The organism is Actinoplanes sp. NPDC089786 (assembly GCF_040684855.1).
Classification (GTDB): Bacteria; Actinomycetota; Actinomycetes; order Mycobacteriales; family Micromonosporaceae; genus Actinoplanes.
In genome coordinates this window covers 1-57,671 of record NZ_JBFBGU010000027.1, presented here as the reverse complement: position 1 = coordinate 57,671, position 57,671 = coordinate 1, and the positions used below count along the sequence as shown (strand labels likewise).

The following is a 57,671-nucleotide window of genomic DNA, read 5'->3' as shown; positions in this document are numbered from 1 at the left end:
CCGAGCACGGCCGTCGCGTCGTCCGCGGTGTGATCGGCGCTGGGCGCGATGCCGAGCAGGCGGAACAGGCGCCGGGCCGGGGTCGCCAGGCCGGAGTAGGACAGGTTGTAGGAGGCGCGGACGGCGTGCTGCTCGTCGCTTCCCACGGCGAGCGCCCCGAGCGGACTGAGCGCGTCCATCTCGGCAACCTGGTCGGCGACGGTCCGCCGCGGATAGAGCGTCAGGTTGGCCGCGGCGATGCGAAGGGCCAATGGCAGGTACGCGCACCGCGCGGCCAGCTCGGCCACGGCGGCCGGTTCCCCGGCGACCCGGTCCGCGCCGAGCACGGTTTCGAGCAGGGCCCTCGCCTCGGCCGGCGACAGAACGTCGAGGGTGAGGTGCGCGGCGCCCTCACGGGCCACCAGCCCGCCGAGCTTGTCGCGGCTGGTGACCAGCACCAGGCCGGGCCGCCCGCCGGGCAGCAGCGGGCGGACCTGGTCGGCGCTGCTCGCGTTGTCCAGCACGACCAGGATCCGTCGGTCGGCCAGGATCGTGCGGTAGAGAGCGGATGCCTGCTCCTGATCGGCCGGAATACGCTCGACCGGCACGTCGAGCGCCCGGAGGAAGCCGGTCAGCACCTCGATCGGGCGTAGCCGCGGCGCCGCGGCGTACCCGCGCAGGTCGGCGTAGAGCTGGCCGCCGTCGAAGTGGTCGCGCACGCGGTGGGCCCAGCGCACCGCGAGGGCGGTCTTGCCGACACCGGCTGTCCCGCAGATCACGGCGATCGACGGCGCGCCCCCGCTGTCGCCCAGCACCTCGTCGAGCCGGAGCAGGTCGTGCTCGCGGCCGGTGAAGGCGGACGCCGAGGTCGGTAACTGGGCCGGGACGGCGGCCGGCGCGCCGGACAGGACGTCCTGATGCGCCTGCCGCAGCGCCGGCCCCGGCTCGACGCCCAGCTCGCCGACCAGCGTCGCCCGGACCGTCCGGTATGCCTCCAGTGCGTCGGCCTGCCGGTCCGAGCGGTGCAGCGCGGTGATGAGCTGGGCCCAGAACCGCTCGCGCAGCGGGTGGTCCGCGGTCAGCGCCTGTAACTCGGCGATGAGCTCGGCGTGCCGGCCCAGCCGCAGCTCGATGGCGACGCGCTGCTCGACGACGGCGAGCCGATGCTCCTCCAGTCGGGCGGCCTCGCTCCGGCAAGGGTCCAGGTCGATGCCGTCGAACGCGGGTCCGCGCCACAACGCCAGTGCTTCCCGCAGCATGGCGGCGGCACGCTCCCGGGCCCCCGTCTCCGCGAGCTGCGTCGCGTCCTTGACCAGCTCGTCGAAGCGGTCCAGATCCAACGCGCCCGGAGCGAGGCTCAGCACATATCCGGGCGCCCGGGTCAGCAGGACTCCGTCTCGTCCGGTGGTCAGCGCCCGGCGCAAGCCGGCGACGCACCCCTGCGCCAGGCTGCGGGCGGCGGACGGGGCGGACGCACCCCAGAGCTGCTCGGTGATCTGATCGATCGACACCACCCGGCCCGGTCTGGCCAGCAGCAACGCGAGCAGGGCGCGTTGCTGCGGCCCGCCCAGCGCGACGAGCCGCTCGCCGTCGCGGACCTCGAGCGGGCCCAGGATGAGAAACCGCACGCGGCGACCCTAAACCGGATGGTTGCCCGGCATTGTCGGCAATTCGATGATGTGGGACTCCCAACTGGCGACGCCGTCGCGATCAACTTCGCCCGCAACGTACGCGGTGCCGACGTCAGTCCTTGACCTTGGGCCGGCTACTTGCGGCGGGCGACGTAGACGACGTTGACCGCGTAGCGATCCGCCCCGGGCGAGCGGGTCGCCACCGCGTCGGCCGCGCGAGCCGCGACGCCTACCACCGGGCGCTCGTACCAGCCCGGGGTCAGCATCGAGAACCCACGACGCTCGACCAGCCGGAAGCCGTGCCGGTCGAACAGCGCGGTCACCTCTTGGTGCGACAACTCGGCGAACCATCGCCGACCGGCGTGCCGGCCGGCGCGCAGGTGCCTCAACGAGCTGGCGTTGCCGTGATTCTCGACGACCAGCAATCCCGCGGCGGGATCGGGCAGGGCCTGCGCCGCGAAGGCTAGGGCGCGATCGCGCACCACCGGATCCACGTTGAGCAACAGCCGGAACATCGTCACGATCGCGGGACGTCCCGCGTCGATCGGCGCCGGCACCGGGCCGTCGGGCGCCACCGCGTGCCAATGGGCCCGCGCCCCGACCTCGGCCGCCTTGGCCATCATCTCGGTCGACGTGTCGTAGCCGTGCGCCTCACGCACGAGACCGTGCAGAGCCCGGATGGCCCGCCCGGTGCCGCAACCGAAGTCGTGCTGCACCGGCTTGCCGGCACGAAACGTGGTCCGCACCAGGCTTCGCAGGTAGCGCCGCTGGCGGTCGTTGATCCGTGACGCGTAACTGTCCGGCGCGTAGGTGCGATGTTCGTACTTCTCGACCGCCGCGCTGTCGCGGAATACCTTCGTGTAGTCGGTGACCATGTGCCGCCCCTCCGAACGCGAGTTCCAACAAATTCCTACAACGAGTAGGTTTGAGGGAGGACGCGGCAGAGCGCGCGGTATGTCGCAGTCGGCGAGCCCGCCGCCGACCTCACGTCCCGGCCGGGGTGAACTGCCATTCGGGAATCGCGTCGAACGCTCCGACATCATGGGCGGGAACCAGGTGCACCCGATCGGCCAGGGCGATGATCCGCAGGAGGCTGGTACGCACGTCCGCCGGCCGGACGTCCGCGAGCATCCGCAGCAGCCCCGGACGCTCCGCCCGCAGCGTGACCCCTTCCATCTGCCAGGTCAGGTCACCGATGAAGGCGAACCGGCGGTCGTCAGGCAGGGTCACGAAGACAACGACCGAACCATCGGTATGACCCCCGGCCTCCACGATGACCACCGAGCCGTCGCCGTGCACATCATGGCTCCTCGGGAAGCCGAGGTAGGCCGGCCCGTCGAACGAGTAGCGGTGGATCTCGCGGTCGCGCGAGACGTCGCGGAACACGACCGCGTCCTTGGCCCGGTCGACGTACCGGCTCTCCCCGGCATTCATCCAGATGGGTACGGGGAGCCGGTCCAGGCCGCTCACATGGTCCCAGTGGGCGTGCGTGATGATGACGCCGCGCAGCCGGGCCAGGTCGTAGCTCGTCGCCGACAGCTGCTGATACACGGTGGCGCCGACCTGGTGCGGGCTGCGCCGGTAGGACGGCATCGTGGCGATGTGCGCGGCCACGTTCTCGCCGAACCCGGCGTCGATCAGCAGGTCACCCGCCGGATGCCGGACGAGGACGGCGGTCGCGGCGAAGCGCCGGGTCTCCGAGAACGCCCCGCCGCGGTAGGCGAGAAAGGCCTTGTTCTGGTACGTGCCGGTGGGAAGCCGGTAGATCGCCATGTCCGGCGGCGGTGCGGCCGGTGGCAGCGGATCCGTCCACGGCGCCGGGGCCGGCAGCGGCGAGGGCCGGAACGATCGGATCGCGAGGAGTACGGCCGCGACACCGGCGACGGCTACGCCCGTCCAGAGGATGGCCATGGTGTTGCCGTACCTTCCTGATCGCCCGACGCGTGCGGGGTTGTCCGTCACCGGTTCATTGGATCTCGGTCGGTGGCCCGGGTCCAAGACCCGTTCCGCCGGTGCCATACCGTGTGGGTATCGTCGGAGGGGTGGATCTCCGTTCGCTCGCCTACTTCGTCGCGGTGGCCGAGGATCTCAACGTGGGCCGGGCGGCGGCGCGGCTGCGCATGTCACAACCGCCGCTGAGCAGGGCGATCAAGGCTTTGGAGGGCGACTTCGGCGTCGAGTTGTTCACGCGTACCGCTCGCGGGATGACCTTGACCCAGGCCGGCCACGCGCTGCTTCCCGAGGCACGCGAGATACTCGCCCGGGTGGAGTCCTTGCCGTCGCTGGTGACCCAGGCGTCCGGCACGCGCGTCATCACGATCGGGACGCTGGCCGACAGCCTGGATCACGCGGGCCGGGCGATGATCGACACCTTCCGTGAGCGTTACCCCGGCGTGGAGATCCGCATCGTGGAGGGCGACCTCACCGATCCCACCGTGGGTGTCGGCCGCGGGCTGGCCGACGTCGCCGTCACCCGCGGCCCCTTCAACGCGGCCGGGATCGCCGTCGCTGAGATCCGCCGGGACGCCGTCGGGGTCGTCCTGCGGGAGTCCGATCCGCTCGCCGGCCGGGATCGGGTCCGGCTGAGCGATCTGCGGGACCGGCGCTGGTTCCGCCTCGCGGGCTCCACCGACCCGCTCTGGCGGGACTTCTGGGCCGGCGGCCGCGAGGCGGTGCCCGGCGTCGACACCATCGTCCGGACCGTACGGGAATGCATCCAGGCCGTCCTGTGGTCGGACGCGGTCGGTCTCGCCCCGCTCACGATCAATCGCGCGAACGGCATCGTCGTCGTTCCGGTGGAGGGTGTCGCGCCGAGTCCGCTGCTTGTCGCGTGGCGGCGCCGCGAGCGACGGTCCCTCGTTCACGGTTTCGTCGACATCGCGGCGGCAGTGCCCGCGGCCTGACCCACCGGACCTCAGACGAGCTTCAGCATTACCTCGGCGCGGCCTCAGCGGGCGGCCATACGTTGCGACCTCCGGTGCCTCAGGTATCGGGTTCGTCCCTTCCGCCCCGCAACGGAGCCGCCCGATGTCCTCCTCCGCACAGCCCTCCCCCGGCCGCCGGCTCCTCCGGCTCGGCCTGACCGTCGTGCTTTCGGCCGCCGTGGGCGCTATCGCCACCACCGGCGGCGCCTCCGCGCTGGCCGCCGGTGTCCCGGCTGCGCCGGACAACCTGCTGGTCTTCCCCGACCGCGATTTCATCACGGTCGAGGGCTACCAGGACCACATCGGCGAGGCCGCGACCATCGAGGTGACCCGCCCCGGCGTCGGCATCGTCGGGTCCGCGCAGGGCGTCGTCGCCGAGGGCGACGTCGCCTTCGAGGTCAACCATCCGGGCGGCTACTGCTGGGGCGCCGGGACCGGCCTGAAGGTGACGCCGGACATCCGGCCCGGCGACGTCGCCTCGATCCGGTTCGGCGACACCGCCGGCGGCGACACCCGGGTCCAGGACGGCTTCGTCACCGAGGACGCGGTGCAGAACGGCACCACCGTGACCGTGACCGGCCACCTCGGGGCGGGCGTCAACCCGGCCAACATCGAGCAGCGGATCATCGAGCCGGAACTGACCGCGACCGCCGTCGGGCGGCGGGACGTCCGCGCGCTGCCCGGCCCGCTCACCCCGGCGCCGAAGGGCGGATACCAGTCCGGGCTTTCGGTGAACGGGGACGTCTTCACCGCCACCTACGTCTTCGACGACGCGGCCGTCGCCCACATCGCCGCCAACGCCTCGCTCGGCGAGCGGCTGCTGTCCTGGGAGGTCACCGACCTGATCGGCAACCGGCAGGGCGTCACGATCGCCGAGTTCGGCGAGCCCGGCGGCCCCGGCATGGGCGGCTGCCCGAACGGCCCGCTGGCCTCCGGCCCGGTCGGGCCGACCGACGTCGTCGCGGCCAAGGTGCCGGGCGGCGTCAAGCTCACCTGGACGCCGGCGCTGGCCATCCCCGGCACCCCGGCGATCACCGGCTACCGGGCCACCGCGGTCGGCCAGACGATGACCGGCAACGAGCAGGTCGAGGTCGGCCGGCGGATCACCGGCCAGTCGGCCCGGGGCACGACCATCACCGGCCTCTCCGACGCCGAGACGTACGACGTGGAGATCGCGTCGGTCAGCTCGGTCGGCGAGACGTTCCCGCGGGTCTCGGTCCGCGCGGTCACCGACACCACCCCGCCGACCGTGGCGGCGTCCCGGTCGTCCGGCTCGTACGCGGTCCCGCAGACCGTGACGCTGACCGCGAACGAGGCCGGCTCGGAGATCTACTACACCGCCGACGGCACCGACCCGCTGATCGCCGACATGCTCTCCCCCACCGCGATCCACTACGCCGCGCCGATCCTCGTCGCCGCGGACACGACCTTGCGGTTCGTCGCGTTCGACCCGTCGAACAACGTGTCGGTGGTGGGCTCCCGGACGTACACGATCACCAACACGCCGACGCCGGACGCGCCCGCCTTCGGTTCGCCGACGATCGGGACCGGTCAGGTCACCCTCCGATGGACCTCGGGCGATCCGAGCATCACCGGGTACGGGGTGCAGGCCTACGACGCCGCCGGTGCGACCGTCGGCGCGCTGGCCGAGACCACCGCCACCAGCCTCGTCGTGACCGGGCTGACCGCCGACACCCCGTACTTCTTCACCGTTCAGGCGAAGAACGTCAACGGATGGGGTACGCCGTCGGCCAAGCTCGGCCCGCTGACGCCGCAGGGCGCCGTGGTCGCGAACGCCGGCCCGGACCGCACCGGGGTCGTCCGCAACACCCGGGTCGCCCTGGACGGCGCCGGGTCGACGCCGGGCGCCACCTACGCGTGGACCCAGCTCGCCACCGGCACCACCAATCCGATCGGCGCCACCGACCCGGACCGGGTGGCGCTCACCGGGGCGAACACCCTGAGCCCGAGCTTCACCCTGCCGTTCTACCGCTACCCGATGACCAACCGGCCGCTGACCTTCCAGCTGACCGTGACCACCGCGGCCGGTTCCAGGTCGGACACCGCGCTGGTGGTGCCGGCCGTCGACCAGGTGGCGATCGGCACGGCGTCGTGGAAGGCCGGCGACTTCCGGGTCACCGGGGCCGGCTCGGTCGTCGGAGCGACCATCCTGATCCACTCCGGATCGCTGGCCGGCCCGGTGCTGACCTCGACCGGGGTGGTGGCGGCGCCACCGCTGGCCGGCGGCACGTTCGACGTACGCCTGCGGAACGGTGCCGCACCCGCGGCCCGGCCCGCGACCATCTGGATCGAGTCCAACCGGGGAGGCATCGCCGGGCCGTTCACCGTCAACTGATCACGCTGAGCCGCCCGGCCCCGGCCGGGCGGCTCAGCCGGTCACCTCGACGACGCCCATCATCCCCATGTCCTCGTGTTCCAGGTTGTGACAGTGGAAGACGTACCGGCCAGGGTGGTCGGTGAAGGTGACCCGGATGCTGGCCTGCTCGGCCGGCCGCAGGTCGATGGTGTCCTTGGGACCGTGGTCGTACGGCCCGGGCCCGCCGAGGCCGCGGGACACCACCCGGAAGGCCGCCAGGTGCAGGTGGATCGGATGATGAAAGTCCGAGCCGAGCCGCCAGATCTCGGTCACGCCCAGCCGGGCCGTCACCGCCGGCCGGCCGGGGCCGAACGGAATGCCGTTGATGGTCCAGCCGGGCATCCCGTTGACAGTGTCGTGGCGGAAGCGCAGGTCCCGAGTCACCACCGGGTTGCCGGCCGGTTCGGCCTCGGGCGCCAGCACGTCGGGAATCCGGCTGTCGTCGGGCGCGGTGTGGGTGATGTCGAAGCGCATCACCGGCATGGTGGTCCGATCCCCGAACTCGTTGATCAGCCGAACCTGGCTGCCGGGCCGGTGGCGGCCGGCTGGCGGAGCGGATAGGCGTAGTCCCGGCTGTCGCCCGGCGCGACCAGGTCGGTCGGGAAGCCGTCGTCGCCGGCCGGTGTGTGCCCGCCGTGCAGGTGCACCACCGTCGGCACGGGCAGGTCGTTGCGGTGGTTGACGACGGTGCGGCGGCCTCGGACCGAGTGGATCGTCGGGCCGGGGAACCGTCCCTCGTACCCCCAGATCTCGGTCTTGACCCGGGGAAGATCTCGGCCGCCGCCGCTCGCTGGACGATCCGGTAGTGGTCGCCGGTGGCGTCGCGGCGGACCGGTCGGAGCGGAGGCGGGACGCGGAACGACAGGTTGAAGGGGCTCGGCAACCGCAGCCGGCTCGGCAGGAGCGATCCGGTGGAGGTCGATCCGCGTACGCCCGACAGCAAGGGCACGCCGACCACGGCCGCGACACCGAGCCCGCCCAGCACCTGCCGCCTGGTCACCTTCATGACCGCACCTGCCGGTAACGCCACGACCAGCCCGCAAGCAGCAGCGACCCCAGGATGATCACGATGCCGAGCGGAACGTGCAGGGTGAGCACCCGGGCGAAGCCGAGGGCGATCTGCAGTGCCACCAGGCCGAAGATGCCCAGCCCGGCGAGGAACGGCCAGATCGTGCCACGGCCGGGCCAGCGCAGAAGCGCCGCGGCGGCTGCCGCCACCACCACCAGAACGGCGATGCCGGCGTAGGTGGCGTTGACCCGGTGGGTGTGCAGCGCCGGGAACGTGCCGGCGAGGAACTGCCCGGCGTACACGGCCTGATCGAACAGCAGGAGGGCGGCAAGCGACGAGGTGAGCCGCAGCGGCCAGGGGATGACGCTGCTCGGCCTCGACGGACGGCGGTTCGGCGTGCTGATGGCCCTCGCCCGGGTCGGTCCGGCCACCCAGAGCCGGCTCGTCACCGAGCTCGACGGTGACAAGTCGACGATGATGCGTACCGTCGACGAGCTGGAGGAAGCCGGGTTGGCCGAACGGCAGGCAGTGCCCGGCGACCGGCGGGCGCGCGCGGTGGCCCTGACCGCGCTCGGGCGCAAGCGGCTCGCTGAGGCCCGCACGATCGCCGACGACGTCGCCGGTCGGTTGTTCGGTGACATGGCAGCGGGCGAGCAGCTCGCGCTGCGCGACCTGCTCGCCTCCGTCGTAGGCCGCAAGAAGGACGCCGGCTAGCGATCTCGCGATCGCGACGCGACCACCCGGGCCGCCCACCGGGCCGGGCCCGGCCCGGCTCATAGGAAATGCTTAGGGATGGCGCCACGATTTCTCACGATTGCCGGTCCACCATGAGACGAGGCGGGCCGAGAAACGGGGAGACACATGCGGGTCCTGGTCGTGGACGACGATGCTGCGGTGCGTGACTCGCTCGCCCGTACGCTGCGCTTCGAAGGCCACGACGTGGACACGGCCGGGGACGGGCAGGAGGCGCTCGACACCGTCCGGGCCGGCGAGCCGGACGTGATGATCCTGGACGTCAGCATGCCCCGGATGGACGGGCTGGAGACCTGCCGGCTGCTCCGGGAGGACGGCATCCTGCTGCCTGTCCTGATGGTCACGGCCCGCGACGGCGTCGGCGACCGGGTGGCCGGGCTGGACGCCGGCGCCGACGACTACCTGGTCAAACCGTTCGCCGTGCAGGAGCTCAAGGCCCGGCTGCGGGCCCTGCTGCGCCGCTCGATGCTGGCCACGCCGGCCGCCCCCGCGCCGCCGGACACCCTTCTCTCCTTCGCCGACCTACGCCTCGACCCACAAACCCGCGAGGTCTGGCGCGGTGACCGGGCGATCCGGCTGACCCGCACCGAGTTCTCCATCCTCGAGGTCTTCCTGCGGCACCCGCGGCAGGTGCTCACCCGGGCGGTTCTGTTCGAGCAGGTCTGGGGGTACGACTTCGGCGAGAGTTCCAACAGCATCCACGTCTACCTCGGCTACCTGCGCCGCAAGCTGGAGACCGGCGACGAGCAGCGGCTGCTGCACACCGTCCGCGGGGTCGGCTTCGTGCTGCGGGAGGAGCCGCTGTGAAGGTGTGGTGGCGCCGACGCACCCTGCATGCTCGCCTGTCCCTGCTGGTCACCGGGGCCGTGGCGGCTGCCGTGGTGCTCATGGCGGTGGCGTCCTGGCTGGTCGTGGAGGAGATCCAGCAACACCGGATGCAGTCCGAGCTGAGCGCGGACGCCAACGCCATCGCCGCGCAACCCGACCAGTGGATCACCACCGGCGGCGCCCGGCCCGGCCCGGAGGATCAGCGCGGCGGCGGGCGGCACGGCCCACGGCAGCTCGGGCCGCGCTGGCAGATTCTCGACGCCCGGGCCGCGGTGCTCAGCTCGGCCGCCAGCCCGCTGCCGGTCACAGCGCAGGCGCAGCAGGTCGCGGCCGGCGGGCGCCGGATGGCGCAGGAGGAGGTCGACGTCGGCCGCGAGACGTACCGGATGCTGACCGTTCCGGTCAGCGGTGGTGGCGGCGGCGCGGTGCAGGTTGCCCTCGACCAGGGACCGGACGACCGTACCCTGCGATTGTTCGCGATTCTCCTCACCGTCGGCTGCGCGCTCGGCATCGCCGGAGCGGCCCTGCTCGGACGCGCCGTGGCCCGCGCCGGGCTGGCGCCGGTGCAACGACTCACCGACGCGGTCGAGGACGTCGCCGTCACCATGGACCTCAGCCGCCCCATCGCCACCGACGGCGCCGACGAGATCGCCCGCCTCGGCACGTCGGTGAACACCATGCTGGCCGCGATCGACACCGCCCGGCACGCGCAACGCACGCTGGTCGAGGATGCCGGCCATGAGCTGCGTACGCCGCTGACCAGCATCCGTACCAACATCGAACTGCTGCTCGAGGTGGAACGTCACCCCGAACTGGCCCACCGCCTCCCGCCCGAGGAACGCGCCAAGCTGCTGCACGACCTCGACGCACAGGTCGGCGAGCTGGCGACGCTGACCACAGAACTGGTCGAGCTGTCCCGCGAGGAGACCACCCGCGGTGACGCCGAGCCGGTCGAGCTGCCCGAGGTGGTCGACGCCGCGCTCGGCCGGGTCCGGATCCGCGCCCCCGGCCTCACGTTCACCGCCGACCTCGGGCCGGCCACCGTGCTGGGCCGGCCGAACGAGCTGGAACGCATGATCGTCAACGTGCTCGACAACGCCGCCAAGTTCAGCCCGCCCGGAACCACCGTGCACACGTCGCTTCTCGCCGACGGCCCGGACGGCTACCGGCTCACCGTCACCGACCAGGGTCCCGGGATCGACGAGGCCGACCGGCCGCACGTCTTCGACCGCTTCTACCGCGCGGTCGCCGCCCGGTCGACACCCGGCTCCGGCCTCGGCCTGGCGATCGTCGCCCAGACCGCCGCGCAGCACGGCGGCACCGTTACCGCCGAGGCGGGTGAGCCGCACGGGACCGTGATCACCATCCGGCTCCCGGCCGCGCCGGTTCTCTCATCGGCTTCTTAGGAACACCACAGGCCTGCTCTTAGCAGCGGAGCCGATGGTTATGGGTGACGGACGGGACAGGCCCGGACCGCCATCCACCAGAACGGGGTTGCCATCATGACCGACCAGACACCGCGTCCGAACGCCGACGACGAGCCCACCGCTGCTCAGCCCCCGGCCGGGGGCCATCCTGCCGCCGAGGACACCACCGCGGCCGGACGCTCGCCCGACCAGTCCCCCGCCGCCGGACCCGTCGACGCCGCGGCGGCGGCCGGCCCGTTCGGGAACGCGGCCGGCGACGGTCCGCGGCCGACGCGCCGACGCTGGTGGGGTCGGCCCGCCGAGGGCCGCCGCCGGGTGCCGCTGGCGGTGGCTGTCGCGGCGCTGCTGCTCGGTGGGGTGCTGGGCGGTGGCTTGGTCGCGATCGGCGCTCTCGTCGACGGCGGCCACCACGGCGACGACCGCGGCCACAGCCGTGGCGGCAACCAGGCCGAGGGCCGTGACGGCGACCGGGGCGGTGACCGGGGCGGCCGCAACGGGCGGGGCGTCGACGGCCGGAGGGACCGCAACGGCTCGGGCGACGGCAACCGGCGGGGGTGACAACGGCCGCGGGAACAGCGGTGATGACGCCACCCCAGCACCGTCGGCGACCTCCGCGCCCGCTCCGGCGGCGTCCTGACCGTCCGAAGGTCGCGGGTGGAAGCTGATCTCGGGCCGGCCGGCAGTCGGCCGTTCCAGGTTGTTGATCCTACAATGCGTAGGTTTTTACCGTGTCGGCGCGGTTCTCGCGCATGTCAGCGGCGGTATCCTGACGCCGGAGGTCAGCAACTGTGACGACGAAGGACGGGCGGCGGGCGCCGGGGGCGCTCGAGGCGAACGTGATGGCCGCTCTCTGGGCGGCGGAGGGACCCCTGACCGCGGCCGACGTGCAGCGCGAGATCGGCGGCGAACTGGCGTACAACACCGTGCAGACGATCCTCATCCGGCTGCACGAGAAGGCCGTGGTCGAGCGGCGCAAGGAAGGCCGGGGACACGTCTACTGGCCGGTCCAGGATGCTGCCACGGCCGCGGCGCACCAGATGCGGTCCGCCCTGACCGACCGCACCGACCGGCAGGCCGTGCTGCAACAGTTCGCGGCGTCGCTCGACGAATCGGACGCGGCGGTGCTGCGGGCCCTGCTGGCCGGCACCGAGCGCAAACGCCGCTCGTGACCGTCGCCGTCTACCTCCCGCTGTTGATGGCGCTGCCGCTCGTCCTGGCGGCCCGGCGCATCGCCGCGCGGGGCACGCCCGGCCCGGCGGCCTGGACGCTCACGCTGACGGCGGTCGTCGCGGCGGTGTCGTCCACCTGGTCGCTGACCATGCTGGCGCTCACCATGCTCGACGACGTGCCACCGCTGTCCGCCCTGGACAACCAACCCACGCTGGAGTTGCCCGAGCCCGTGCCGGGACCGGTGGCCCTGGTCGCCGGGCTGCTGCTGCTGGGCGGTGGGCTCCGGTTGCTGGCCGAGGTGCGCCTGCGCGTCACCACGAATCGGCGCCTGCGGTCCATCGGCACCCCGCAGGACGGCCTGGTGGTGGCCGATTGGTCGGAGCCGCTGGCCCTGGCCGTGCCCGGATCATTCCGCCGGCCGGGCCACCTGCTGGTCACCACCGGCATCCTGCGGCTGCTGGACGCCGACGAGCGCCGGGTCGTCCTCGCCCACGAGCATGCTCACCTCGCCCGGCGCCATCACCACCTCACCACGGCGGCGGCCGCCGCCGCCGCGCTCAACCCGCTGCTGATCCCGGTCCGCGAGGCCGTCGCGTACCTCGTCGAGCGGTGGGCCGACGAGGACGCGGCGGCCGACGTCGGCGACCGCGAGCTGGCCGCCCAGGCGGTCGCGCGGGCCGCGCTCGCCGGAGCAGGCGCCGGACCGCCCGCCACACTGGGCATCGACGGCGGCGTCGCGGTGCGCCGGGTGCAGGCCCTGATCGGACCCGCACCCGCGCCACGGCTGCGCCGGCTGCTTGCCCCGGCCCTGCTCGCCGCCGCGTTCCTGGCCGTGGCCGGGCTGGCGACGGTCAAGTTCGTCGAGCTCGCGCGGGCCTGGCTCTAGCGCGCGGCCTGGCTCTAGCGCGCGGCCTCGTCGAGCAGCGGCAGGCCGTAGATCTTCGGCAGGGTGTGCAGCAGGTCGTAGTGGTCCAGCCGGCCCCGTACTGGTGGGCTGACTGGGATGTTTCTCGCCGTAGAGGGTCAGCATGATCGCCGAGCTTCGAGCGAGGCTGGACAGCCACGGCCCGGCGCGGGACACGCCCGGATCAGTCGGCCTGACGACCCGCCCGACGCCGGCTTCGCAGCAGCTCGACGGCGATCGGGACCACCGAGACGACGACGACGCCGATCAGGATGAACTCGATGTTCGACCTCACGAAGGCGATCTGCCCGAGGAAGTAGCCGAGGGTCGTCACGGTGCAGCCCCACAACGTTCCGCCGATCATGTTGTAGGTCAGGAACGTGCGGTAGCGCATTCGACTCGCGCCGGCGACGATCGGGGTGAAGGTCCTGACGATCGGCACGAACCGGGCCAGGACGATCGAGCGGGCGCCGTACTTGGCGAAGAACTCCCGGGCCTTGGTCAGGTTCTCCTGCTTGAAGAACCGCGAATCGGGCCGGCGGAACAGGGCGGGCCCGAAGCGCCGCCCGAAGACGTAGCCGCACTGGTCACCGGCGACCGCGGCGATCGAGACCAGCAGGCACATCAGCCACAGCGGCTGGTGCAGATAGGTGCCGTCGGCGACCAGCAGGCCGGCGGTGAACAACAGCGAGTCGCCGGGCAGGAAGAAGCCGATCAGCAGACCGGACTCGGCGAAGACGACGGCCAGGATGCCGATCAGCCCGAAGGTCGAGATGAGCCACTCCGGGTCGAGGAACGACGGCATCAGATGGACCTCTCTCGGACAGCCGCCCGGACGGCGACTCCCCTGAAACCTACATGCTGTAGGTTCGGACCGCCGCCAACGGCAGGGTGATCCGGAACGCCCCGCCGCCGGTCAGTCGTCCGGCGTGCCACGTTCTCGATGCCGGACGCCGGCGAGAAAAATGTCCACTCCAGCGAGGAACTGCGCACGGTCGTCGTGGTCACGAAGCAGCGATGCCGACTCCTGCACCAAGGCGCCACCGTCGTGCTGCGCCCATCGCGCGGCCAGGGCCTCCAGGAAGTCTCGACGGGCCGCGTCGTCCGAAACGCGCCGAGCACCGGCGGCGTACTGGGCAGCCGCGCCGAGCACGTAGTTGACCAGTGCCGACCCGGCGTCGGCCAGGGCCGTTCCGCGGGCGCCGAGCCGGTGCAGAAGCATGCCGACACCCGTCCAGATGTGCAGGACCGCGGGCTGGAACGGGTCGCGGGAGAGCTGCGTACCCACCCATGGGTGCGCGTCGATCGCGTCGAAGATCCCTGACGCCAGAGCACGGATCGCCCGAGCCGCGTCGTCGACGCCGGCCGCTGCCGCCGTCAGCGGGCTGATCACACCGCCCGCCGCAGCGGTCAGAAGTTCGTCCTTGTTCGTGACGTGGTGATAGATCGCGCCCCGGCCGGTGGAGAGATGAGCCGTGACGGCCCGGACCGTCAGGCCGCCCTCGCCCTCGGCGTCGAGGATCTGGATCGCCGCCTCGACGATGCGCTGCCGGGAGAGGGCATCCCGGCGCCGGGGGCTCGACTGTGCCGAAGAAGTCATGGATGCATCTTGACAGCGTTGGACCGGCGGTCCAATAGTGGAGGGAGTGGACCAACGGTCCAACCATCCACGGGAGGAAGCGCATGACCACTCCGGTCACCGTCATCGGCGCGGGTCTCGGCGGACTCACTCTGGCGCGGGTCCTGCACCTCAACGGCGTACCCGTCACCGTCTACGACGCCGACGCGTCCGCTGATGCCCGCACCCAGGGCGGACAGCTCGACCTGCACGAGCAGAACGGCCAACTCGCCCGCGCCGTCGCCGGGCTCACCGAGGAGTACCGCTCGATCATTCATCACGGCGGCGGCGCGCAGCGGGTCCTGGACCAGCACGGCGCGGTGCTCGCCGAACTGCCCGACGACGGCTCCATGGCACGCCCGGAGGCGCTTCGCGGCGACATCCGGCGCATCCTGCTGGAGTCGCTGCCGGCCGGGGCCGTGCAGTGGGGCAAGAAGTATTTGTCGGCGACGCCGCTCGGGGCGGGACGTCATGAACTCACATTCGCCGACGGCTCCACGGCCGTCTCAGGTCTGCTCGTGGGCGCCGACGGGACCTGGTCGAAGGTCCGGACGCTGCTGTCCGACGAGCAGCCGGTGTACGCGGGCATGAGCTACGTGGACACGTACCTGCACGACGTTGACGCCCGCCATCCCGGGGCGGCCAAGGCGGTCGGCAACGGGGCGATGTACGCCCTCAAACCCGGCCGTGGATTCCTCGCGCATCGTGAAGCCGGCGACGTCATCCACACCTACATCGTCTTGAACCGCCCGGTCGAATGGTTCGCCGGGATCGACTTCGCCGACGCCGACGCCGCGAGGAAGCGCATCACCGCTGAGTTCAAGAGCTGGGCGCCGGAACTCGTCTCCTTGATCACCGACGGCGAGACCGGGCCGGTCCTGCGCAGCATCCACCGGCTCCCCGACCGGCACCGGTGGGACCGCATTCCCGGCGTCACGCTCCTCGGCGACGCCGCGCACGTGACCCTGCCCGGCGGGGAAGGCGCCAACCTCGCGATGCTTGACGGGGCCGAGCTCGGACAGGCGATTGCCGCGCACCCCAGCGATCCCGAGACCGCCCTCGCCGCATACGAGGAAATCATGTTCCGGCGCAGCGAGTCCGAAGCCATCGCGGCACGCGAGACCATCGAGCTGATCTTCGGCGCCGGCGCACCCCAGGGGCTCGTCGACCTCTTCAACGGCGGCGACGGTGATCGCGACTGAGATCGGCATCGCGTCGACCCCGGGCCGGTGATCCACGATCAGCACGGCGGCTGCGGCTACGGAAGCTCCTACGGCCCGTCTCGTGCGGATGTGTCCGCGCGCCGTCCCGACTAGAACGAGCTGAAGCTGTCCACTTCGATCAATGTCAGCACCTCGGTACGCACCGCCGGGCATTCCGTCTTGGTCGCCGCGTCCAGTACGGCGCCGTTCTCCGGCTTGCCGTGGGATTCGAAGAAGGTGGCCAGTTTGCCGGCCAGGTTGGCGTGCCGCCCGACCGGGCTGCCGACCTCCTTCAGCGCCGGGATCTCGCCCTTCAGGTAGGCGCAGACCTCCGTCGCTGAGTAGGAGCCGCCCGTCGCCGCGAGAGGCTCGCGGTTCGCCCTGGTTGCTCGGTCGCCGCCCGAGGTGGGCGCATCGGTGGACGGCGGGTCGGTGTCGGCTGACGTGCAGCCGGACAGCGCGGCGGTACTGATGATCATGGTGACGAACGCTGCGAGGCGCCGGTGAGAGGTCATCGCGTGCTGGTCCTGTCCGAGTGAGCGGTGGTCAACCAAAGTCCGGTCGGCAGCCGGTAGCCGGCGCCGGCGGTACGGAACCGTTCGAGCAGGCGGGCCACGCCGGCGCGGGCACGCGCCTGGGTGGTGGGTTCGGCGTCCCGGTAGGCGTTGCTGGCGGGGCTGATCTCGATGAGCCATTCGGCGACCGCTTCCGGGTCGTCCGGGGCGTCGAGCGTGACGTCGTGCGGGTGGATGTCGACGTCGGTGAAGCCGGCGGCGGTGAGAAGCCCAGTCATGCGGGCCGCGTCGGCGAATGCGAAGGGGCCGGGGTCGTCGCCGATCGGCAGCGGCGGCAACGGTCCCAGATGTGCCGCCGCACCGAGCAGCGCGCTCGGCAGCCAGGGGTTCGCCCGGCCGTCGCGGAACACTGTCGCGGCCATCCGGCCGCCGGCACGCATGGACCGCCGGATTGTGGTCAGGCCGGCGACGGGGTCGGCGAGCAGCATCAACGTCATGCGGGAGTAGACGGCGTCGAACGGCGCCCCAGGCACGGCATCAATCGTCTCGATGTCGCCGGTGACGAATTGCGGTCCTGCGCCGCCTGGCACAGCGAACCGGCTCCGCGCCGTCGCCACCATGGCCTCGGCGAGATCGAGGCCGACCGCGCTGCCCGAAGGGCCGACGGCCCGCGCGATCTGGGCGGTGGTGCCGCCACAACCGCAGCCGACATCCAGCACCCGTTCACCGGGCTGGGGTCGCAGCTGCTCGAGTGCCACGGCGCCCAGCGGTCGGCCGATCTCGTCGTGCCGGTCGGCTTGACGGGCCCACCCCGGCGCCGTCTGGGCCCAGAAGTCGGCGTTGCGGACGCGCAGCGTGGTGGTGTCGGTCATCAGAACGGCATCTCGGTGCCGTCGACGCTCGCCGACCGGAAGGCGGCGGCCTTCGCCGGGTCGAAGCCGTCCTCCTGGGCGGCCAGGCCGGCGGCCCGGACCAGGCGTTCGGATTGGAAGCTGCGAAACGCGGCCTCGTCGACCCAGATGTTGATGATCCGCCAGCCCTCGTCGGACGGGCCGGCCACGTGGGCCAGCAGGCCCGGCGGCCGGTCCGGGCCGAGGTGTTTCTCGACCTGCCGGTATTCCCGCTCGCTGACTGCGGGCATGTCTTGCACGACGCCGTACGGCATGGCTGTCCCCTGATGTCGAGTCGATAGAGTTAAGCTCTATCGAATAGTGCACTACACTATCCGGGTGACTGTCAACCGGCGCTACGTCTCGCCCCGCCGCGAGGAGCAGGCCCGGCAGACCCGGAGGGCGATCCTCGACGCGGCAGCCAAACTGTTCGTGGACCCGGGTTACGCGGCGACACCGCTGACCGCCGTCGCCGCTGAGGCCGGCGTTGCCGTGCAGACCGTGTACGCGGTGTTCGGCAGCAAGCGCCAGCTGCTCTCGGATCTCGTCGATGTCACTCTGGTCGGCGACGACGAGAGGATGGCGATGGCGGAACGGTCGTTCGTCACCGACATCCGGGGCCTGGTCGGCCTGCGGACGAAGCTCACCCGGTACGCCCGGCATCTCGCCGAGACCCACGCGCGACAGGTGTACGTGATACTCGCGCTGGCCAGTGCGGCGACCGCCGATGCCGACGCTGCGGCGATCTGGCGCAAGAACATCGAGGACAGGCGCCGCGGCATGGCGATGTTCGCCGCCGATCTGGCGGCCACCGGCGAGGTCCAGGTGAGTCAGGAACGGGCCGCCGACGTGCTGTGGCTCGCGCAGGATGTCCGCAACTACGACTGGCTGGTACGCGAGCGTGGGTGGCCGGTCGAGCGGTTCGAGCGGTGGTTCGTGGACGGCGTCGCCGCCGTCCTCGGCGCGCCGGACTGACCGCGCTTCCGCGCCGCGTCCCGGCATCGTCTACCTGAGGCAGCCCTGATGTCGGGGGCGGCCCTCAAGACCGGATGACGCCGGAAGTCGCGCCGTGCGGACCATCACCCTCTCGACCCGGCGCCCGAATTTGTGGTGCGAAGAATCGACGGGCGTGTACATGATCTGCCGGTGACGCATTTGGACGATGACCTGATCGAGCTTCGCCGGGAGATCCACCGTCACCCCGAACTGGCCGGTGAGGAGCGCAAGACGGCCGGGCTGGTCGCGGACCAGCTGCGCGCAGCAGGACTCGAGGTGACGACCGGCGTCGGCGGACACGGCGTCGTCGCGGTGCTCGACGGTTCCGCGGACGGGCCGACGGTGGCGTACCGGGCCGACATGGACGCCGTCGACGCGCGAACGAACGTGCTGCCTATCCCGCGATCGGGCCGGGTCTTCGACGAGGGCTTCGCCTCTCGCGTCCCCGGCGTCGAGCACCTGTGCGGGCACGACCTGCACACCGCGATCGGTGTCGGCGTCGCCCGGGCGCTGGCTCAGGGTTCCGAGCCGGTGAGGGGCCGGTTGGTGTTCGTCTTCCAGCCGGCCGAGGAGCCGCTGCAGGGCGCACGCGCGATGCTCGAGACCGGCGTGGTGCAACGCCTCGCGCCGCGCGAGATCTATGCGGTTCACTGCAGCCCGTTCCCCGCCGGCACCATCGCGGTCTCTCCGGGGTACGGCCTGCCCGGGCTCGACCACGTCCGGATCGTGCTGCCGGGCGGTGACGACTCGGTCGCCGCCGCCGTCACGGCCGAGGTGGCGGGGCTCAGCACCGTCGAGTTCCCCCGGAGCGTCGAGGACTACCACGCGCGCTTCCACGCGTTGGTGGCGCCGGAGATCGCCGCGACGATCCAGGAATCCGTGTCCGTCGCCCACTGGTCCGAGCACACGTCCGATGGGCATCCGGCCGTCAACGTTCTGCTGCGGGTCTGGCCGCAGGAACGGCTCCCGGAGCTACGCGCGCGGGTCAAGCAGCTCGCGGCGGCCGCCGGGGGGCGCGTGGAGTTCCCCGTCGATCCCTTTCCCGCCATGGTGAACCCGGCGGAGCCCAGCACGGCGGCTGGCCGGTACTTGAGCACGTTGCTGGGGCCGGAGTCGGTCTCGTGGGCGCGGGCGTCCTGGCCGTTCAACTGTGAGGATTTCGCACTGTTCCTCAAGGAGGTGCCGGGCGCGATGTTCTACCTCGGCGTCGCGGACGCCGAGAGCGGGATGAACGGCGCGCCGCACGCCCCCGATTTCGCCGCCGACGAGCGGGCGATCGGCCACGGTGTGCGCGCCATGGCCGGCCTGCTGACCGATCGGCTGGCAGCCCGGTCGACCGTGGGCGACGGCCTCGGGTCCCGGACCGCATAAGCAGCGCGGTGATTGCCCCTTGCCATCCCTCGGCAGAGCTACCGCGATTGTCCCCTGAGGAGGGATGGATCGCCGGACGACCGGCCCTAGAGTCAGGCCCGTCGATGCTCGCGAACCACGACATTTCGACATCCACCAAGCACCGGCCGTAGCAGACCGCACTGACGTCTGGCCGGTCTTTCCGATGACAATGTGGGGAGTACGGCATGACAGACCGGACCCGAACGCACGCATCGACCGACCACCCACTGACAGTCACCGCTGACGATGGCGTGGGGCTGGCAGGCACGCTGACGTTGCCGGGTACGCCCGGACCGCATCCGGCGGTGCTCTTCCTGCCCGGCTCCGGGCGCGTCGACCGTGACTCCAATGCCGGCCGCCTCCGCCCTGGTCTCGGCCCCGCGCTCGCCGCCGCACTCGCTGAGCACAACATCGCCTCCTACCGCTATGACCGTCGCGGCGCCGCGAACACCCCTGGTGACTGGTATCAAGTCGGTTTCCACCAGAATCGCCTCGATGCCGCCGCTGCCCTGCACGCTCTTCACGCCCACCCGGGTATCGATGCGGTCGCCGTGGTCGGCCACAGCGAAGGCGCCATCCACGCCGCTACCCTGGCCGCCCACCACAACCCCGCCGCTGCTGTCCTGCTGGCCGGTTACGCCCGGCCCGGCCGTGACATCCTGCGCTGGCAGGCAGCCAGCATGGTCGGCCACCTCCCAGCACCGCTACGCGCCATAGCCTCCGCGCTGGGCCCGTTCGCCCACCGCCAGATCGAACGCATCTCCGAATCCACGACAGACGCCCTTCGCGTCGGCCCAACGCTGCTCAATGCCCGCTGGTTCCGCGAACAGCTCGCCCACGACCCCCGCCCCGATCTCGGTGCCATCCGGGTGCCGCTGCTCGCCATCACCGGCGACAGCGACCTGCAAGTCGACCCCGGCGACCTCGAGGTGATAGCCCGCCTGGTGCCACACGCCGATACCCGCCGGATCCCCGGGCTGACCCACCTGTTGCGCAAAGACACCCGCCGCCCGTCCCCGCTCGCCTACCCGCGGCTGCTGCGCATGCCCACCGACCCGGCTCTGCTCACCGCCGTCGCAACGTGGCTCGCTGCCCACCTGCACTCATGAGCGGTCAACACATCTGTCCGTCGCGGACGGCAAGGTTCGGCACAGCATCGTCGACCGGCTGCGTCTGAGACTCTGCTGAGATCTGTCGCCCATGATGTGGACTCCACAGGCTCCACACCGACTTCGAGAGAAAGACAACAAATGCCATCACGAGGAAAGATCGCCTCGCTGGTCGCGGCCGGCGCGATGACCGTCGTCGCGGGACTCACCGCGGCGGCGCCGGCTCAGGCAAGCGCGGCGGCCGACCTGCGAGGGACACTGCGCAACGCGGGAACCGGGCTGTGTCTCGACTGGCCGGGCTCGCTCAATCCAGGCAACGCCACGCTCGCCGTGACGGCGACATGCACCGGCTCGAAAACCCAGCAGTGGACGTACTCGGAGACCGACCACCTGATCCACAACACCGGTACCAACTACTGCGCCGCCACCGCCAACACCAACGCGGTCTTCGTCACCACCTGCGCCGACAAGTGGGGCGAGCACTGGAATTACACCAGCGACGGACGCTTCCACCAGCTCGACTGGACGACCGGCTGCATGCAGGACAACAGGTCCGCGGGTGCCTACGTCACCTGGACCGGCGTCTGCCAGACCACCGACATCGAGGTCTGGCAACACCCGGCCGCCTGACCGAAAAGCGGGCGCTCGCTGGGGATCAAGCTCGTACACGTCTTCCGTGAGCGCAGGCACAACGCGTAAAGCATCCTAGGAAAGAAAAGCCAAGATCAGCTGGCGGCGACAGCGGCGCCCGATCCGGCTCTAGGTCAGGGTCGAGGCAGGCGGCCCCCGAGGTCCGATGCACCTCGGTGAGGCCGTCGGGGTGCCGCTCTGCTCCCGCTCCATTCGGTCAACGGCAGGTCTTGCCCTTGTTGATGCAGGTGGCGATCTTCTGCATGGTCCGGGCGGAGTTCACGTTGATGAAGTCGTTGTGGTCGGAGAAGGGGTTGTGGTCCTCCTCGGGGAAGGAGTCCAGGGCAAATTGACCCCTGGTCTGTACGTCGCGGGGGATGTCGTAGGAGAGGGTGATGCGTAGCTGCGGGATGGCGACGAAGCCCTGCTTGCAGGCGCCGGTGCCGGCATCAGCGAAGGCCACGTGGTCGCGGTGGTTGGTGCTGTCGATGTTCTTGCCGTCCCAGCAGCCGGGGAAGTCCTGCACGCGCTGGACCTGGCTGCCGTCCGGGCAGACCGGGTACTTGTCGGAGAGGCGGTCGGTGAAGCCGGAGCAGGTCCAGGTGGCGCGGGCGTTGGCCGGGCCGCGACTGGTCGGCTTGGCGTCACCGGTGAGCGCCCGCAGGAACTTCGGCATCGGGACCACCTTGGTGGTGGCGTTGCCGCGGTACTCGATCAGGACGGCCGCGGGGCGGACGATGCCGCCGGTGTTGTTCGGCAGCTCGAGGTTCGGGCCCTGCGGGTCGGGCAGCGCGGCGGGGGCGCTGGGTACGGCCGCTCCGCCGTTCTGGTTCCCCTGGTTGCCCTGACCGTTCGGGGCCGGGTCGGTCACGGTGCAGCCGGCCAGCGCCTCGAGACCCTGCGGGCGGGCGGCGCGGCGGGAGATGGCGATGCCGATGCGGTCGAGGACGGCGGTCCGCTTGGCCTTCAGCGGTCCCAGGATGGCGTTGTCGACGAAGTTCTTCCCGCCCTGTCCGCGGGTCGTGACAAGCCTTTCGTTGGCCTCGGAGATCTGCCGGTCCAGCTCGGCGAGGTTGCGGTTGACCTCATCGAGAGCTTGGGCGGGTACGCCGGGCAGCTTGTCGCGTACGGTCGGGCATTGGACCTGCTGGTTGGCGGCCAGGCCGGCTTTGACGCTTGCGGCGGTGTGGCGCATGGCGGCGTGCATGCCGTCGTAGTTGGTGTCGCATTCCACGAGCGAGACCATGCCGGAGGTACGGCCGCCACCGGCCGCGGCGATGCTGTCGCTGATCCCCTTGATCGACTTGGCTCGCTGTTCTCGCAGGTCGGCCAGGACAGACGCGTTGAGCCGGGCGTCGATGCGACCCTTACCCGCCGCCATCCGCTCGTTGGCCGCGGCGTACCCGCGGTCGAGCGCGGCCAGCCGGTTGTCGACGGCGGTCTTGGCCCCCGCGGGTACGGCGGGCAGCCGGTTCCGGACGCTGGGGCACGTCACCATCGGGGTCGTCGCGGCCAGGGCGCGCTGGGTCTCGGCCCCGGACCGGACGGTCTTGTCGATGCGCACGACCGGCCAGAAGTACGAGGACTTGTCCCCGTTCCGGCAGGTGGTCCCGGACGCGTCCAGATCGGCGTTCGACGAGTTCGCGGTGATGGCGAGGTTCCCGACGAAGTCATGGACGTGCTCGGCGCCGTTCTTGATGCCGGGCTGCGCGACCGGGTTGTCCGGGCTGAACTTGCCGTTGCCGTTGGTGCCGCAGTCCACAGTGAAGGAGCCGGTCGACGCTCCTGCGCCGGGTACGGGGTTCGTCACGTTGGGCCGGACCTTCTGGATGGCGACGAACTGGTTCAGTTCGGTGGCCGCGTCCGCGGTGCCGTTGCCGCCGCTGGAGACGAAAGTCGCGATGAGTACGCCGGATGCGGCGACAACCGCCACCGCCATCGCGATCCGTACAGGGCTGGTGTGCATCCGCCGTTGTCGGCGTGGTGTGGTTCGCACGCTTTCACTCCTCGAAGCCTTTTGGTGTGTCGGGACGGCTCCATCGGGAAGTCGCCACTCGCAAGTACGAGCGGATCGAAGCAGCAGACGGGTCTGAGGTATCCGTGTAAGCAGTCGGTAAGAATCTGGGCCACCGACCTTCCACCATGAACTGCCGATCGGTTGTGCCACCTCGGATTCCGCCAGGAACACAGCAGGAGCCTCGGCTGTCGTAGACAGCGAACATCCCGAGGCGGCCACCGCATCGATGGCCGCCCCGGGGTGCAGATTCGGCGAGGTGCGCGTGGGGACGTGGTGCGGGGGCCGGGTCCGCGCGCGTACCTCTCCTGCTTTTCGCCGGCTACCAGACGACCAGGCCCTCCATGCCGGACCCGTCAGCGAAAACGGGGAGGCCCTTGTTCTCGGTTTCCACCAGATTGAGCTCGCCGTTCGGGCCGACCCGGAACCCCTCGATGGTTCCCGCGAGGGTGTTCTGCACGTACAGCAACGTGCCGTCAGCCGTGGCAGCCAGGTCGATCGGACCCGCACCCGGGGCGCCGGCCGGTTCGGCGTCCGGGTCCTGCTCGGCTGCCGCGGCCGCGGCGGCCACCTCCGCCACCGCCTCCGGGCCGCCCGCTGCGGCGATCACGCCGTCCTTACCGCCGATGGCGACCTTCCCCTTGTCGTCGACCGTGTAGAGGCTGATGGTCGAGCTGCCCGGATTGGTGCCGTAGAAGAATTTCCCGGCCCGGGCGATCCAGCACAGCACCTGCTGGCCCGACTCCACCGACGGCGTGATGACGTCGAGGGTGCCGTCCTTGCGAAGCGTGTACGAGGTGACCCCGGACTTCGCGGCCTCGGTGACGAGCAGGTGGCCGGCCTGGTCGAAGACGAAGGAGAAAGGTACGTCCCCGGTCGACGTGGTGGTCACCGGCTTGGCGGAGAGCCGGCCGTCGTGGGCCGTCGCGAAGACCTCGATGGTGTTCTTGCTCTTCGTGGTGACCAGCAGGTGCCGGCCGTCCGGGCTGAAGCCGACCTGCGGCGGGGAGTCGGTGAACAGTGGCACGGCGGCGTTGGTGATGCCCAGCTTCCGGGTCGAGCCGGCGAGCGGGTGCAGGCCGTCGCGGCTCAGCCGGAAGCCGGTCACGTTGGTGGCGCCGCCGGCGTTGAGGACGTATACCGTCCGGCCGAGGACGGCAATGCTCACCGGGAAGTCGCCACCGGACTTCACCGTGCGGGGGTGGGTGAGCTTGCCGTCTCGTACTCGAAAGGTGGTGACCGAGTTGCTGCCGGCGTTCACCGCGATCATGATGTTGTGCCGGCGGTCGAAGACGAGGGATTCCTGGGACGCGAGGGGGTCGAACGGGTTGTCCTTCTGGGCGCCGCCGCGGCCGCCGGTCGGGTACGCGTCGGCGGCCGTCAGCTTGCCGTCCGCCGCGCGCCGGAAGGCCAGGATCGAGTTGTGTTCCGGGTCGTTCGACTGGACGAAGACCATCCCACCGTGCCTCGTCGCCGCGCCGCCCTTGCTCGCCTCGGATCGTTTGCCGGCTGGGTTCTCATGCGCCGAGGCGATTCCCGTGGACACGCCGCCAGCCGTCAGCAACAGGCCCACGGCCACGGCGATACCAGTTCTCCTACGCATGTCTGCCCTACCTCCGACGAACGAACGGTGCCTTCCGTCATCCGGTACGGCACTGCGGCATTGCCGGTTGAAGTCCGGCGCCGGTCGTAAGGACTACGTAAGCCCTCCCCGCAGAGGAGTTCCAGCCGTGCACCCACGCCGGCCGGGGCGGGCATCCGGACCTCTCAGTCGCGGCAGACCGTTCCCGGGGACGGCAGGCCGCCGTCAGCCAGGAAGCCGTTCGTCTCGTCGCGGACGCACCGGCTGAGCAGGTAGGCGCCATGGCCGGTCCCGTCGAGGGTCAGCAGGCGGGCGTCGCCCAGCTGGGCGGTGAGTTCCCGGCTCCATCGGTACGGCCCGGCGGTGTCGTGGGTGATCCCGACGACGAGCACCGGCGGGGCGCCCGGGGCGTGCAGCTTGTGCGGTGGCGTCGGCGCCCGGGCCGGCCAGCGGGTGCAGGGTGAGCCCGCGGTGACCTCCCACCCGAGGACCGGGGCCAGCCGCGAGGTGCGGGCCGCGTCGTGCAGCACCTGCGTCGCGGTCCGGTGGTCGGGCAGGTCCTGGCAGGTGGTAGACATGTTCTGGATGTCCAGGGTGGTCGCGGGCGCCGTCTGTGCCACGATCATGGCGTCGCCTGGGACAGCCGGTTCGCGAGCCTTTCCTCAGCGGCTGGACCGCGTCGTGCCAGCGAATGGCCGTACAAATGCCGACAATGACCCCCTGATGGGTCAGTCCGATCACCAGCATTGGACGCGCCGCGAGCTTGCTCGTGGCGTGTGCCGTGTTCGATCGCGCATATGCTGCCCACCGTGACCGAGAGCCCCACGAGCGGTGCCGACCTCAATGACGTCCTGCTCGCGGTGGAGAAGGCGGCCCCCGTCGACGCGGTGGAAGCGGTGACCCGCACCATCGGGACGAACCTGAATGCGCTGTGGGTGTCGTTCCTCGTCGCGGACATGAGTGGCCGCGCTCTGGTACGTCTGGTCCACACCACGGCCGGAAGGGTTCCCGACGCCCGCCGGCAGGATCAGGACGTCGCGCTGGTGATGCCGTTCGACGGCGGCCCCCAGGAGCAGGCGCTGCGTACGCAACAGGTCCTGGTCGAGCCGGCCGGCGACCGGTTCGTGGTGCGCGCCCCGGTCACCCAGCGCGGGGAAGCCATCGGCCTGCTGGAGATCGCGCTGCCGTCCGCCCCGGACGAGACAACGGTGCGGCAGGTGTCCCGAGCCGCGCACACCCTGGCGTTCGTGGTCATCGCCAACCGACGGCACACCGACCTGTTCGAATGGGGTCAGCGAACCACCCCGTTCACTCTCGCCGCGGAAATCCAACGACGGCTGTTACCCGAGGCCTTCACCTGTGAAGCCGACTCGTTCACCCTGTCGGCATGGCTGGAGCCGGCCGCCAGCATCGGCGGGGACACCTTCGACTACAGCCTCGCCCGTGACCTGCTGCATCTGAGCATCACCGACGCCGTGGGCCACGGTGTCGACAGCGCGATCACGGCGACCCTGTGCGTCGGCGGGCTGCGCAACGCCCGCCGGCGCGGCGCGACCCTGCTCGAACAGGCACAAGCCGCGAACCAGGCCGTCCTCGACAACACGCCGGCCGGGTCGCTGTTCGCCACGGGGCTTCTCGGCCGCCTCAGCCTGTCCTCCGGCGTTCTCAATGTCGTCAACGCCGGGCACCCCGCGCCGCTGCTGATCCGCGACGGGCGCGTCGAGAACGTGGCGCTGTCGGTCAACCGGCCCTTCGGGGTGCTACGCCACAAGCCGTACCAGGCGAGCAGGCTGCAGCTGTCGCCCGGCGATCGCCTGGTGCTGATCACCGACGGCATGCTGGAGCGGGGCGCTGCCGCGATCGATCTGCCCACACGACTGCAGGACCTGAGCCGGCTCCATCCCCGAGAGGTCGTCCGCGTGCTGGGCGACCTCGTCCTCGACGTGGCCGGCCCCGCCCTGCCCGACGACGCGTGCCTGCTGGTCCTGGACTGGTACGGCGGTCATGGCGACACCCGCTCCACCACCGCCGGCGCCGACCCCCTCCGAGCCAGCACATCCGATCGGTGACCGGAGCCCCGATCGGCAGCGGCGCGGCGGACCTCGCGATCAAGATCGCCGCCACGGGTAGCCCTTTGTTCACCGGGCGAATCGCCGGACATCGGGATAAAACGGCGCTAGGCTGGCCTGGCGTCAGCGCTGTCCGCCACACCCCCCGGGTTGCTACGAGGCGGCGCTACGCCACGGGGGAAACATGTCAGATTCGACGCCGGTGGGCTGCGGCTGTGAAATTCAGCAGCCGCAGGCAGTGCTCGCCGTCGCGCCCGACGCGTACATCGCGGTCGACGCCACCGGCCGGATCGTCGCCTGGAACCCGGCCGCCCAGACCACGTTCGGCCACGACCACGCTCACGCCTGTGGCCGCGACCTCGCCGACCTGATCATCCCGGACCGGTACCGGGCGGCCCACCGGGCCGGACTCGCCCGCCTCGGCGCCGGCGAACCAGCCCGGGTGCTCGGGCAGCGGCTGCACCTGCAGGCGTTACACGCCGACGGGCACGAGTTCCCGATCGAGCTGACCCTGACCGCCACCGAAGGCTCCACCGGCCCGGTCTTTCACGCCTTCGGCCACGACGTCACCACCACCTGGCGCATCAGCCGCTTCGCCGAGGTGGAAGCCACCGTCTCGCGCGGCCTGGCCGAGGCCGCGTCCAGCCACACCGCCGCCACCCGGGTTGTCGATGCCCTCGGGGTGACGATGAGCTGGCCGGTCACCGAACTGTGGCTGGCCGACGACGACCGCGATGTGCTGCTCTGCTCCGCCCGGCACGCCGCACCCGGACGTCGGCTGGGCCGTTTCGCCCTCGACGAGCTGGAACCCGGCGTCGGCCTGGCCGGCCGCGTCTACCAGCAAGGCCGCCCGCTGTGGATTCCTGACCTGGCCGCGGACACCGCGTCGCTGCGCAGCCGCGCCGCGGCCCGGATCGGCCTGCACGTCGCCGTCGGCGTACCCATCAACACCGGCGCCCGCAGCATCGGTGCGCTGTGCGTCTACGGCGACCGCATCGAAGATCCCGAAGACTCCCTGACCACCCTGCTGGTCGGCGTCGCCGCGCAGGTCGGCCAGTACCTGGAACGTCGCCGTGCCGAGGAACTCACCATCGAACTGGCCCGCACCAAGGACGAGTTCCTGGCCCTGGTCACCCACGAGCTGCGCAACCCACTCGCGGTGATCACCTCGACCGCCTCGCTGCTGGAAGAGGAACTCGACGGGCTGCTCGACGCCGATCAGCGCCAGTACGTGCACACCATCCTGCGCGGCGCCGGACGCCTGTCGGTCCTGGTCGACGACCTGCTGGATCTGGCCCGGCTCGAGTCCGGTCACCTGGCCATCGACCCGGCCCCGAGCGACCTGGTCGCCATCGTCGAGCACGCCGTCGCCGCCATCGCCGCGCAAAGCGCCGAAAAGGCCCTCACCGTCACCATCGACACCCCGGCACGCCTGGACCTGTACGCGGACAGCAGCCGGTTGCAACAGGTCGCCGACAACCTGCTGTCCAACGCGGTCAAGTACACCCCGGCCGGCGGAGCCATCACCATCACCGCCGCCGCCGACCCCGACGAGGCATGGATCACCTGGACCTTCACCGACACCGGCATCGGCATTCCCCCCGCCGACCGGCCCCACCTGTTCCGCCGCTTCTACCGCGCGTCCACCGCCCTCGACCGACGCATCCCCGGCACCGGCCTCGGCCTGGTCATCACCCGCGCCATCATCGAACGGCACGGCGGCACCATCGGCCTGGCCAACCACAACGGCCCCGGCACCACCTTCCACATCCGCGTCCCCACCAAGCCCGACGTCGCCAGCAACCCCTGAACGGTCACGCGCGGACCGCGGCTGAGATCACCAGACCGGTGGCGGCTCGGCGAAGGTGAGCTCTGGCAGGATCGTCGATGTGACGGCATCCCTGCTCGCGGTCAGTGACCTGCACATCTCCTACGAGGAAAATCGCGAGGTCATCGACCGCATTCGACCGGATTCCGAGGATGACTGGCTGATCGTCGCCGGCGACGTGGGCGAGCTCTTCGACGGCATCGCCTCCACGCTGCGCCTTCTGCGCGACCGGTTCGCCAAGGTGATCTGGGCGCCCGGCAACCATGAGTTGTGGACACATCCCCGCGACCCGGTGCAGCTGCGCGGCGACGAGCGTTACCGGGCCCTGGTCGACCTGTGCCGGACGCTGGACGTGGTCAGCCCCGAGGACGAATACCCGGTCTGGCCGGGCCGCGACGGGCCGGTCGTCGTTGCTCCGCTCTTCCTGCTCTACGACTACTCGTGGCGGGCGCCGGGCACGACCACGAAGGAGGAGTCGCTCCAGCGCGCGTACGACGCGGGGGTGGTCTGCACCGACGAGATGCTGCTCTTCCCCGACCCTTATCCCGACCGGGAGTCCTGGTGCTCCGCCCGGCTGGCGCAGACCGAGAAGCGACTCGCCGCCATCGACCCGGCGCTTCCGACCGTGCTGGTCAGCCATTGGCCGCTCCGGCGCGAGCCCACCGAGATCATGTGGCATCCGGAGTTCGCGCAGTGGTGCGGCACCGACCGTACGGCCGACTGGCACCTGCGGTTCCGGGCCGCGGCCGCGGTGTACGGCCATCTCCACATCCCTCGCTCGACGTCGTACGACGGGGTGCCCTTCGAGGAGGTGTCGCTCGGCTATCCGCGGGAGTGGAGAAGGCGTGGTGACACCCCGCGACCGGTACGGCGCATCTTGGAGGGCGCCGCGTGATCAAGGCGCTGCTGCCTCCGGCGGTCGTGGCCGTCGAGGCGTTCGACGACGTGCCGGGTGAGGCTCCCTTTCCCGGCGAGGAAGATCTCATCGCCCGAGCGGTGGAGGCCCGTCGGCGCGAGTTCATCACCGCCCGCCGATGCGCCCGGACGGCGTTGCGCGCATTCGGCTACCCGGACGCGCCGATCCTCTCCGGGCCCAGACGCGAGCCACGTTGGCCGGCCGGAATCGCCGGCAGCATCACGCACTGCGCCGGTTACCGGGCGGCGGCCGTGGCTCGTGCCGCCGATGTCGACCTGCTCGGCATCGACGCCGAGCCGAACGCGCCGCTGCCCGAGGGCGTCGCCGGGTCGATCACCGTGCCGGGTGAGCCGGCCATGATCGACCGGCTCGCCGGCAGCCACCCGGGCCCGCACTGGGGGCGGCTGCTGTTCAGCGCCAAGGAGTCGGTCTACAAGGCCTGGTTCCCGGTGACCCGGCGCTGGCTGGGCTTCGAGCAGGCCCGCCTGGCCATCGACCCGGATGCCGGCACGTTCACCGCGACACTCCTGGTGGACGGGGCCAGGATCGACGGCAACCCGCCGCTGAGCCTCCTGCACGGCCGCTTCGCCGTCACCCACGACCTGATCCTGACCGTGGTGGCCGCGGGCTAAGCCGCCCGCTGGCTGCGGCGGGCCGCCCAGGCGGCCATGTGGGCTCGCGAACGCAGGTCCAGAACGGTACGGATGTTGCGGATGTGGGTCTCGACCGTGCGGACCGACAGGAACATGCGGTGGGCGATCTGGAAGTTGGTCAGGCCGTCCATGACCAGGTGGATGACTTCCCACTCGCGGGGGGTCAGCACGTCGTCGCCGTGCCGGCGGGCGGCCGAGCAGCCTTCGCGGGCGTACCGGACGAGCTGCTCATGGGTGAGTTGCCGGCCGGTGGTGACCGCGGTCGCGGCCTGCGACTTGGACAGGGTGCCGGTGGCGATGGCGTGGGCCGGGTCGAGCTGGTCGCGCCAGGACGGGAAGAGCAGCAGCGCCGAGCTGTGGCGGCCCTCGGCGGCGGCGATGAGGGTGAGGGCGCGTTCGAAATTGCGCGTGCGTACGGCACACAGCGCCAGGCCGACGACCGCGTCGCAGACCCCCGGCCGGTACGGCACGGCGAGGATCTCGGTGAAGTACGTGCTTGCCCGGTCGACGTCGTCCCGGTCGAGCGAGAGGGCGCCGGCGGTCACCAGGGCGGCGCACATGTCCGGTGAGGGGGCGGCGGCCCGCAGGACCGGGAGGCTCTTGGCGAGCAGGGTGCGGGCGGCGTCCGGCCGGCCGTGCTGGAGCAGGTGCCGGGCGAGGTGGCCGCGGCACACGGCCACGAGCCGGACGTCGTCGTGGCGCCGGGCGATCTCGAGCGCGGCGAGCAGGTCGGACGGCACGGCCGCGCGGTCGCCGTACATCTCCTGAGCGAGGCCGGCCAGCACCCGAAGTCTCGCCAGCGGGACACCGCCGGCGACCCGTACCCCCTCGTCGGCCAGCCGGAGCGCTCGCTCACCGTGACCGTTCCAACAGGCCAGGAGGAGCGCGGCCTCGTACGCCTCGGCACGGTAACGGCCGGCGACCGGCAACGCGCGCTCGACGGCGGACAGCGCTTCGACGGGGTCGCCGCCGGTCGCCGAATCGATCACGCCCAGCGCCCAGGCCAGGCTGAGCCGGCGTTCGTCGGAGGTCGGCGCCAGCCAGTCCAGGAGGGTACGGACGGTGTCGCGCTCGGCGCACAGCCGCTCCAGATCCTCGGGTCGATCCACCCGCCACCGGGAGAGGTCGCCGAGCCAGGCGGCCAGTCGTTCCAGGACGTCCTCGCGCTCACCCGCCTCGATCGCCTCCCGCCGCCCGAATCCCCGAACCGAGTTCGGCACCGTGAAACCGGTCGGCCGCGCGGTGATCAGGGACTTCGCCTCCAGGCCGACCAGCCGCAGCGGCGCCTCGGCGGCGAGGTCCGGGCAGGCGACCTGAACCGCCTCGATGCTGAACGTGCCGGGCAGCAGCGACACCCGGCGAAAGATGACGCGTTCCGCTTCGGTCAGGCCGTCGTAGCTCCATCGCAGCGCGGCGGTCCAGCTGCGGTGGCGGAAATCGGCGGTACGCCACCCCTGCCCGAGCACGGCCGGCTCCTCGGCCACGCGTCGCCGGGCCTCGGCCACGGGCAGCGCGCGCAACAGCTGGGCGGCGAGCTCCAGGGCCAGCGGAAGCCCGTCGAGCAGCACGCAGATCGCCGCCACGTCCGCCACGTTCTCCCGGTTGAGGGTGAAGGTCCGGTCGGCCGCGACGGCGCGGTCGACGAGCAGCCGTACGGCGTCGGCCCGCAGGCACTCGTCCGGTGAGCCGGTCATGCCCTCGTCCGGCAGCGACAGCCCGGACAGCCGGTAGGTGACCTCGCCGGACAGCCGCCACGGCTCCCGGCTGGTCGTGATGATCCGCAGGTGTGGGTGGCGTGCGAGCAGGTCCATCACGGCCGGCCCCAAGGTCTCCAGGACGCGGTCGCAGTTGTCGAGCACGAGGAGTTCACCCACCCGGGAGAGGTCGACCCGGGCGAGAGCGCCGGGGTCGCAGAGGTCCACGACCATGGCGCCGCGGCCGGCGATCTCCTGGGCCAGCCGTGACTTGCCGGCCCCGGGCGGTCCGGTGACGGTCAGCAGCCGGGCGCCTCGCAGGATGCGACGGCCCTCGGCCAGGTCGTGATCGCGTCCGACAAAGGTGCTCAGCCGGGCCGATCCGACGACCCGGCGACGATATGCCCGCTGCCGGCAGGCGTTGGAGCAGTAGCGGGTGACGACCGAGGCCAGGGCGCTCCCGCATCCCCCGCAGCGCGCGATTCCCCCGTCAGCGGTCATGGCAGCCCCTCGTCGAAGAGCGCGGGCACGGCGAAGAGAAGAGTCCGATGTGGACATGTGGCCAGGCCGGGCGAGCGATCGGTGACCGCTGACCAGAAGGTAACCGCGCCGGCCTCCCCGCTCAATCCCGAATTACCGCTCCCCCGCGGCCGTTTCGAGACCCCAAAAGATCGGCTACGATCTATCGCCCGCACCGCCGTCAGGGAGCAGCGCGGACGAGACACCGCGGGGTGAGGTCCCGCAGGCTCGTGCCGCCGCAGGCCGCCAGCGCCAGGTCGAACTCGGCGAGGAGGCACCGCATCACGTGCTCGACGCCGTCGCTGCCGCCGAGGGCCAGGCCGTACACGTACGGCCGTCCGTAGAGCACCGCGTCCGCGCCGAGGGCCAGCGCCTTGACCACATCGGCGCCGGTCCGCACACCCGAGTCGAACAGCACGGTGAAGTCCTCGCCCACCTCCGCGCGGACCGCCGGCAGCGCGTCGAGGGCGCCGATCGCGCCGTCCACCTGCCGGCCGCCGTGGTTGGAGACGACCACACCGTCGACCCCGAGATCCTTCGCCCGCCGGGCGTCGTCCGGGTGCAGCACGCCCTTGATCAGCACCGGCAGCCGCGTCCGGCCGCGCAGCCAGGCGATGTCGTCCCAGGTGAGCCCCGGGTTCGAGAAGACCGCCGCCCAGCGGGTCAGGACCGCCCGCTGGTCGGCGCCCGGCTCGAGGCCGGCCCGGAAGGCAGGGTCGTCCACGATGTTCGCCGCGCCGTGGCCGTGCAGCGGGGGAAGGAACCCGGCGTCGAGATCGGCCGGCCGGTAGCCGATGACCGGAGTGTCGACGGTGACGACCAGGGCGGTGTACCCGGCGGCCTCGGCCCGGTCGGCCAACGACGCCGTCACGGCCCGGTCGTTCACGCAGTAGAGCTGGAACCAGCGGGTTCCGGCGCCGTTCGCCTCGGCCACCTCCTCCAGCCCGACCGTGCTGACCGTCGAGAGCACGAACGGCAGCCCGAGCGCCTCCGCCGCCCGCGCGCTGCCGGCCTCGCCCCGCGGATGGGCCAGACCTTGGCCGCCGATCGGGGCTAACAGCACCGGCGCGGGCATCCGGTGCCCGGCCACCTCGGTCGTCAGGTCGCGGCTGCGCACGTCACGCAGCACCCGCGGGACGATGCGCCAGCCGTCGAACGCGGCCCGGTTGGCCGCGTCGGTGGCTCCGGTGCCGGCCGCGCCCGACACGTACCCGAAGGCATCGGCGCTCATCACCCGGCGGGCCGCCTCGGCCAGCTTCGTGAGGTCGGTCGGCAGCGACGGCCGGACGCCCGAGAGGCCGGCCAGGTAGATCTCGGCGGTCAGATCGCCGTACGCCATGACGCCTCCGACGCGGGGAAGTGCCGCAGGATCGAATCGATGACCTCGCGCCGGCGGCGACCCAGGTAGAAATGGCCGCCCGGGAAGGTCCGCAGCTCGAAGTCGCCGTCCGTGTGCCCGGCCCACGCGGCGGCGGCGTCGGGCGGCGTCGCCTCGTCGTCCTCGCCGAACAGCGCCGTGATCGGCGCGATGACCCGCGCACCGGGCCGGACCGAGTAGGCGGTCATGAGCCGGTAGTCGTGGCGAAGCGGAGGCAGCATGAGCATCAGCGCTTCCGGGTCGGCCAGCAGCGCCTCATCGGTGCCGCCCATCCGCCGCAGTTCCTCGACCAGGTCGTCGTCGCCGGCCTCGGGCGTCAGGGTCATCCGACGCGGGCGGGTCGGCGCGCCGCTGCCGGAGGCGAACAGCCGGCTGACGAGTCCGGGCCGAACCTCGTCGAGCAGCAGGGTGGTCTCGAACGCGACGATCGCGCCCATGCTGTGGCCGAACAGCACGGTCGGCGTCTCCGGGGTGGACAGCAGCGCCCGGGCGGCCGACCGGGCCAGTTCCCGGAGGTCGGCGGCCGCCGGTTCGGCGCGTCGCCACTGCCGGCCGGGGTACTGCATCGTCACCACCTCCACGCTCGGTGGCGCGGCCGCGGCCAGCGGGGCGGCCGCCCCGGCCGAGCCCCCGGCGTGCGGGAAGAAGACCAGCCGGTACGGGCCGCCCGGCCGGCGGTGGAAGACGGTCGTCCATTCCTCGCTACGCACCGCCATCGCCGTCACCCGCCTGTCCGTCGAGGCCGAGCTCCGTGGTCAGGTGGGCGACGAGCTCCCGTGGCGTGGGGTGGTCGAAGATCAGCGTGGCCGGCAGCGACACCCCCGTCCGCTCGGTGATCAGGTCGCGCAGCTCGATCGCGCCCAGCGAGTCCAGGCCGAGGTCACGGAACTGGGCGGCCGGTGCGACCGTCTCGGTGGCCTCCATGCCCAGCACCTCGATCACCGCGGCCGTGACCAGCTCCAGCAATGCCGTACCCGGGGCTTCCCGGGGCGCCGGGTCCGGGTCCGGCGCCGTCTCCGGGGCCGCGTCGTCCGGCCGGTCCCGGACCCGCAGGACCAGCTTGCCGATGTGCCGCGCCTCGGCCATGTGGCGAAACACCTGGGGCGCCTCGGTGACCGGCCGGACGACGGTGTGGACCGGTGCGAGGGTTCCCTTGTCGAACAGGCTCATGATCTCGTCGAGCAGGACCCGCACGCCCTCGGGCCCGGGATCGCGGATGTCGAACTGGCAGTAGGACACCCCGTCGTACCGGGCGGCGACCGACCGGGGGTCCCGGATGTCGGTCTTGCCCATGTCCAGGAACCGTCCGCCGGAGTTCAGCAGCCGCAGCGACGCGTCGGTCAGCGGACCGGCCAGGGAGTTCAGCACCACGTCGAGGCCCTCGGCGCGGCGGAACCGCTCCTCGAACGAGGCGTCCCGCGACGATCCGATGCGCTCGGGGGGTAGACCCATCGAGAGCAGGGTGGCCTGTTTGGGCGGGCTCGCGGTCGCGTAGACCTCGGCACCCAGGTGCATGGCGACCTGCACGGACGCCATACCGACGGCCCCGGTCGCGGTGTGCACGAGGACCCGTTCGCCGGGAGCGACCCGGCCGAGCCGGGCCAGCCCGTAGTACGCGGTGAGGAAGGCGATCGGCACCGAGGCGGCCTCCTCGAACGACCAGCCGGCCGGCACCCCGGTGAGGAACCGGTGGTCGCCGACGGCCAGCGGGCTCATCGTGTCGACCAGGCCCATCACGCGGTCGCCGGGTTTGAGCCGGTCGACGTCGGAGCCGGTCGCCAGGACCACGCCGGACGCCTCGACGTTCTGGGCCAGCGATCCGCCCTGGGCGCCGGCCGCCGGTGACACGAGGCCGAGGGTGGTCAGCACGTCGCGGAAGTTCAGCCCGACGGCGTGCAGGGCGATCCGTACCTCGTCCGGTCGCAACGACCGGTCGGGCCGTGCCGCCGGGACGATCCTGATGCGGTCGGGCGAGCCGGCTCCGGCGTACTCCAATCGCCAGTTCTCGTCCGACGGGAGCTGGAGCGTAGGGCGGGGCGTGCCACCTCCGGTGGGACGCAGGCGGAGCGAGTCGACCACGGCGATCGCGGCGCCCGTCCGATCCCGCAGGTCGACCCGGTAGGTGTCCGGGGCGAGGCGCGTGACCCGTACCCGGGCCGCCGGCGCGCCGGGGCTGAACACCCGGTAGCCGGTCCAGGCGAACGGGACCCGGGGCCCGGCGCCGCCCGGGGCGGAGGCCTCGACGGCGTGCAGCGCCGCATCCAGAACAGCGGGGTGAAGGCCGTACCCCGGGGCCTCGGTCTGCAGGGTCGCGGCCGGTTCCACCTCGGAGTAGACCGCGTCGCCGTCGCTCCACATCACCGAGGCCGCGCGCAGGTCCGAGCCGTACACGAGACCACGGGCGTCGAGCCGGCGGTAGATCTCGTCCCGGCCGACCGGGAGCACGGGAGCCGGCAGCGGCGCCGGCGCACCCGCGCCGGGCAGCGCGTCGGCCGGTACGCCGGCGGCGTGCCGTGTCCAGCTTCCGTCTCCGTCCGAGTCCGCGTAGACGGAGAGCGAACCGCGCGTGCCGTCGGCCGGCCGGTGCAGCACCACGCGCAGCCGGACGCCGTCCGCGGCGGGCAGTGGCAGGGCGCGCTCGATGACCAGCTCCGCGACACCGGCGTATCCGCTCTCCACGGCGGCCCGGTGGGCCAGCTCGACGAAGACCGACCCGGGCAGGATGACCCGGCCCTCCACGACGTGCGCGGCGAGCCATGGGTGGTCGCGGACGGAGACCGTACCGGTCCACACGACTCGGTCGGCCTCCGGCACCTCCACCGCCGGCGCGAGGATCGGGTGCTCCTGACGGCCGGACCGCCGGTGGCGCGCGGGCGCCGTCTCGAGCCAGTAGCGGCGGTGCTGGAAGGCGTACGTCGGGACGCCGACCCGCCGGGACGCCCCGGGTGGGACGATCCGGGTCCAGTCGATGTCGGCGCCGGCCACGTGGGCGTCGCCGACCGCGCCGACGAGGGCCGGCACCTCCGGTTCGCCGCGGCGCTGCAACGGGATGGCCCGGCCGCCCAGCGCCGCGCGGGTGAGCATCGACAGGGTGGCGTCCGGCCCCAGCTCCACGAAGCACTCGGCGCCGGCCTCCCGGGCGGCCCGGACGGCGTCGGCGAACAGCACCGGCCGCCGGATGTGCTCGGTCCAGTAGCGGGCGTCGGCCGGCTCGTTCTCGCCGAAGAGCCGGCCCGACACGGCGGAGATCATGCGTACGGTCGGCAGCCGGTAGTCCAGCCGGCCCGCGATCCGTTCGAACTCGGAGAGGATCGGGTCCATCTGGGGCGAGTGGAAGCCCTGGCTCACGTCCAGCGCCGCGGTCCTGATGCCGGCGCCGGCGAGCCGGCGTCCGACCAGGGCGACCGCGTCGGCGGCCCCGGAGACGACCACGGACCGCTCGCCGTTGACGGCCGCGAGGCTCACCCGGTCCGAGAGATCGGCCAGTTCCGGCGCCACTCGTTCGCGACCGGCCTGGACGGCGAGCATCGCGCCGTCGCCGGGCACCGAGTCCATCAACCGGCCGCGGGCCGCGACCAGGGCCGCCGCCTCGGAGAGCGTGAGCACGCCGGCCACGTGGGCGGCGGTCAGCTCGCCCAGGGAGTGGCCGAGCAGGTAGTCGGGGCGCAGACCCCAGTCGAGCACGAGGTGATAGAGCGCGACCTGATAGGCGAAGAGGGCCGGTTGCGCGGTGGCGGTGCGGGCGAGGAGCGCGCCCGAGTCCCCGAGCACCGCGTCGGCCAGGCGATGGGTGAGGTGGGTGTCGAAGGCCCCGCACACCTCGTCGAAGGCCTCGGCGAAGACCGGGAACCGCGCGTGCAGCTCCCGGCCCATGCCCGGCCGCTGGGTGCCCTGGCCCGAGAACATGAACGCCACCGGCGGCCGGACCGCGCCGGGCTCGGTGGGCTCCAGGTTGTCGAGCGACTCTCGCACGGCGTCGGGGTCGGTGGTGGAAACAGCGGCCCGGTACGGGAAGTGGGTGCGGCCGGTGGCCAGCACAGCGGCGACGTCATCCAGGCCGGCGCCGGAGTCGCCGGCCAGCATCTCGCGCAGTCTCGTCGCCTGTCCCCGCAGCGCCGCGGCCGATCGGCCGGAGAGCAGCAACGGCAGGCCCGGCGTCGCCGGCCCGGGGTCCGGCGGATCCGCCGCGGGCGCTTCCTCGACGATGACGTGGGCGTTCGTGCCGGAAATCCCGAACGACGACACCCCCGCCCGACGCACCCGACCCCGCGCCGGCCACGCCACCTCCTCCACCAACAACCGCACCGACCCCGACGACCAATCAACATGAGAAGTCGGCACACCCACATGCAACGTCCGCGGCAACACCTCATGCCGCAACGCCATCACCATCTTGATCAAACCACCCACACCCGCAGCCGCCTGCGAATGACCAATATTCGACTTCAACGAACCCAACCACAAAGGACGACCCACCGGCCGACCCCGCCCATACGACTCCAACAACGCCGACGCCTCGATCGGATCACCCAACCTCGTACCCGTCCCATGCGCCTCCACCACATCCACATCAGACGCCGACAAACCCGCCGACCCCAACGCCAACTCCACCACCCGCCGCTGCGCCACCCCACTCGGCGCCGTCAAACCATTCGACGCACCATCCTGATTCACCCCCGAACCCCGCAACACCGCCAACACCGAATGCCCCAACCGGCGCGCATCCGACAACCGCTCCAACAACACCAACCCCACACCCTCAGCCCAACCCGTACCCTCCGCATCCGAAGAAAAAGCCCGACACCGACCATCCACCGACAAACCCTGCTGACGCGAAAACTCCGCAAACACCCCCGGCGTCGACATCACCGTCACCCCACCCGCCAACGCCAACGAACACTCCCCCGACCGCAACGACCCCATCGCCAGATGCACCGCCACCAACGACGACGAACACGCCGTATCCACCGTCAACGCCGGACCCTGCAAACCCAACGAATACGCCACCCGACCCGACAACACACTCGCCGACGTACCCGTCAACAAATAACCCGCCGAACCACCCGACTCATGCAAACGAGGCCCATAATCCGACGAACCCCCACCCACAAAAACACCCGTATCCGAACCCCTCAACAACCCCGGAACAATCCCCGCACCCTCCAAAACCTCCCACGAAACCTCCAACAACAACCGCTGCTGAGGATCCATCGCCACCGCCTCACGCGGCGACACCCCAAAAAACGACGCATCGAAAGAGCCGGCTCCGGCCACGAAGCCGCCTTCGGACACATAGGACAGCCCGTTGCCGGTGTCCCATCCACGGTCGACGGGGAACGGGGAGATCGCGTCCCGGCCGGCCGCGACCAGATCCCACAAGCCCTCCGCCGAGGAGACGTCGCCCGGATAGCGGCAACCCATCGCCACGATCGCGATCGGCTCATCGGCGCTCGCGACGGTCGTCGGCAGCGGTTCCGCCGCCGTCTCACCCGCCGCCGACGACACCAGGAACTCGGCCAGCGACGTGGGCGTCGGGTGGTCGTAGACCACCGTCGTCGGCAGCCGCAGACCGGTCACCGACACCAACCGGTTACGCAGCTCCACGCTCATCAACGACCCGAAACCCAAGTCCTTGAACGTCAGCCCGCCGTCGGCCACCCCGCCACCGGAGACCACCGACACCTCGCTCAGGACCAGCCGCAGTGCCACCTCGGGCCGCTCGGCCTCCGGTCGTTCCCGCAGGCGCCGGGCCCAGGCCGAGCCGTCGTCCGGCCGGTCGGCCGGCCGGCGCGCGGCGGACCGGCGGACCAGCCCGGACAGGATCGCCCGGGCGGAGCGCTGGAGCAGCGCGGTGTCGAGCGGGGTCGCGACCACGGCCGGCACGTCCACCGCGGTCACCGCGTCGAACAGCGCCATGCCCTCGGCCGCCTCGATCGGCAGCAACCCGGTCCGGGCAAGTCGTTGCCGGTCCTCCGGGCGCAGCCCGGCGGCCATGCCGCTGTCCAGGGACCAGACGCCCCACGCGCACGAGGTGGCGGGCAGGCCGAGCTGCCGGCGATGCCACGCCAGCGCGTCGAGGAACGTGTTGGCGGCCGCGTAGTTGGCCTGGCCCGCGTTGCCCAGAACACCCGCCACCGACGAGAAGAGCACGAAGTTCCGGATCGGCAGGTCCCGGGTGAGCTCGTGCAGGTGCCAGGCCGCGTCCACCTTGGCCGCGAGCACCTCGTCGACGAGCGCGGGGGTGAGCCGCCCGACCGTGACGTCGCGCAGGATCCCGGCGGCGTGCACGACGGCATGGAGCGGGCCGGTCGCGCACACCTCGGTCAGCAGCCGGGCGAGGGCCTCACGGTCCGACACGTCGCAGGCGCGGACCTCGGCGACGGCGTCGTGCGCGGCCAGCTCCGCGACCAGCTCGGCGGCGCCGGGGGTGGCGGCCCCGGACCGGCCGGTCAGCACGAGCCGGCGCACGCCGTGCCGGCGTACCAGCTGCCTGGCGACCATCGACCCGAGCGCACCGAGACCGCCGGTGATGAGGACGGCGCCGCCGGGTTCGAGCCGTGGTTCGCCACCGGGCACGTGGCGCGTCAGCCGGGGCACCAGCACCTCGTCCGCCCTGATGGCCAGCTCGGGCTCCGCCGTGGCGAGCGCGCGGGCGAGCGTCTCGGCGGTGACCGGCCCGTCGACGTCGAGCAGCACAAAGCGGTCGGGGTGTTCGGACTGGGCCGACCGCAGCAATCCCCACAGCGGCGCCCGTACCAGGTCGATCTCCGCCGCATCGTCCCCGGTGACGACCGCGCCGCTGGTGACGAGCACGAGCCGGCTGCCGGCGGCCCGGGGCTCGGCGATCCATTCCTGGACCAGGGCGAGCGCCTCGCGCAGAACGGCGGACACCGCGGCGGGGACGGTTTCCGGGCCGGCACGCTCGCCGAGGAAGGGCGCGAACACCACTGGCGGGGCGGCTGCCCCGGCCGCGTCGGTCAGGGCCAGGAGGCTCTCGAGGCCCGCCGCGGTCCGCAGGCCGGCGAGAAGCGGGGCGTCGCCGACGACCGCCCAGTCGGCGCGGTCCCAGAGCGGGGAGGTCGCCGGACGTTCCACGGGTTCCCAGCCGACCTGGAACAGGGACCGGCGCACCGTGTCGGCGGGCGAGGCGAGGCTGCCCGCCGGCAGCGGTCGCAGGGTCAGCCGGTCCGCGACGAGCACCGGCTGCCCGTTCTCGTCCCAGACCGAGAGCGCCACGGCGTCGTCCCGCACGAGGGTGAGCCGGGCCCGGGCCGAGCCCGTCACCGAACCGGCCACGTGCACGCCGCTCCAGGCGAAGGGGAGCATGACCGCGCCGGCCGAGGTGGCGGTCTCCAGCGCCCCGAGCTGGATGGCCGCGTCGAGCAGGGCCGGATGGATCGCGTACCCGTCGGTCGTGACGTCCTCCGGCAGCGAGAGCGACAGATAGATCTCGTCGCCGTCGCGCCAGGCCGCCTCGACACCCTGGAACGCCGGGCCGTAGTCGTAACCCAGATCGGCGAGGCCCTCGTACGGGTCCTCGAGGGCGGCGGCTCCGGGCGGCGGCCACTCCCCGAGGGACGGCCCGGCCTGCGGTTCCTCCGCGCCGAGGACACCCGTGGCGACCTGCTGCCAGTCGTCCTCGGCGGCGCGGGAATGGACCGTGAGCGGGCGGCGTCCGTCCGCGCCGGCCGCGCCGACGATCAGCTGCAGGTCGAGGGTGCCCGCCGGGTCGAGCACGGCGGGCGCCTGCAGGGTCAGCTCGTCGACCACCCCGAGCCCCGCATGGGCCGCCGCCGTGAGGAACAGGGTGCCGGGGAGCAGGATCGTGCCGTCGACGACGTGATCGGCCAGCCAGGGATGGGTCGCCAGGCCGAGGGTGCCGGTCAGAATGGTCTCGTCGCGGCCGGCCGGGGTGACGCGGGCGCCGAGGATCGGGTGGTCGCCGGGGCGGTGCCGGGTGGGGCTCAGCCAGTAGCGCTCGTGCTGGAACGGGTAGGTCGGCACGCGCAACCGGGTGGCGGCCGGGATCGGGGCGTCGCGTACGGCGGTCCAGTCGACCGGGCGGCCGGCGACGTGCGCCCGGGCGAGGACGGTGTGGAAGTCGCCGAGGCCGCCACGGTCACGATGCAGCGACGACAGCACGGCCGGAGCGGCGCCGGGCAGGGTCTCGGCGGTCTGCTCGACGGCCACGATCAGCGTCGGGTGCGGGGCGGCCTCGACGAAGGTCCCGTGCCCGGCCGCGATCAACGCCCGGACGGTCTCGTCGAGCCGGACCGGCTCCCGCAGGTTCCGGAACCAGTACTCCGCGGTCAGCCCGGTCGTGTCGAGGGGCGCGGCCCGCACGGACGAGTAGAAATCGACCTCCGACGACACCGGCCGGATCCCGGCCAGCGTGGTGATCAGGCTGTCCCGTACGGCGTCCACGTGCGGGCTGTGCGAGGCGTAGTCCACCGCGATCAGCCGGGCCGTCACGTCCTCGCCCTGCCAGCGCTCCACCACGGCCCGCACTTCGGCCCGGTCCCCCGAGATCACCGTCTGAACCGGGCTGTTCACGCAGGCCACGTGCACGTCGCGGTACTCGGCCAACCGCCGGCGGACCTCGGCCGGCGGCAACGGGACCGACGCCATCGTGCCGGTGCCGGACAGGTCGGTGAGCGCCCGGGCCCGCACCGCGCTGACGAAGGCCGCCTCCGGCAACGTCAGCGCACCCGCCACACAGGCCGCCGCGATCTCACCCTGCGAGTGCCCCACCACGGCGTCCGGCCGCACGCCGTACGCCTCCCACAGCCGGGCCAGGCTCACCATCACGGCGAACAGCAGCGGCTGGACGACCTCGACCCGCTCCAGGTCCTCCGGGTCCTGACGATCCAGCACCTCCACCACGTCGAGACCCAGATGCGGACGCAGCGCATCGGCGCAGGCCCGCAACTCCCGGGCGAACACCGGCGACGCCGCGGCCAGCTCACGTCCCATGCCCACCCACTGCGAGCCCTGTCCCGGGAACACGAACACCGTGCGGCCGGTGTCGCCGGCCGTGCCGGTCAGAACGCGGGGGTCGGCGTCCCCGGCGGCCAGGGCGGCCAGCAGGTGCGGCACGTCGGCGGAGTCCGTGGCGGTGACCGCGGCCCGGTGGGCGAAGTGGGTGCGGCCGGTCGCCAGCACAGCCGCGACGTCATCCAGGCCGACGCCGGGGTCGCCGGCGAGCATCCGGCGCAGTTCGTTCGCCTGCGCCCGCAACGCCGCGTCCGTCCTGGCCGAGAGCAACAACGGCATTCCCGGTACGGCTGTCGCCGGCGTCTCGTTCTCGCGGGGCGCTTCCTCGACGATGACGTGGGCGTTCGTGCCGGAAATCCCGAACGACGACACCCCCGCCCGACGCACCCGACCCCGCGCCGGCCACGCCACCTCCTCCACCAACAACCGCACCGACCCCGACGACCAATCAACATGAGAAGTCGGCACACCCACATGCAACGTCCGCGGCAACACCTCATGCCGCAACGCCATCACCATCTTGATCAAACCACCCACACCCGCAGCCGCCTGCGAATGACCAATATTCGACTTCAACGAACCCAACCACAAAGGACGACCCACCGGCCGACCCCGCCCATACGACTCCAACAACGCCGACGCCTCGATCGGATCACCCAACCTCGTACCCGTCCCATGCGCCTCCACCACATCCACATCAGACGCCGTCTAACCCGCCGACCCCAACGCCAACTCCACCACCCGCCGCTGCGCCACCCCACTCGGCGCCGTCAAACCATTCGACGCACCATCCTGATTCACCCCCGAACCCCGCAACACCGCCAACACCGAATGCCCCAACCGGCGCGCATCCGACAACCGCTCCAACAACACCAACCCCACACCCTCAGCCCAACCCGTACCCTCCGCATCCGAAGAAAAAGCCCGACACCGACCATCCACCGACAAACCCTGCTGACGCGAAAACTCCGCAAACACCCCCGGCGTCGACATCACCGTCACCCCACCCGCCAACGCCAACGAACACTCCCCCGACCGCAACGACCCCATCGCCAGATGCACCGCCACCAACGACGACGAACACGCCGTATCCACCGTCAACGCCGGACCCTGCAAACCCAACGAATACGCCACCCGACCCGACAACACACTCGCCGACGTACCCGTCAACAAATAACCCGCCGAACCACCCGACTCATGCAAACGAGGCCCATAATCCGACGAACCCCCACCCACAAAAACACCCGTATCCGAACCCCTCAACAACCCCGGAACAATCCCCGCACCCTCCAAAACCTCCCACGAAACCTCCAACAACAACCGCTGCTGAGGATCCATCGCCACCGCCTCACGCGGCGACACCCCAAAAAACGACGCATCGAAAGAGCCGGCTCCGGCCACGAAGCCGCCTTCGGACACATAGGACAGCCCGTTGCCGGTGTCCCATCCACGGTCGACGGGGAACGGGGAGATCGCGTCCCGGCCGGCCGCGACCAGATCCCACAAGCCCTCCGCCGAGGAGACGTCGCCCGGATAGCGGCAACCCATCGCCACGATCGCGATCGGCTCATCGGCGCTCGCGACGGTCGTCGGCAGCGGTTCCGCCGCCGTCTCACCCGCCGCCGACGACACCAGGAACTCGGCCAGCGACGTGGGCGTCGGGTGGTCGTAGACCACCGTCGTCGGCAGCCGCAGACCGGTCACCGACACCAACCGGTTACGCAGCTCCACGCTCATCAACGACCCGAAACCCAGATCCTTGAACGTCAGCCCGCCGTCGACCGCCCCGCCACCCGCGACCACCGACACCTCGCCCGCGACCAGGTCGTAAACCTCGGCCGGGGTCATGGCAGCCAGGTCGGGGCGCGGTTCGGCGCCGGTCCCGGCCGGACGACCGGACGGCACGGCGGAGCCCTCGGCGGGCCACCAGTAGCTTTCGCCCTGGAAGGCGTACAGCGGAAGGTCGACCACCCGCGGCGACGTCCCGGCGAAGACGGCGCTCCAGTCCACGGTGGCGCCGCCCGCGAACGCACGCGCCAGCGCCTCGGTTCCCTCGGGCGCGTCCACGCCGGGCGTGGTCCCGCCGCCGGCCGGTGGGCGCAGCGGATCATCGGCCATGCCCAGCACGACCCCGGCCGGCGTCTCACCGCCGGCCAGCCGGCGGAGCAGGCGCTCGGCCTCGCTGACCGACCCGGCGAGCACGACGGCCCGGTGCTCCATGACCTCGCGCGTCGTCGCCAGCGAGTAGGCCACGTCCACCGCTCGCACCGGCTCTCCCGAGGACAGGCGCTCGCACAGCCGGCCGGCCTGGGCGCGCAGCGCGGCTTCGGTTCGCGCGGACACGACCCAGGGCAGCACCCGCGGATCGGACGGCGGTTCCCCGGCCGGCTCGACGATGCCGTGGCGGGCGACGGAGGCCGGCGGTTCCGCGACGACCAGGTGGCAGTTGGTGCCGCCGACACCGAAGGACGAGACGCCGGCGATACGGGCGGCGAGCGGGTCGGGCCATGGCGTCAGCGCGGTCTGCACCTGCAGGCGCAGGTCGTCGAGGGGGATGTCCGGGTGCGCCGTGGTGAAGTGCAGGCTGGGCGGAAGTTCGCCGTGCGACACCGCGAGGGCGGTCTTGATCAACCCGATCCCGCCGGCGGCGCCCTCGAGGTGGCCGATGTTCGTCTTCACCGAGCCCACCCGCAACGCGGGCCGCGACCCACGCCCAGGTGCGAAGACGGCGCCGAGCGCGCGGGCCTCACGGGGGTCGCCGGCCTTGGTGCCCGTGCCGTGCAGCTCCACGTACTGCGTCTCGGCCGGGTCCACGCCCGCCCGCCGGTGCGCCTCCCGCAGGGCGTCGGCCTGCGCCTCGGCGCTGGGCACGACGAGGCCCTCGCCCGTGCCGCCGTGGTTGACCACGCTGCCCCGGATGACCGCGTAGACGCGGTCGTGGTCGGCGACGGCGTCGCTGAGCCGTTTGAGGACGAGCAGCGCCGCGCCCGAGCCACGGGCGAAACCGTCGGCGTCCGCGTCGAAGACCCGGCTGCGCCCGGTCGGGGACAGCCCGCCGAAACCCGCCGCGAGCCAGGCGCTGCGCGGGCTCAGGTTGAGATGCACCCCGCCGCTGACGGCCAGGTCGGCCTCACCGGACCGCAGGCTCGCGCAGGCGGCGTGCACGGCGACCAGGGACGAGGCCTGACCCGCGTCCACCGTGAAGCTGGGGCCGTGCCAGTCCAGGTGGTGCGACACCCGGTTGGCGATCACGCTGCGGTGCAGCCCGGTCATCGCGTGCTGGGGCGCCGGCTCGGCCGGGTCGGCGCCGGGCAGCGTCAGGTAGTCGCTCGCGCAGACCCCGATGAACACTCCGGCGTCACCACCGCGCCGGTCGTGGGGCACGATCCCGGCGTCCTCCAGCGCCTGCCAGGCCAGTTCCAGCACGATCCGCTGCTGAGGATCCATCACGTTCGCCTCGCGACGCGAGATGCCGAAGAACGCGGCGTCGAACCGGCTCACCCCGGCGAGCCCGCCCTCCTCGTCGACGGCGTCCTCGCCCCGGAGCAGCAGCCGCCAGAACTCGCGGACCGACTCCGCCCCGGGCACACGGCACGCCATGCCCACGATCGCCACCGGTTCCTCGCCGAGCGCTACGACGTCGTCTGCCACCTGAGCTCCTCGATTCCGTGTCACCAGGCGACCGCGAGCCTGGCCAGGCCCCGCGTCGCAAAACTGTCCGACCAGGTCACGGCGTCGTCGCCGGCAGCCAGGCGCAGGCCCGGGAACCGCGTTCCGAGCCGGGTCAGCGCGACCTCCAGCTGGACGCGGGCGAACGGCGCGCCGAGACACCGGTGCACGCCGTGCCCGAACGTGACGTGCCGCGGCGGCCGCTCGCCGTCGACCCGTTCCGGGGCCGGGAACACGTCCTCGTCGTAGTTGCAGTGCAACAGCGAGACGATCACGCCCTGCCCCGCGCGGATGAGCGTGCCGCCCAGCTCCACGTCCTCGGTCGCCACCCGCGGGAAGCTCATCGGCGTCGCCGGCGTCACCCGGATCAGCTCCTCGATCGTCCCCGCGCCGGGCACACCCCCGGGACCGGCGTCGCCGGCGAGAATCGCGAGGACCGACATGCTCAGCTGACCGGCGGTGGTCTCGTAGCCGGCCATCAGCAGCGCCAGCCCGAAGCTGATCAGCTCGGCGCGGGAGAGCGCGCCGCCGTCGTTGGCCTGGACGAGCGCGCTGAGCACGTCGTCGCCGGGCTGCCGGCGTTTGCCGGCGACCAGCGAGGACATGTAGTCGACCAGGAGCAGTTCGTGCTGGGCCCGGACGGTGCCGTCGCCGGCCTCGGTCATGCCGAACAGGGCCACCACGGAGGAGTCGAACTTCGGCCGGTCGGCCTGGGGTACGCCGAGCAGCGCGCTCAGCGCGGCGAGCGGCAGCGGGGCGGTGTATCCCGCGACCAGGTCGGCGGGGCACGGTCCGGCCGCCAGGGTGTCGAGCAGCTCATCGGCGATCTTCTCGATCAGCGGCGCCTGCCGGGCGACCCGATGGGTGGTGAAGGCGGCTGCGGCGAGCCGGCGCAACCGGGCGTGAGCGGCGCCGTCCATGCTCATGATCGAGTTGGGTGACGGGTTGAGGGAGCTCCATCTCGGCGCCTCGGGCCGGGCGGCGGCGGCCCGGCTGAAGCGGGCGTCGGTCAGCACCGTGCGACCCAGAACATAGTCGGTGACCAGCCACATCGGGTCGCCGTGGGGCACTTGCACCCAGGTCACCGGCCCCGTCGGAGACACGTCGAGGAAGGCCGGGAGCGGACCCAGCCTGCGCCGGCGGACATCGATCGACATCGGGCCCACTCCTCACACGACACCGGGCTGATACACCCATGCTCGGCACGTGCGAGGAATTGATCATCGGCAATTACCGCCGTTACGCGGGCGCCGGCCGCCGGCCGCGCGAACGCAACCGGCCGGCGCCCATACGAACGGGGCCGGCCGGTGTGGCGGAAAGCGTCAGACGGAAACGGTCTCGCGGGCCAGCCGGGAGTGTCGGGTGACCTGACCGGCCGTGGCCCGCTCGACCTCGGTGACACGCAGTTCGAAGCGCGGCCGGCCGGGCTGCGCCTGGCCGTACGACGTGGCGGCCAGTACGAGCCGCCACTCGGTGTCGAGCCAGAGCATCACGCGCTGGATGCTGTGCCGCGAGTAACTCACCAGCAGGCGGGTGCAGCCGCGACCGGCGATCAGCTCGCGACCGGGCAGCTCGAGCGCCTCGGTCTCGGCCGGGTTGGGGAACCAGGACAGCGGCGAGGCGACCATGCCGGCCGGTTCCCGCAACCAGCCCTCGGCGCCCACCCGGACCGGCCCGCGCCGGTCGCTCGACGTGGACGGGGCCTCGCTGCGCCCGGCGAGCTTCGGCATGCCGATCGGCTCCTCGAGCAGCCACTGCCCGTCGACCATGCGGGTGAGCTGGAACGTGCCGTGTCGCGGCTCGGCCACCGGCGGACGGTTGTCCCAGTCGCCGCGCAGCACCAGCGCCGGGACGCCTGGGGGCACACGTAGCCGCTCGGTCAGCTGTGCCCAGCTCACGGGCGTGCCGTTCTCGTCCACCATGGCCTCATCATAGGACCCGGCCCCGAACCGTGTGATCGGCCTGGCCGGCCGCCGTGCGCCGGTCAGGCGGACACCCGGCGTACGAAGGCCCGCAACGCGAACCAGACCACGGCCGCGGTGCCCACCGTCATCGCGGGGAGGAAGGCCCAGGCCGGCAGGTGCGGGATCTGCGGGGTGAGCGCGGCGCGCAGCCCCTCGCTGACGTAGACCAAGGGGTTGAGCAGCGACAGCACCTGCAGCCAGCGCACCGAGCTCAACGCCGCCCACGGGTAGAAGACGCAGCCCAGGAACGTGGCCGGGAAGATCACGACGGTGAACAGGGTCGCGGTCTTGCGGGGGTCCACAACGGTGCCGGCCAGCATGCCCAGGGCGGCCGACAGGATCGCGGCGGTGACCAGCATGAGCACGAGCAGCGGCAGACGACCGGCGGTCACGTCGGGACCTTGGCCGCCGGCGTGGACGAAGTAGGCCAGGGCGAAGACCAGCAGCCCGGCGAAGAGCGACTGCACCGCGCCGGAGACGATCTTCTGGACGCCGATGTGCCAGGTCGGGATCGGCGCGAGCAGCCGGTCCTCGATCTCGCGGGTGTACGCCAGCTCCATGACCAGTGGCTGGGTCACCGCGACGAGGCCCGCCGTGATCATGGTGCTGCCGATCAGCCCGGGGATCAGCACGGTCGACGCCGAGGCGCCGGTCGAGCCGGTGATCCCGCCCGCGCCACCCAGCTTCGGCAGGATGTACGCGAAGAGCAGGACGAACAGGGCCGGCTGCAGGGCGACCCGGGTGACGAAGGAAGGCAGGTCGTTGCGGAGCACGTGCAGGTCTCGCACGGTCATGACCTGGAAGGCGTGCCAGGCGCTGACCCGGCGGACCGGCGCCGTCGTGTCCGACGCGGTGGTGGTCGTCACTCTCGGTACTCCCGTCCGGTCAACATGAGGAAGGCGCTCTCGAGGCTCGGCCGGATGGTGGTGGCGCCGGTGACCCGCGCCCCGGCCTCGTAGCCGTAGGACACCAGGTCGGCCAGGACGACCTCGGGACTGCTGGTGAAGACCTTCACCGTGGTGCCGGTGATCTCGGCCCGGGACACCGCCCCGTGCTCCTCCAGCGCCTTGACGCGGTCGGGCGGGCCGGAGTCGTAGGTGATGGTGACGACCGTGTCGGCTCCGGCCAAGGCGGTCAGGCCGGCCACCTCGTCGCAGGCGATCACCTTGCCGTGGTCGAGCACCGCCACCCGCCCGCAGAGCGCCTCGGCCTCGTCCAGGTGGTGCGTGGTCAACAGGATCGTCTGGCCCTGGGCGTGCAGCTCGCGCAGCAGTTCCCAAAGGTTGTGCCGGGACTGCGGGTCGACGCCGGCGGTGGGCTCGTCGAGGAAGAGCACCCGCGGCTCGTGCACCAGGGCGCGAGCCACCACGAGCCGCTTGAGCTGGCCGCCGGAGAGCTCGTTGACGCCGGCCTTGCCGCGGTCGGCCAGCGCGAACCGTTCGAGCAGCTCGTCGGCGCGCCGGACCGCGGCGCGGCGCGACATGCCGAACATGCGCCCGCGGAACTCGAGGTTGGCGGCCACGCCGAGCTGCCGGTCGAGCGCGTCGCGCTGCGGCGCCACCCCGATCAGCTGGCGGACCAGCACCGGGTCGCGTAGCACGTCGACCCCCGCGACCTCGGCGGTGCCGGCGTCGGGGCGGGCCAGGGTGGTGAGCATGGCGATGGTCGTCGACTTGCCCGCGCCGTTCGGGCCGAGCAGCCCGAAGAACTCGCCCTCGCGGACCTCCAGATCGAGGCCGTCGACCGCGCGCACCGAACCGCGTGGCGACACGTACGACTTGGTCAGGCCGGACGCGCGAATTCCCGCTTCTGGATGCGCCGTCAAAGATCCTCCAGGCATAGTCGGAACGGGCGCGCGAAGGCACCCGGAATTCTCACGTAATTACACCGGGAATGGCAGCGCCACCAGGGGAAAAGGGGGTCAAACCGGGCGGCGGCTTCATACCTTATCGGCTGTCCCCACCCGGCACAACCGGACCCCGTCCACACCGGACACCCTGACCTCGCAGCCTCTCGTCGATCTTGGCGCAGATCTCGGTGACGTGCTCCGGTCGCAGCATGTGATGGTGTGACGCATTGATCTGGTGATTCTCAATGCGACCGGTGACGTACGGCCGCCACGAATCCGGGGTGAGCCGGTCATCGATGTCGTTCAACGCGGCGGTGAACAACAAAAGATCTCCCCGGAATTGCTGGAGCTCGAAACGCGGAAGCAGCGGAACGGTGTTCTTGCCCAGTTCCACGATCGCCGCCACGGTCTCGCGGCTCAGGCTGGCCAGCGCGCTGCCCTCGGAGCCGAGCAGGTCCACCGCCCGGGAGAAGTCGAGCGGCCCGTCGGTCGCCGGGTCGTGGGGCACGCCGACAAAATCGAGGAAGGCCGCGAGGATGTCCGCTTCCCGGACCGCGTTCACCACGTCGGTCTGGTCGGCGATCTCCGGGAAGGCCGCGAACGGATAGGTGTCCAGGACCACGAGCAGCTCGACCTCCTGGCCCTCGGCCTGCAGCCGGGTCGCCACGCCGTGCGCCAGCGCGCCCCCGAGCGACCAGCCGAGCAGCCGGTACGGCCCCTCTGGCTGGGCCTTGCGGATCTCGGTGAGGTAGTCCGCGACCATCTCCTCGAGCCCATCGACCGGCGCCGCACCGCGCAGGCCACGCGCCTGAACGCCGTAGATCGGGGAGTCCGCCCGCAGCTTTCGGGCCAGGCCGGAGTAGACCCAGCTGAGCCCGAGCAGCGGGTGCAGGCAGAACAGGGTCGGCTCGGTCCCGCCCGCGCGCAGTGGCAGCAACACGTCGAGGGCCCCGTCGGCGCCACCCAGTCCGAGGTGGGCCGCGACACCGGCCGGGGTGGGGTCCTCGAAGAGGTCGCGGATCGACAGTTCGGTGCCGAGCGCCGCCCGGACCCGGCTGAGCAGCGTGGCGACGAGCATCGAGTGGCCGCCGAGCACGAAGAAGTCCTCGTCCACGCCGACCGCCGACAGCCCGAGCACCTCGGCGAACAGTTCGCAGACGACCTGCTCACGGGGCGTGCTCGGGGCCCGGCCGGCCGTGCTCGCGACGTCCTCGGGCGCGGGCAGGTCCGCCGGGTCCATCCGGTCGAGCACTATCACGTTCTGGGGCACCATGTGGTCGGGCAGCCGGTCACGCAGGTGGTGGCGCAGGCCGGGCAGGTCGACCCGCCCGGTGACGTAGGCGGTCAGGCTTCCCTCGCCGGCCACCACCGCGGCCTGATCGACACCGGGGTACGCGCTCAGCACCCCCTCGATCCGAGCAGGGTCGATCGGGAAGCCCCGGATCAGCAGGTGATCACCGGCTTGGCCGAGATGCTCCAGCTCACCGTCCTTGGTCCAGCGGGCGATCTCACCGGTGCGGCACATCCGGGAACCGGGCGGGCCGAAGGGATCGGCGACGGAGCGTCCGTGGTCCTCCCCGACCGGGCCCACGACGTACACCTCCCCCGGCACCCCGGGCGGCACCAGCCGCAACCGCTCGTCCAGCACGCGCCGCGGTAGCCGCAGCATCCGCTCACGCTCGTCCTCGGCCAGGACCGGCAGGGAGCCCACCCGCCGGCCCGGCGAGCCGGCGGCGGCGCCCAGCATCAGCGCCCAGCGGCTCATCAGCGACTCGACCGTGGCCCGGTCGAACAGGTCGACGGCGAACTCGGCGTAGACGTTCAGCCCGGCCGGCTCGCCGTTCGCGCCCCAGCGTTCGGAGACCGACATGGACAGGTCGAACTTGGCCGTGCCGGTCGTCACCCGCACCGCCGAGACGCGCAGCCCGTCCAGGCCGCCGTACCCGGCCGGGGCGTTCTGCAGGGTCATCATCACCTGCACCAACGGCTGGTAGGCGCTGGACCGCACCGGGTTCAGCACCTCGACCAGATGGTCGAACGGCACGTCCTGGTGCTCGAAGGCGGCCAGGTCGGTACGGCGTACCCGGTCGAGCAGATCCGCGAAGGTGGGATCGTCCGACACGTCCGTACGCAGCAGCAGGGTGTTGCCGAAGAACCCGATCAGGTCCTCGAGCCCGTCCTCGGTCCGCCCGGCGACCTGCGATCCGATCGGGATGTCGGTGCCCGCGCCCAGCCGGTGGAACAGCGCCGCCAGCCCGGCCTGCAGCACCATGAACAGGCTGACCCCGTGCGAGCGCGCGGTGTCGATCAGGCTCCGGTGCAGCTCGGCGCCCAGCTCGGCCTCGAGGTGGTCGCCCCGGTGCGACGCGATCGCCGGACGTGGCCGGTCGAAGGGCAGGGTGAGCTGCTCGGGGATGCCGTCGAGCTGCCCGGTCCAGAACGTCACCTGGGCGTTGAGCAGGCTGTCCGGGTCCGACTCGGCGCCCAGCAGCTCGTGCTGCCACAGGGCGAAGTCGGCGTACTGGATCGCCAGCGGCGCCCAGCCGGGCGCACGTCCGTCCAGCCGGGCCCGGTACGAGGTCATCAGGTCGTTGGTCAGCGGGACCATGGACCAGCCGTCGCTCGCGATGTGGTGCAGGAGCAGCACCAGCACGTGCTCGGTCCCGTTCAGCCGCAGCAACCGGGCGCGCAGGGCCGGCTCGGTGGTGAGGTCGAACCGGTGCCGGACGATCTCCCGCAGGTCGCCGTCCAGCCGCGCCTCGTCGACGTCGATGACCGGCAGGTCCGGGACGCTCGTCACGATCTTCTGGTAGGGCACGCCGTCACGGTCGGGAAAGATCGTGCGCAGGCTCTCGTGCCGGTCGACGACGTCCCGGACGGCGGCGCGCAGGGCGGGCACGTCGAGTTCTCCGGTCAGGCGCAGGGCGAGCGGGACGTTGTAGGCCGCGCCGCCGTCCTCCATGCGGTGCAGGAACCACATGCGGCGCTGCGCGAACGACAAGGGGATCATGAGTTTCCTTCCGGGCGCGGCCGGGGCCGGAGCCGCGGGCGTACGCGGGCCGGCTCGACCAGGTGATCGGCGAGCCCGGCGACGGTGGGGTTCTCGAACAGGGCGCGGATCGGCATCTCCACGCCGAGGGTGGCCCGGACCCGGCTGGCCAGCCGGGTCGCCAGCAGGGAGTGCCCGCCGAGCGCGAAGAAGTCGTCGTCGATCCCGATCGCCGGCCGGCTGAGCACCTCGGCGAACAGGTCGGCCAGCGTCTGCTCCCGCGGCGTGCGAGGCTCACGGCCGGCGGGGCCGCCGGCCAGCTCCGGTACGGGCAGGGCGCCCCGGTCGAGCTTGCCGTGCACGGTCAGCGGCAGCTTCTCCAGCGTCACGATGGCGGCCGGGACCATGTATTCGGGTAGCCGGTCCCGCAGGTGCGCCCGGAGCGCCGTGGCGAGCTGCCCGTCCGTCCGGGTGTGCAGCGGGTTGTTCGCCGTCCGATGACGTCCCGGCCGATAGGCGCCGACCGCCGCGCCCCCGAAGACCGCATCGAAGGCACCTGAATCGTCATCACCGGTCCAGGTCAGCACCGCACGACCGGCCAGCTCCGACGGATCCACACCATCACCGTGCAACCGGGCGTTACGAATGCCTCGAACCCGGGTTCGTTCCGGCCAGACCAAACCCGGATACCAGTCCACCACCGGCAGATCCCCGCACTCCGGGACCGCATCGCGGTGCAGCACCACGTCATAGCGATACGCCGACAACTCATTGACGTAACCACCCGGCTTCAACCGGATCTCCACACCACCCGCGAACCCGGCGAAGAAATCAGGATCGAGCAACAACTCCTTCTCCACCGCGACCCCGTGATCCACCGCCCGCCGCAACCGATCACCCGACAACCGCGGCGACAACACCGCCTGATGCAGATGACGCAGCAACCGAAGATTCCGCACATCACCCACAAAGATCCGGCCACCCGGAGCAAGCAACGTGAGAGCCTGCCGGAGCACCCGGCTCAGATAGGCCGCGTCGGGGAAGTACTGCACCACCGAATTCAGCACGATCGTGTCGAAGTGCCCCTCAGGCAGACCGGTCACGTCGTCGGCCGGCTGCGCGCGGAGCTGGACACGATCACCGACCTGGGCGCGCAACCGCTCGATGACCACCGAGGACAGGTCGGTCGCCCAGTACTCCTCGACCCGCTCGTGCAGTCGCGACATCAGCAGCCCGGAGCCGACGCCGATCTCCAGGATCCGTTCGCCGCCGAGTCCTTCGATGGCGGCCACGGTGTCGTCCCGCCACCTGTGCATCTCGGCCAGGTCGATCGGCTCGCCGGTGAAGGTGCTCCGCCAGCCCGAGAAGTCGTCTCCCCAGGCCGGCGTGCCACCCCGGCCGTACAGCTCGTCGTAGAACTCCTGCCACTCGCCGACCTGCTCGGTGTCGGCCGTCGCGGCGGCGCCTGCGGCGGGCACCACGTATCCGAAGAGGTTGTCGTCGCGTGCCACCACGGCGGCCTGGTCGACCAGTGGGTGTTCGGCCAGCGCCGCTTCGACCTCACCCGGCTCGACCCGCAGACCACGGATCTTCACCTGATCATCAGCCCGCCCCGCGAACTCGACCTGACCATCCGCCGCCCACCGCACCACATCACCGGTGCGATACATCCGAGCCCCAGCCGGACCGTACGGATCAGCCACAAAACGCTCACCGGTCAACCCCGCACGGTTCACATACCCCAACGCCACACTCGCACCACCGACGTACAGCTCGCCGGGGACACCCGAAGGCACCCGCCGCAGACGCTCATCCAGCACATACGCCCACGTGCCCACGATCGGGCGACCGATCGGCACACCACCACCGACACTCAACCGGTCCGACAACGTCGTACACACCGTGGCCTCAGTCAACCCGTACCCATTGACCATCAACCTGCCCTCCGCCCACCGCTTCATCAACGCCGGCGGACACGCCTCCCCACCAACCAGCAACGTCCGCAACGAAGGCAGAGACGCCTCCGGCACGGTCGCCAGCACCGACGGCGGAATCAGCGTGTGGGTGATTCGCTCCCCCGCCAGCAACGAACCCAGCTCCGCACCGACCACCGGACCAGCCGGCGCCACCACCAACTCGGCCCCCGCACCGAAAGCCATCATCAGCTCCATCATCATCGCGTCGAAACTCGGCGAGGAAAGCTGCAACACCCGCGACGATGAATCCACCACCAGCCTCGACGCGTTCGCCGCCGCCAACGCCGCCAGCCCCCGATGCGGAACCACCACACCCTTCGGCGTGCCCGTCGACCCCGACGTGTAGATCACGTAAGCCGCGCTCGACGGACTGACCACCACCGCAGGCGCATCAACCCGGCCCGCACCCGTGAACGGCTCCGTGACCGTCAGCGCCGCACCCGCGGTCATCAACGCCACCCGCTCGGCCGGAAGCTCCGGATCCACCGGCAAGTACGCCGCACCGGCCTTCACCACACCCAGCAGCGCCACCACCAGATCAACCGAACGCGGCAACATCAACGCCACCACGTCACCCGGCCGCACCCCGGACTCCACCAACGACCACGCGACCGCGTTCGCGGCCTGATCCAACCCGCGATACGACAAACACCGCCCCCCACCGGACACCGCCGGCTCCGCCGACCACCGCCCGACCAGCTCCGGCAACGTCGCCGGAGGCACATCGGACGTCTCCGGGCGCTCCCATCCGGTCAGCCGGTCGCGTTCCTGCGGCAGCACCACCTCGGCCGCGGCAACCCGCTGGTCAGGGTCGGTCACCAGTTCCTCGAGCACCATGACGTAGCGAGCCATCAACGCCTCGACCGTGCCGGCGTCGAACAGGTCCGTCGCGTACTCCAGCAGGCCCGAGATTCCGGCCGGTTGGGCGCCGCCTCGCTCGTTGAGGTGGATGGAGAGGTCGAACTTGGCGGTGTGGGTGCCGAGCGCGGCGCCCCGGATCTCCAGTCCGGGCAGGGCGAACGAGCCGCGCGGCGCGTTCTGCAGGGCCAGGACGACCTGGAACAGCGGTTGATGGGCGGTCGACCGGGCCGGGTTCAGCACCTCCACCAGATGTTCGAACGGCACGTCCTGGTGGGCGTACGCGGCCAGATCGGTCTCCCGCACCCGGCCCAGCAACTCCCGGAACGACGGGTCCCCGGAAACGTCGGTCCGCAGCACCAGGGTATTGACGAAGAACCCGATCAGATCGTCCAGCGCCTCGTCCGTGCGACCGGCGATCGGTGACCCGATCGGCACATCCGTACCCGCGCCCAGGCGCGTCAACAGTGCGGCCAGCCCGGCCTGCAGCACCATGAACAGCGACGCGCCGTTCGCCCGCGCCACCTGCGCCAACCGGGCGTGCAACCGCGCATCGATCTCGAACCCGAGTGTCGAACCCCGATAGGACGCCACCGCCGGACGCGGCCGGTCGAACGGCAGCCGGATCTGCTCCGGCACCCCGGAAAGCTTCTCCGCCCAATACCTCATCTGAGCACTCAGCAGACTTCCCGCATCCGACTCCGCACCCAGCAGATCACGCTGCCAGAGCGTGTAATCCGCGTACTGCGCCGGCAACGGCGCCCACTCCGGCGCCGATCCGGCGGCGCGGGCGGTGTAGGCCGCGACCAGATCACGGGAGAGCGGCTGCACCGACCAGCCGTCGCCCGCGATGTGGTGCAGCAGCAGCATCAGCACGTGCTCGTTCTCGGCGGCACGCACCAGCGTCGCCCGCAACGGCGGCTCGGTGGTCAGGTCGAACCGGTGCCCGGCCAGCTCCCGCAGGTCCACATCGGAGCCGACGATCGCCAGATCCGGAATCTCGTCGAGGACCAGCTGGTACGGCACGCCGTCGCGGTCCGGGAACACGGTCCGCAGACTCTCGTGCCGGGCGGCCACGTCACCGACCGCCGCTCGCAACGCGGAGACGTCCAGGTCGCCGGTCAGCCACAGCACGAGCGGGATGTTGTAGGTGGCGCTGGGTCCTTCCATCCGATGCAGGAACCAGAGCCGGCGCTGGGCGAACGACAACGGCACCACCTCGGGACGCGGCCCCCGGGTCAACGCCGGACGAGCATCCCGCGCCCGGCCGAGCTGCTCCGCGAGACGCTCCACCGTCGGCGCCTCGAACAACATCCGGATCGGCATCTCCACACCCAGCGTCGCCCGCACCCGGCTGGCCAGACG

The 57,671-nt window shown here is 71.7% G+C and carries 42 protein-coding genes (1 of these 42 running past the window's edge); 17 read left to right on the top strand and 25 right to left on the bottom strand.

Features of this window, described 5'->3' with window-relative positions; genetic code table 11:
- The 3 genes from AB0O15_RS41755 to AB0O15_RS41745 form a co-directional block, all read right to left on the bottom strand.
- Nucleotides 1-1,607: the 5' portion of a BTAD domain-containing putative transcriptional regulator gene (locus tag AB0O15_RS41755; RefSeq protein ID WP_364331535.1), read on the bottom strand. It extends 1,462 nt beyond the left edge of the window; the window shows 1,607 of its 3,069 coding nt (coding positions 1-1,607); its start codon is at nt 1,605-1,607; its stop codon lies off the left edge, out of view.
- 137 nt (nt 1,608-1,744) lie between these two features.
- The gene (locus AB0O15_RS41750) at nt 1,745-2,485 is read right to left on the bottom strand and encodes a methyltransferase domain-containing protein (RefSeq protein ID WP_364331532.1); all 741 of its coding nucleotides are present in this window, start codon (nt 2,483-2,485) and stop codon (nt 1,745-1,747) included.
- 109 nt (nt 2,486-2,594) lie between these two features.
- Nucleotides 2,595-3,521 (bottom strand): MBL fold metallo-hydrolase, encoded by a 927-nt coding sequence (locus AB0O15_RS41745; protein ID WP_364331530.1) that lies wholly within the window; start codon nt 3,519-3,521, stop codon nt 2,595-2,597.
- 131 nt (nt 3,522-3,652) lie between these two features.
- Between AB0O15_RS41745 and AB0O15_RS41740 the strand changes: the two genes are divergently transcribed.
- Nucleotides 3,653-4,513 carry a LysR family transcriptional regulator gene (locus AB0O15_RS41740; protein ID WP_364331527.1) on the top strand — a complete coding sequence of 287 codons (861 nt, stop codon included), beginning with the start codon at nt 3,653-3,655 and terminating at the stop codon, nt 4,511-4,513.
- Between the two features lie 124 nt (nt 4,514-4,637).
- Complete coding sequence (locus tag AB0O15_RS41735) at nt 4,638-6,890, top strand: fibronectin type III domain-containing protein (RefSeq protein ID WP_364331524.1); 2,253 nt, start codon at nt 4,638-4,640, stop codon at nt 6,888-6,890.
- Nucleotides 6,891-6,923: 33 nt separating this feature from the next.
- Here the strand turns inward: AB0O15_RS41735 and AB0O15_RS41730 are convergent, their stop codons facing one another.
- The 3 genes from AB0O15_RS41730 to AB0O15_RS41720 are packed head-to-tail and all read right to left on the bottom strand — an operon-like array spanning nt 6,924 to nt 8,222.
- Nucleotides 6,924-7,385 carry a multicopper oxidase domain-containing protein gene (locus AB0O15_RS41730; protein ID WP_364331521.1) on the bottom strand — a complete coding sequence of 154 codons (462 nt, stop codon included), beginning with the start codon at nt 7,383-7,385 and terminating at the stop codon, nt 6,924-6,926.
- Nucleotides 7,386-7,420: 35 nt separating this feature from the next.
- Nucleotides 7,421-7,954, bottom strand: coding sequence for a multicopper oxidase domain-containing protein (locus tag AB0O15_RS41725; protein WP_364331518.1), 534 nt, complete (start codon nt 7,952-7,954; stop codon nt 7,421-7,423).
- A complete protein-coding gene (locus AB0O15_RS41720; RefSeq protein WP_364331516.1) occupies nt 7,914-8,222 on the bottom strand; it encodes a hypothetical protein in 309 nt (102 codons plus the stop codon). Before AB0O15_RS41720 ends, AB0O15_RS41725 begins: the two co-directional genes overlap by 41 nt.
- A 37-nt stretch (nt 8,223-8,259) precedes the next feature.
- On the opposite strand from AB0O15_RS41720, the gene AB0O15_RS41715 reads away from it, so the two are divergent.
- The 6 genes from AB0O15_RS41715 (at nt 8,260) to AB0O15_RS41690 (ending at nt 12,984) form a co-directional block, all read left to right on the top strand.
- Nucleotides 8,260-8,634, top strand: a complete 375-nt coding sequence (locus AB0O15_RS41715; RefSeq protein WP_364331514.1) for a MarR family transcriptional regulator — start codon at nt 8,260-8,262, stop codon at nt 8,632-8,634.
- Between the two features lie 147 nt (nt 8,635-8,781).
- Nucleotides 8,782-9,480, top strand: coding sequence for a response regulator transcription factor (locus AB0O15_RS41710; protein ID WP_364331512.1), 699 nt, complete (start codon nt 8,782-8,784; stop codon nt 9,478-9,480).
- A complete protein-coding gene (locus AB0O15_RS41705; protein ID WP_364331509.1) occupies nt 9,477-10,907 on the top strand; it encodes a HAMP domain-containing sensor histidine kinase in 1,431 nt (476 codons plus the stop codon). Before AB0O15_RS41710 ends, AB0O15_RS41705 begins: the two co-directional genes overlap by 4 nt.
- 96 nt (nt 10,908-11,003) lie before the next feature.
- Nucleotides 11,004-11,486, top strand: coding sequence for a hypothetical protein (locus AB0O15_RS41700; RefSeq protein WP_364331506.1), 483 nt, complete (start codon nt 11,004-11,006; stop codon nt 11,484-11,486).
- A gap of 230 nt (nt 11,487-11,716) precedes the next feature.
- A complete protein-coding gene (locus tag AB0O15_RS41695) occupies nt 11,717-12,097 on the top strand; it encodes a BlaI/MecI/CopY family transcriptional regulator (protein ID WP_364331503.1) in 381 nt (126 codons plus the stop codon).
- Nucleotides 12,094-12,984, top strand: coding sequence for a M48 family metalloprotease (locus tag AB0O15_RS41690; protein WP_364331500.1), 891 nt, complete (start codon nt 12,094-12,096; stop codon nt 12,982-12,984). Before AB0O15_RS41695 ends, AB0O15_RS41690 begins: the two co-directional genes overlap by 4 nt.
- 202 nt (nt 12,985-13,186) lie before the next feature.
- Here the strand turns inward: AB0O15_RS41690 and AB0O15_RS41685 are convergent, their stop codons facing one another.
- Both AB0O15_RS41685 and AB0O15_RS41680 read right to left on the bottom strand, forming a co-directional pair.
- Nucleotides 13,187-13,807, bottom strand: a complete 621-nt coding sequence (locus AB0O15_RS41685; RefSeq protein ID WP_364331497.1) for a VTT domain-containing protein — start codon at nt 13,805-13,807, stop codon at nt 13,187-13,189.
- A gap of 111 nt (nt 13,808-13,918) precedes the next feature.
- Nucleotides 13,919-14,602: a helix-turn-helix domain-containing protein gene (locus tag AB0O15_RS41680; RefSeq protein WP_364331494.1), complete on the bottom strand. Its 684-nt coding sequence runs from the start codon at nt 14,600-14,602 to the stop codon at nt 13,919-13,921.
- An 83-nt stretch (nt 14,603-14,685) separates the two neighbouring features.
- Between AB0O15_RS41680 and AB0O15_RS41675 the strand changes: the two genes are divergently transcribed.
- Complete coding sequence (locus tag AB0O15_RS41675; RefSeq protein WP_364331491.1) at nt 14,686-15,822, top strand: NAD(P)/FAD-dependent oxidoreductase; 1,137 nt, start codon at nt 14,686-14,688, stop codon at nt 15,820-15,822.
- 110 nt (nt 15,823-15,932) lie between these two features.
- Here the strand turns inward: AB0O15_RS41675 and AB0O15_RS41670 are convergent, their stop codons facing one another.
- Genes AB0O15_RS41670 through AB0O15_RS41660 form a run of 3 tightly spaced genes read right to left on the bottom strand, consistent with a single transcriptional unit; the run spans nt 15,933 to nt 17,478 of the window.
- Entirely contained in the window at nt 15,933-16,301 is a 369-nt protein-coding gene (locus AB0O15_RS41670) for a hypothetical protein (RefSeq protein ID WP_364331488.1), read from the bottom strand.
- A gap of 32 nt (nt 16,302-16,333) precedes the next feature.
- Complete coding sequence (locus AB0O15_RS41665; protein ID WP_364331485.1) at nt 16,334-17,209, bottom strand: methyltransferase domain-containing protein; 876 nt, start codon at nt 17,207-17,209, stop codon at nt 16,334-16,336.
- Entirely contained in the window at nt 17,209-17,478 is a 270-nt protein-coding gene (locus tag AB0O15_RS41660; RefSeq protein ID WP_364331483.1) for a hypothetical protein, read from the bottom strand. Before AB0O15_RS41660 ends, AB0O15_RS41665 begins: the two co-directional genes overlap by 1 nt.
- An 88-nt stretch (nt 17,479-17,566) precedes the next feature.
- On the opposite strand from AB0O15_RS41660, the gene AB0O15_RS41655 reads away from it, so the two are divergent.
- The 4 genes from AB0O15_RS41655 to AB0O15_RS41640 all read left to right on the top strand — a co-directional run bounded on the left by AB0O15_RS41655 (nt 17,567) and on the right by AB0O15_RS41640 (nt 21,354).
- Complete coding sequence (locus AB0O15_RS41655) at nt 17,567-18,202, top strand: TetR/AcrR family transcriptional regulator (protein WP_364331480.1); 636 nt, start codon at nt 17,567-17,569, stop codon at nt 18,200-18,202.
- Nucleotides 18,203-18,373: 171 nt separating this feature from the next.
- Nucleotides 18,374-19,594 carry a M20/M25/M40 family metallo-hydrolase gene (locus AB0O15_RS41650; RefSeq protein WP_364331477.1) on the top strand — a complete coding sequence of 407 codons (1,221 nt, stop codon included), beginning with the start codon at nt 18,374-18,376 and terminating at the stop codon, nt 19,592-19,594.
- Between the two features lie 206 nt (nt 19,595-19,800).
- Nucleotides 19,801-20,724 carry an alpha/beta fold hydrolase gene (locus AB0O15_RS41645; RefSeq protein ID WP_364331474.1) on the top strand — a complete coding sequence of 308 codons (924 nt, stop codon included), beginning with the start codon at nt 19,801-19,803 and terminating at the stop codon, nt 20,722-20,724.
- 141 nt (nt 20,725-20,865) lie between these two features.
- Complete coding sequence (locus AB0O15_RS41640; protein WP_364331471.1) at nt 20,866-21,354, top strand: ricin-type beta-trefoil lectin domain protein; 489 nt, start codon at nt 20,866-20,868, stop codon at nt 21,352-21,354.
- A 217-nt stretch (nt 21,355-21,571) separates the two neighbouring features.
- Here the strand turns inward: AB0O15_RS41640 and AB0O15_RS41635 are convergent, their stop codons facing one another.
- From AB0O15_RS41635 to AB0O15_RS41625, 3 genes are all read right to left on the bottom strand, one after another.
- Nucleotides 21,572-23,350: a DUF1996 domain-containing protein gene (locus AB0O15_RS41635; protein ID WP_364331468.1), complete on the bottom strand. Its 1,779-nt coding sequence runs from the start codon at nt 23,348-23,350 to the stop codon at nt 21,572-21,574.
- A 340-nt stretch (nt 23,351-23,690) separates the two neighbouring features.
- Nucleotides 23,691-24,971: a beta-propeller fold lactonase family protein gene (locus tag AB0O15_RS41630; protein ID WP_364331465.1), complete on the bottom strand. Its 1,281-nt coding sequence runs from the start codon at nt 24,969-24,971 to the stop codon at nt 23,691-23,693.
- 164 nt (nt 24,972-25,135) lie between these two features.
- A complete protein-coding gene (locus AB0O15_RS41625; RefSeq protein WP_364331463.1) occupies nt 25,136-25,576 on the bottom strand; it encodes an alpha/beta hydrolase in 441 nt (146 codons plus the stop codon).
- A 183-nt stretch (nt 25,577-25,759) separates the two neighbouring features.
- On the opposite strand from AB0O15_RS41625, the gene AB0O15_RS41620 reads away from it, so the two are divergent.
- The 4 genes from AB0O15_RS41620 (at nt 25,760) to AB0O15_RS41605 (ending at nt 30,395) form a co-directional block, all read left to right on the top strand.
- Nucleotides 25,760-27,019, top strand: coding sequence for a PP2C family protein-serine/threonine phosphatase (locus AB0O15_RS41620; protein ID WP_364331461.1), 1,260 nt, complete (start codon nt 25,760-25,762; stop codon nt 27,017-27,019).
- A 184-nt stretch (nt 27,020-27,203) separates the two neighbouring features.
- Nucleotides 27,204-28,829, top strand: a complete 1,626-nt coding sequence (locus AB0O15_RS41615; protein ID WP_364331459.1) for an ATP-binding protein — start codon at nt 27,204-27,206, stop codon at nt 28,827-28,829.
- Between the two features lie 79 nt (nt 28,830-28,908).
- Complete coding sequence (locus AB0O15_RS41610) at nt 28,909-29,742, top strand: metallophosphoesterase (protein WP_364331457.1); 834 nt, start codon at nt 28,909-28,911, stop codon at nt 29,740-29,742.
- A complete protein-coding gene (locus AB0O15_RS41605; RefSeq protein WP_364331454.1) occupies nt 29,739-30,395 on the top strand; it encodes a 4'-phosphopantetheinyl transferase superfamily protein in 657 nt (218 codons plus the stop codon). Before AB0O15_RS41610 ends, AB0O15_RS41605 begins: the two co-directional genes overlap by 4 nt.
- On the opposite strand, the gene AB0O15_RS41600 is transcribed toward AB0O15_RS41605, so the two are convergent.
- The 11 genes from AB0O15_RS41600 to AB0O15_RS41550 form a co-directional block, all read right to left on the bottom strand.
- Complete coding sequence (locus tag AB0O15_RS41600) at nt 30,392-32,611, bottom strand: LuxR C-terminal-related transcriptional regulator (protein WP_364331451.1); 2,220 nt, start codon at nt 32,609-32,611, stop codon at nt 30,392-30,394. The two genes, AB0O15_RS41605 and AB0O15_RS41600, sit on opposite strands and share 4 nt — an antisense overlap.
- A gap of 199 nt (nt 32,612-32,810) precedes the next feature.
- On the bottom strand, nt 32,811-33,968 hold the full coding sequence (locus tag AB0O15_RS41595) for an alpha-hydroxy-acid oxidizing protein (RefSeq protein ID WP_364331448.1): 1,158 nt from the start codon (nt 33,966-33,968) through the stop codon (nt 32,811-32,813).
- Nucleotides 33,950-34,723: an alpha/beta fold hydrolase gene (locus tag AB0O15_RS41590; protein ID WP_364331445.1), complete on the bottom strand. Its 774-nt coding sequence runs from the start codon at nt 34,721-34,723 to the stop codon at nt 33,950-33,952. Before AB0O15_RS41590 ends, AB0O15_RS41595 begins: the two co-directional genes overlap by 19 nt.
- Entirely contained in the window at nt 34,710-43,697 is an 8,988-nt protein-coding gene (locus AB0O15_RS41585; RefSeq protein WP_364331442.1) for an SDR family NAD(P)-dependent oxidoreductase, read from the bottom strand. Before AB0O15_RS41585 ends, AB0O15_RS41590 begins: the two co-directional genes overlap by 14 nt.
- A gap of 12 nt (nt 43,698-43,709) precedes the next feature.
- The gene (locus AB0O15_RS41580) at nt 43,710-46,652 is read right to left on the bottom strand and encodes a beta-ketoacyl synthase N-terminal-like domain-containing protein (protein ID WP_364331439.1); all 2,943 of its coding nucleotides are present in this window, start codon (nt 46,650-46,652) and stop codon (nt 43,710-43,712) included.
- A gap of 20 nt (nt 46,653-46,672) precedes the next feature.
- Nucleotides 46,673-47,827: a cytochrome P450 gene (locus AB0O15_RS41575; protein WP_364331436.1), complete on the bottom strand. Its 1,155-nt coding sequence runs from the start codon at nt 47,825-47,827 to the stop codon at nt 46,673-46,675.
- A 165-nt stretch (nt 47,828-47,992) separates the two neighbouring features.
- Nucleotides 47,993-48,592, bottom strand: a complete 600-nt coding sequence (locus AB0O15_RS41570; protein ID WP_364331434.1) for a hypothetical protein — start codon at nt 48,590-48,592, stop codon at nt 47,993-47,995.
- A gap of 62 nt (nt 48,593-48,654) precedes the next feature.
- Nucleotides 48,655-49,500: an ABC transporter permease gene (locus AB0O15_RS41565; RefSeq protein WP_364331431.1), complete on the bottom strand. Its 846-nt coding sequence runs from the start codon at nt 49,498-49,500 to the stop codon at nt 48,655-48,657.
- Entirely contained in the window at nt 49,497-50,459 is a 963-nt protein-coding gene (locus AB0O15_RS41560; RefSeq protein WP_364331428.1) for an ATP-binding cassette domain-containing protein, read from the bottom strand. Before AB0O15_RS41560 ends, AB0O15_RS41565 begins: the two co-directional genes overlap by 4 nt.
- Nucleotides 50,460-50,580: 121 nt before the next feature.
- Nucleotides 50,581-53,493 (bottom strand): condensation domain-containing protein, encoded by a 2,913-nt coding sequence (locus AB0O15_RS41555; RefSeq protein WP_364331426.1) that lies wholly within the window; start codon nt 53,491-53,493, stop codon nt 50,581-50,583.
- Nucleotides 53,490-57,671, bottom strand: a 4,182-nt coding sequence (locus tag AB0O15_RS41550) for an amino acid adenylation domain-containing protein (protein ID WP_364331423.1), incomplete at its 5' end; no start/stop codon positions are given. The genes AB0O15_RS41555 and AB0O15_RS41550, both read right to left, overlap by 4 nt.

Coding starts and splice junctions, on each gene's coding strand:
- AB0O15_RS41750 (WP_364331532.1), bottom strand. CDS start 2,485: ATGGTCACCGACTACACGAAGGTATTCCGCGACAGCGCGGCGGTCGAG.
- AB0O15_RS41745 (WP_364331530.1), bottom strand. CDS start 3,521: ATGGCCATCCTCTGGACGGGCGTAGCCGTCGCCGGTGTCGCGGCCGTA.
- AB0O15_RS41735 (WP_364331524.1), top strand. CDS start 4,638: ATGTCCTCCTCCGCACAGCCCTCCCCCGGCCGCCGGCTCCTCCGGCTC.
- AB0O15_RS41730 (WP_364331521.1), bottom strand. CDS start 7,385: ATGCGCTTCGACATCACCCACACCGCGCCCGACGACAGCCGGATTCCC.
- AB0O15_RS41710 (WP_364331512.1), top strand. CDS start 8,782: ATGCGGGTCCTGGTCGTGGACGACGATGCTGCGGTGCGTGACTCGCTC.
- AB0O15_RS41700 (WP_364331506.1), top strand. CDS start 11,004: ATGACCGACCAGACACCGCGTCCGAACGCCGACGACGAGCCCACCGCT.
- AB0O15_RS41685 (WP_364331497.1), bottom strand. CDS start 13,807: ATGCCGTCGTTCCTCGACCCGGAGTGGCTCATCTCGACCTTCGGGCTG.
- AB0O15_RS41680 (WP_364331494.1), bottom strand. CDS start 14,602: ATGACTTCTTCGGCACAGTCGAGCCCCCGGCGCCGGGATGCCCTCTCC.
- AB0O15_RS41675 (WP_364331491.1), top strand. CDS start 14,686: ATGACCACTCCGGTCACCGTCATCGGCGCGGGTCTCGGCGGACTCACT.
- AB0O15_RS41670 (WP_364331488.1), bottom strand. CDS start 16,301: ATGATCATCAGTACCGCCGCGCTGTCCGGCTGCACGTCAGCCGACACC.
- AB0O15_RS41665 (WP_364331485.1), bottom strand. CDS start 17,209: ATGACCGACACCACCACGCTGCGCGTCCGCAACGCCGACTTCTGGGCC.
- AB0O15_RS41660 (WP_364331483.1), bottom strand. CDS start 17,478: ATGCCCGCAGTCAGCGAGCGGGAATACCGGCAGGTCGAGAAACACCTC.
- AB0O15_RS41645 (WP_364331474.1), top strand. CDS start 19,801: ATGACAGACCGGACCCGAACGCACGCATCGACCGACCACCCACTGACA.
- AB0O15_RS41640 (WP_364331471.1), top strand. CDS start 20,866: ATGCCATCACGAGGAAAGATCGCCTCGCTGGTCGCGGCCGGCGCGATG.
- AB0O15_RS41630 (WP_364331465.1), bottom strand. CDS start 24,971: ATGCGTAGGAGAACTGGTATCGCCGTGGCCGTGGGCCTGTTGCTGACG.
- AB0O15_RS41625 (WP_364331463.1), bottom strand. CDS start 25,576: ATGATCGTGGCACAGACGGCGCCCGCGACCACCCTGGACATCCAGAAC.
- AB0O15_RS41615 (WP_364331459.1), top strand. CDS start 27,204: ATGTCAGATTCGACGCCGGTGGGCTGCGGCTGTGAAATTCAGCAGCCG.
- AB0O15_RS41600 (WP_364331451.1), bottom strand. CDS start 32,611: ATGACCGCTGACGGGGGAATCGCGCGCTGCGGGGGATGCGGGAGCGCC.
- AB0O15_RS41595 (WP_364331448.1), bottom strand. CDS start 33,968: ATGGCGTACGGCGATCTGACCGCCGAGATCTACCTGGCCGGCCTCTCG.
- AB0O15_RS41590 (WP_364331445.1), bottom strand. CDS start 34,723: ATGGCGGTGCGTAGCGAGGAATGGACGACCGTCTTCCACCGCCGGCCG.
- AB0O15_RS41575 (WP_364331436.1), bottom strand. CDS start 47,827: ATGTCGATCGATGTCCGCCGGCGCAGGCTGGGTCCGCTCCCGGCCTTC.
- AB0O15_RS41570 (WP_364331434.1), bottom strand. CDS start 48,592: ATGGTGGACGAGAACGGCACGCCCGTGAGCTGGGCACAGCTGACCGAG.
- AB0O15_RS41555 (WP_364331426.1), bottom strand. CDS start 53,493: ATGATCCCCTTGTCGTTCGCGCAGCGCCGCATGTGGTTCCTGCACCGC.